At 44.9% G+C, this 57,671-nt stretch carries 52 protein-coding genes (1 of these 52 running past the window's edge); 19 read left to right on the top strand and 33 right to left on the bottom strand.

What is annotated here, in order from left to right; all coding sequences use genetic code 11:
• A protein-coding gene (locus tag AB4484_RS11155; RefSeq protein ID WP_372078112.1) for a glycerophosphodiester phosphodiesterase family protein crosses the window boundary here: on the top strand, window positions 1-570 show its 3' portion. The gene continues 150 nt to the left of window position 1, outside the view; only the last 570 of its 720 coding nucleotides appear in the window; its start codon lies beyond the left edge, outside the window; the stop codon is at window positions 568-570.
• 159 nt (window positions 571-729) lie between these two features.
• Window positions 730-1,467: a sulfite exporter TauE/SafE family protein gene (locus AB4484_RS11150; RefSeq protein ID WP_050645840.1), complete on the top strand. Its 738-nt coding sequence runs from the start codon at window positions 730-732 to the stop codon at window positions 1,465-1,467.
• A gap of 92 nt (window positions 1,468-1,559) precedes the next feature.
• On the opposite strand, the gene AB4484_RS11145 is transcribed toward AB4484_RS11150, so the two are convergent.
• Window positions 1,560-2,333 carry a murein L,D-transpeptidase family protein gene (locus AB4484_RS11145; protein WP_050644096.1) on the bottom strand — a complete coding sequence of 258 codons (774 nt, stop codon included), beginning with the start codon at window positions 2,331-2,333 and terminating at the stop codon, window positions 1,560-1,562.
• A gap of 2 nt (window positions 2,334-2,335) precedes the next feature.
• Window positions 2,336-2,818, bottom strand: a complete 483-nt coding sequence (locus AB4484_RS11140; protein ID WP_372078109.1) for an N-acetyltransferase family protein — start codon at window positions 2,816-2,818, stop codon at window positions 2,336-2,338.
• Window positions 2,819-3,037: 219 nt separating this feature from the next.
• Here AB4484_RS11140 and AB4484_RS11135 point away from each other — a divergent pair, with 219 nt between their 5' ends.
• The 3 genes from AB4484_RS11135 to grxB all read left to right on the top strand — a co-directional run bounded on the left by AB4484_RS11135 (window position 3,038) and on the right by grxB (window position 5,321).
• A complete protein-coding gene (locus AB4484_RS11135; RefSeq protein ID WP_050633215.1) occupies window positions 3,038-4,018 on the top strand; it encodes a Gfo/Idh/MocA family protein in 981 nt (326 codons plus the stop codon).
• A 164-nt stretch (window positions 4,019-4,182) separates the two neighbouring features.
• Window positions 4,183-4,341: a hypothetical protein gene (locus tag AB4484_RS11130; protein WP_004733064.1), complete on the top strand. Its 159-nt coding sequence runs from the start codon at window positions 4,183-4,185 to the stop codon at window positions 4,339-4,341.
• A gap of 347 nt (window positions 4,342-4,688) precedes the next feature.
• Window positions 4,689-5,321, top strand: coding sequence for a glutaredoxin 2 (grxB, locus tag AB4484_RS11125; RefSeq protein ID WP_372078107.1), 633 nt, complete (start codon window positions 4,689-4,691; stop codon window positions 5,319-5,321).
• A 280-nt stretch (window positions 5,322-5,601) separates the two neighbouring features.
• Here grxB and AB4484_RS11120 read toward each other — a convergent pair whose 3' ends face one another.
• Together AB4484_RS11120 and AB4484_RS11115 are read right to left on the bottom strand one after the other, a co-directional pair.
• Window positions 5,602-7,566 (bottom strand): CHASE3 domain-containing protein, encoded by a 1,965-nt coding sequence (locus AB4484_RS11120; RefSeq protein ID WP_050649750.1) that lies wholly within the window; start codon window positions 7,564-7,566, stop codon window positions 5,602-5,604.
• 267 nt (window positions 7,567-7,833) lie between these two features.
• Complete coding sequence (locus AB4484_RS11115; RefSeq protein WP_086774572.1) at window positions 7,834-8,667, bottom strand: pyruvate, water dikinase regulatory protein; 834 nt, start codon at window positions 8,665-8,667, stop codon at window positions 7,834-7,836.
• Between the two features lie 178 nt (window positions 8,668-8,845).
• Here AB4484_RS11115 and ppsA point away from each other — a divergent pair, with 178 nt between their 5' ends.
• Window positions 8,846-11,218 carry a phosphoenolpyruvate synthase gene (gene ppsA, locus AB4484_RS11110; RefSeq protein WP_048609039.1) on the top strand — a complete coding sequence of 791 codons (2,373 nt, stop codon included), beginning with the start codon at window positions 8,846-8,848 and terminating at the stop codon, window positions 11,216-11,218.
• Between the two features lie 116 nt (window positions 11,219-11,334).
• Here the strand turns inward: ppsA and AB4484_RS11105 are convergent, their stop codons facing one another.
• The gene (locus tag AB4484_RS11105; protein WP_372078104.1) at window positions 11,335-12,690 is read right to left on the bottom strand and encodes a serine hydrolase domain-containing protein; all 1,356 of its coding nucleotides are present in this window, start codon (window positions 12,688-12,690) and stop codon (window positions 11,335-11,337) included.
• 92 nt (window positions 12,691-12,782) lie between these two features.
• On the opposite strand from AB4484_RS11105, the gene AB4484_RS11100 reads away from it, so the two are divergent.
• Window positions 12,783-13,760: an AraC family transcriptional regulator gene (locus AB4484_RS11100; RefSeq protein WP_061038533.1), complete on the top strand. Its 978-nt coding sequence runs from the start codon at window positions 12,783-12,785 to the stop codon at window positions 13,758-13,760.
• Window positions 13,761-13,830: 70 nt separating this feature from the next.
• Here the strand turns inward: AB4484_RS11100 and AB4484_RS11095 are convergent, their stop codons facing one another.
• Entirely contained in the window at window positions 13,831-14,946 is a 1,116-nt protein-coding gene (locus tag AB4484_RS11095) for a hypothetical protein (RefSeq protein ID WP_048609044.1), read from the bottom strand.
• A 322-nt stretch (window positions 14,947-15,268) separates the two neighbouring features.
• Between AB4484_RS11095 and AB4484_RS11090 the strand changes: the two genes are divergently transcribed.
• Window positions 15,269-16,603, top strand: a complete 1,335-nt coding sequence (locus AB4484_RS11090; RefSeq protein ID WP_372078102.1) for an MATE family efflux transporter — start codon at window positions 15,269-15,271, stop codon at window positions 16,601-16,603.
• A gap of 82 nt (window positions 16,604-16,685) precedes the next feature.
• Here AB4484_RS11090 and AB4484_RS11085 read toward each other — a convergent pair whose 3' ends face one another.
• Window positions 16,686-17,435 carry a sulfite exporter TauE/SafE family protein gene (locus tag AB4484_RS11085; protein WP_372078100.1) on the bottom strand — a complete coding sequence of 250 codons (750 nt, stop codon included), beginning with the start codon at window positions 17,433-17,435 and terminating at the stop codon, window positions 16,686-16,688.
• A gap of 52 nt (window positions 17,436-17,487) precedes the next feature.
• A complete protein-coding gene (locus AB4484_RS11080; RefSeq protein ID WP_372078098.1) occupies window positions 17,488-18,378 on the bottom strand; it encodes a TIM barrel protein in 891 nt (296 codons plus the stop codon).
• 250 nt (window positions 18,379-18,628) lie between these two features.
• Here AB4484_RS11080 and AB4484_RS11075 point away from each other — a divergent pair, with 250 nt between their 5' ends.
• The 3 genes from AB4484_RS11075 to AB4484_RS11065 all read left to right on the top strand — a co-directional run bounded on the left by AB4484_RS11075 (window position 18,629) and on the right by AB4484_RS11065 (window position 21,360).
• Window positions 18,629-19,837: an acetyl-CoA C-acetyltransferase gene (locus AB4484_RS11075; RefSeq protein WP_050633221.1), complete on the top strand. Its 1,209-nt coding sequence runs from the start codon at window positions 18,629-18,631 to the stop codon at window positions 19,835-19,837.
• Between the two features lie 135 nt (window positions 19,838-19,972).
• On the top strand, window positions 19,973-20,629 hold the full coding sequence (locus tag AB4484_RS11070) for a CoA transferase subunit A (protein WP_048612829.1): 657 nt from the start codon (window positions 19,973-19,975) through the stop codon (window positions 20,627-20,629).
• A complete protein-coding gene (locus AB4484_RS11065; protein WP_372078095.1) occupies window positions 20,629-21,360 on the top strand; it encodes a 3-oxoacid CoA-transferase subunit B in 732 nt (243 codons plus the stop codon). Before AB4484_RS11070 ends, AB4484_RS11065 begins: the two co-directional genes overlap by 1 nt.
• 262 nt (window positions 21,361-21,622) lie before the next feature.
• On the opposite strand, the gene AB4484_RS11060 is transcribed toward AB4484_RS11065, so the two are convergent.
• Window positions 21,623-23,131, bottom strand: coding sequence for a CoA-acylating methylmalonate-semialdehyde dehydrogenase (locus tag AB4484_RS11060; RefSeq protein WP_372078093.1), 1,509 nt, complete (start codon window positions 23,129-23,131; stop codon window positions 21,623-21,625).
• An 11-nt stretch (window positions 23,132-23,142) separates the two neighbouring features.
• Window positions 23,143-25,122: a 5-dehydro-2-deoxygluconokinase gene (gene iolC, locus AB4484_RS11055; protein ID WP_372078091.1), complete on the bottom strand. Its 1,980-nt coding sequence runs from the start codon at window positions 25,120-25,122 to the stop codon at window positions 23,143-23,145.
• A gap of 652 nt (window positions 25,123-25,774) precedes the next feature.
• On the opposite strand from iolC (AB4484_RS11055), the gene AB4484_RS11050 reads away from it, so the two are divergent.
• From AB4484_RS11050 to AB4484_RS11035, 4 genes are all read left to right on the top strand, one after another.
• The gene (locus AB4484_RS11050) at window positions 25,775-26,788 is read left to right on the top strand and encodes a sugar ABC transporter substrate-binding protein (protein WP_372078089.1); all 1,014 of its coding nucleotides are present in this window, start codon (window positions 25,775-25,777) and stop codon (window positions 26,786-26,788) included.
• Window positions 26,789-26,869: 81 nt separating this feature from the next.
• A complete protein-coding gene (locus AB4484_RS11045; RefSeq protein ID WP_372078087.1) occupies window positions 26,870-28,363 on the top strand; it encodes a sugar ABC transporter ATP-binding protein in 1,494 nt (497 codons plus the stop codon).
• Window positions 28,364-28,401: 38 nt separating this feature from the next.
• On the top strand, window positions 28,402-29,418 hold the full coding sequence (locus AB4484_RS11040) for an ABC transporter permease (RefSeq protein WP_048612824.1): 1,017 nt from the start codon (window positions 28,402-28,404) through the stop codon (window positions 29,416-29,418).
• 346 nt (window positions 29,419-29,764) lie between these two features.
• Window positions 29,765-30,598 carry a MurR/RpiR family transcriptional regulator gene (locus AB4484_RS11035; protein WP_372078085.1) on the top strand — a complete coding sequence of 278 codons (834 nt, stop codon included), beginning with the start codon at window positions 29,765-29,767 and terminating at the stop codon, window positions 30,596-30,598.
• A 65-nt stretch (window positions 30,599-30,663) separates the two neighbouring features.
• Here the strand turns inward: AB4484_RS11035 and iolG are convergent, their stop codons facing one another.
• Window positions 30,664-31,650, bottom strand: coding sequence for an inositol 2-dehydrogenase (gene iolG, locus AB4484_RS11030; RefSeq protein ID WP_372078083.1), 987 nt, complete (start codon window positions 31,648-31,650; stop codon window positions 30,664-30,666).
• Window positions 31,651-32,021: 371 nt separating this feature from the next.
• Between iolG and AB4484_RS11025 the strand changes: the two genes are divergently transcribed.
• On the top strand, window positions 32,022-32,849 hold the full coding sequence (locus AB4484_RS11025; RefSeq protein ID WP_048613000.1) for a sugar phosphate isomerase/epimerase: 828 nt from the start codon (window positions 32,022-32,024) through the stop codon (window positions 32,847-32,849).
• A gap of 153 nt (window positions 32,850-33,002) precedes the next feature.
• Here AB4484_RS11025 and AB4484_RS11020 read toward each other — a convergent pair whose 3' ends face one another.
• The 7 genes from AB4484_RS11020 to iolE form a co-directional block, all read right to left on the bottom strand.
• Window positions 33,003-33,848: a MurR/RpiR family transcriptional regulator gene (locus tag AB4484_RS11020; protein ID WP_017111576.1), complete on the bottom strand. Its 846-nt coding sequence runs from the start codon at window positions 33,846-33,848 to the stop codon at window positions 33,003-33,005.
• Between the two features lie 75 nt (window positions 33,849-33,923).
• A complete protein-coding gene (locus AB4484_RS11015; RefSeq protein ID WP_048612821.1) occupies window positions 33,924-34,751 on the bottom strand; it encodes a class II fructose-bisphosphate aldolase in 828 nt (275 codons plus the stop codon).
• Window positions 34,752-34,762: 11 nt separating this feature from the next.
• Window positions 34,763-35,635: a 5-deoxy-glucuronate isomerase gene (locus AB4484_RS11010; protein WP_050633230.1), complete on the bottom strand. Its 873-nt coding sequence runs from the start codon at window positions 35,633-35,635 to the stop codon at window positions 34,763-34,765.
• Window positions 35,636-35,818: 183 nt separating this feature from the next.
• Window positions 35,819-36,805: a 5-dehydro-2-deoxygluconokinase gene (gene iolC / locus AB4484_RS11005; protein ID WP_372078080.1), complete on the bottom strand. Its 987-nt coding sequence runs from the start codon at window positions 36,803-36,805 to the stop codon at window positions 35,819-35,821.
• Between the two features lie 9 nt (window positions 36,806-36,814).
• Window positions 36,815-37,993 carry a Gfo/Idh/MocA family protein gene (locus tag AB4484_RS11000; protein ID WP_372078078.1) on the bottom strand — a complete coding sequence of 393 codons (1,179 nt, stop codon included), beginning with the start codon at window positions 37,991-37,993 and terminating at the stop codon, window positions 36,815-36,817.
• Between the two features lie 88 nt (window positions 37,994-38,081).
• Window positions 38,082-39,953 carry a 3D-(3,5/4)-trihydroxycyclohexane-1,2-dione acylhydrolase (decyclizing) gene (gene iolD / locus AB4484_RS10995; RefSeq protein WP_268672475.1) on the bottom strand — a complete coding sequence of 624 codons (1,872 nt, stop codon included), beginning with the start codon at window positions 39,951-39,953 and terminating at the stop codon, window positions 38,082-38,084.
• 114 nt (window positions 39,954-40,067) lie between these two features.
• Window positions 40,068-40,961, bottom strand: a complete 894-nt coding sequence (gene iolE / locus AB4484_RS10990) for a myo-inosose-2 dehydratase (protein WP_048612816.1) — start codon at window positions 40,959-40,961, stop codon at window positions 40,068-40,070.
• Between the two features lie 557 nt (window positions 40,962-41,518).
• On the opposite strand from iolE, the gene AB4484_RS10985 reads away from it, so the two are divergent.
• Together AB4484_RS10985 and AB4484_RS10980 are read left to right on the top strand one after the other, a co-directional pair.
• The gene (locus AB4484_RS10985; protein ID WP_050711780.1) at window positions 41,519-42,961 is read left to right on the top strand and encodes a sugar porter family MFS transporter; all 1,443 of its coding nucleotides are present in this window, start codon (window positions 41,519-41,521) and stop codon (window positions 42,959-42,961) included.
• Between the two features lie 67 nt (window positions 42,962-43,028).
• On the top strand, window positions 43,029-43,916 hold the full coding sequence (locus tag AB4484_RS10980) for a LysR family transcriptional regulator (RefSeq protein ID WP_050633234.1): 888 nt from the start codon (window positions 43,029-43,031) through the stop codon (window positions 43,914-43,916).
• 109 nt (window positions 43,917-44,025) lie between these two features.
• Here the strand turns inward: AB4484_RS10980 and AB4484_RS10975 are convergent, their stop codons facing one another.
• From AB4484_RS10975 to AB4484_RS10905, 15 genes are all read right to left on the bottom strand, one after another.
• Window positions 44,026-44,667, bottom strand: coding sequence for a DapH/DapD/GlmU-related protein (locus AB4484_RS10975; protein ID WP_372078075.1), 642 nt, complete (start codon window positions 44,665-44,667; stop codon window positions 44,026-44,028).
• Window positions 44,664-45,431 carry a phosphonate metabolism protein PhnP gene (gene phnP, locus AB4484_RS10970; protein WP_372078073.1) on the bottom strand — a complete coding sequence of 256 codons (768 nt, stop codon included), beginning with the start codon at window positions 45,429-45,431 and terminating at the stop codon, window positions 44,664-44,666. Before phnP ends, AB4484_RS10975 begins: the two co-directional genes overlap by 4 nt.
• Complete coding sequence (phnN, locus tag AB4484_RS10965; RefSeq protein ID WP_372078072.1) at window positions 45,428-46,084, bottom strand: ribose 1,5-bisphosphokinase; 657 nt, start codon at window positions 46,082-46,084, stop codon at window positions 45,428-45,430. The genes phnP and phnN overlap by 4 nt, the downstream gene beginning before the upstream one ends.
• A 3-nt stretch (window positions 46,085-46,087) precedes the next feature.
• Window positions 46,088-47,221, bottom strand: coding sequence for an alpha-D-ribose 1-methylphosphonate 5-triphosphate diphosphatase (gene phnM / locus AB4484_RS10960; protein WP_372078070.1), 1,134 nt, complete (start codon window positions 47,219-47,221; stop codon window positions 46,088-46,090).
• A 15-nt stretch (window positions 47,222-47,236) separates the two neighbouring features.
• A complete protein-coding gene (gene phnL, locus AB4484_RS10955) occupies window positions 47,237-47,962 on the bottom strand; it encodes a phosphonate C-P lyase system protein PhnL (protein WP_372078068.1) in 726 nt (241 codons plus the stop codon).
• Between the two features lie 10 nt (window positions 47,963-47,972).
• On the bottom strand, window positions 47,973-48,800 hold the full coding sequence (gene phnK / locus AB4484_RS10950; protein WP_017066704.1) for a phosphonate C-P lyase system protein PhnK: 828 nt from the start codon (window positions 48,798-48,800) through the stop codon (window positions 47,973-47,975).
• Window positions 48,797-49,717 (bottom strand): alpha-D-ribose 1-methylphosphonate 5-phosphate C-P-lyase PhnJ, encoded by a 921-nt coding sequence (locus AB4484_RS10945; RefSeq protein ID WP_372078066.1) that lies wholly within the window; start codon window positions 49,715-49,717, stop codon window positions 48,797-48,799. The genes phnK and AB4484_RS10945 overlap by 4 nt, the downstream gene beginning before the upstream one ends.
• Window positions 49,714-50,820 (bottom strand): carbon-phosphorus lyase complex subunit PhnI, encoded by a 1,107-nt coding sequence (locus AB4484_RS10940; protein ID WP_248367297.1) that lies wholly within the window; start codon window positions 50,818-50,820, stop codon window positions 49,714-49,716. The genes AB4484_RS10945 and AB4484_RS10940 overlap by 4 nt, the downstream gene beginning before the upstream one ends.
• The gene (gene phnH / locus AB4484_RS10935) at window positions 50,805-51,425 is read right to left on the bottom strand and encodes a phosphonate C-P lyase system protein PhnH (RefSeq protein WP_086967490.1); all 621 of its coding nucleotides are present in this window, start codon (window positions 51,423-51,425) and stop codon (window positions 50,805-50,807) included. The genes AB4484_RS10940 and phnH overlap by 16 nt, the downstream gene beginning before the upstream one ends.
• Before the next feature lie 75 nt (window positions 51,426-51,500).
• The gene (phnG, locus tag AB4484_RS10930) at window positions 51,501-51,947 is read right to left on the bottom strand and encodes a phosphonate C-P lyase system protein PhnG (protein WP_086967488.1); all 447 of its coding nucleotides are present in this window, start codon (window positions 51,945-51,947) and stop codon (window positions 51,501-51,503) included.
• On the bottom strand, window positions 51,948-52,643 hold the full coding sequence (phnF, locus tag AB4484_RS10925; RefSeq protein ID WP_248367299.1) for a phosphonate metabolism transcriptional regulator PhnF: 696 nt from the start codon (window positions 52,641-52,643) through the stop codon (window positions 51,948-51,950).
• Window positions 52,644-52,711: 68 nt separating this feature from the next.
• Window positions 52,712-53,500, bottom strand: coding sequence for a phosphonate ABC transporter, permease protein PhnE (phnE, locus tag AB4484_RS10920; RefSeq protein WP_086774585.1), 789 nt, complete (start codon window positions 53,498-53,500; stop codon window positions 52,712-52,714).
• 51 nt (window positions 53,501-53,551) lie between these two features.
• Complete coding sequence (phnD, locus tag AB4484_RS10915; protein WP_050621794.1) at window positions 53,552-54,547, bottom strand: phosphonate ABC transporter substrate-binding protein; 996 nt, start codon at window positions 54,545-54,547, stop codon at window positions 53,552-53,554.
• Between the two features lie 17 nt (window positions 54,548-54,564).
• Complete coding sequence (gene phnC / locus AB4484_RS10910; RefSeq protein WP_017067518.1) at window positions 54,565-55,377, bottom strand: phosphonate ABC transporter ATP-binding protein; 813 nt, start codon at window positions 55,375-55,377, stop codon at window positions 54,565-54,567.
• Window positions 55,378-55,789: 412 nt separating this feature from the next.
• Window positions 55,790-57,019 (bottom strand): MFS transporter, encoded by a 1,230-nt coding sequence (locus AB4484_RS10905; protein WP_372078062.1) that lies wholly within the window; start codon window positions 57,017-57,019, stop codon window positions 55,790-55,792.
• A 408-nt stretch (window positions 57,020-57,427) separates the two neighbouring features.
• Here AB4484_RS10905 and AB4484_RS10900 point away from each other — a divergent pair.
• Window positions 57,428-57,671: PAS domain-containing protein (locus AB4484_RS10900; RefSeq protein WP_372078060.1), on the top strand; the 244-nt coding region annotated here is incomplete at its 3' end.

The following is a 57,671-nucleotide window of genomic DNA, read 5'->3' as shown; positions in this document are numbered from 1 at the left end:
GACCACACCCTTGAGCGCTGCAGTGATGGTAAGGGTCGTGTCGACGAACATACCCTTGCAGAACTGCGTCAGCTCGATTTTGGCAGTTGGAAGTCTGATCAGTTCGCTGGTGAAAGAATATTGACGTTGGAAGAGTTGCTCGCGCTTGTTGAGCAGCATGATCTCAGCGTGAACTTAGAAATCAAAGTCGACAGTCGACATCAAGCGCCTCATGTCGTTGATTTGCTGCATACCGAGTTGATTCGTTCAAATCTAGACACCGACAGAGTGCTGCTTTCAAGTTTCAGCCATCAAGTGGTTTCTGAAATGGCCCGTCACCTGCCGAGATACCGAGTTGGTGTGATCACAGAGCAACTGACTCAAGCCGACTTGATGTTGATTGACGAGGTGAAAGCGTTCAGCTGTCACATGAATTACGAGCATGTGAATCAGAGCGATCTTGATACACTCAGTGAAGCAAATATTCAAACTTGGTGCTACACAGTAAACGATCCGTCTCACTTCAAATTCATCTCAAAAGTAGATGCCGTATTCACTGATTTCCCGAATCAATTCACCTCTATAAATTGACCAAACAAATACTGAAAAACACCCCCGAGAGACTTTAAAATTAACTCTCGGAAAACCTTAAAATTAGGTAGCAAACACAAGTGAGTAGGAGTACATTCCGCTACTCACTTGGTTTCATTAGCTCGCTCTATTTAGACAGCTTCATTGGTTACTTAATTTATGGATCTCATTTTTAGTCCAACCTTCCCAATTTTGGGTGCAATCTTCATTTTCGCCGCTATTGTTCGTGGCTTCTCAGGTTTCGGTTTCACCTTAGTGGCATTGCCATTAAGTGCGTTATTCGAGCCTGTTATCGAACTGGTTCCTGTCTTCATGTTGATCGATCTCCTCGGCAATGTTCAATTACTGCCTAAAGTTCGAAAACACGTTAACTGGCGCTGGGTTTTAAAGGTATTTATCCCTTGTTTTGCCTTCACACCAGTCGGCTTACTTCTGCTTAAATCCGTTAGCCAAGACACGATCATCTTGATCATCAGTGCCTTCATTTTTGCGTCTGCACTTATGATCTACAAAGGTTTCCAGTACAAAAGTGAACCTAGATTTGCTCCCTATATTCTAGGCAGCCTTGCAGGTGTAATGAACGGCGCGGCTTCGATGTCAGGGCCTCCAATTGGCACTCATGCATTGGCAAGCCCAGTCGCTCCGCACATTGCCAGAGCCGGCCTGATAGCCTTCTTTGTCTTGGCGGATTCCACTGCATTTGTTTCGGCATCTATCGCTGGGTTAGTCGACCGTGATGTAGTTTGGCTGACTCTCGCGCTTCTACCAAGCAGCATGTTTGGCGGTTATGTGGGTTCTAAACTGTTCGAGAGATTTGGTGGAGCGAAGTTTAAGCCAGTCACCATTGCATTGCTGATTGTGATTGCAATATTCAGTGCTGGTCGAGTCTTACTGTAACTGGCTTTAGCGTTTAATTTTGGAAGTTGATTTCAGAAGTTGGTTTCGCGAATTGACTGCGGAAAGTGATTAAGAAAAGTGGGTACCAATGACTACCATTCAATATGGATAGGGGTACCCATTTTTACAAGTTGGAGAAACTCATCCATATCTTGATTGGTTAATGCGATACAGCCATCCGTCCAATCAAAGCTTTGAATAAAGCTCGGCGAACGACGCTCACCATTTTTGATGCCATGGATTTTGATGTTTCCTCCGGGGTCTACGTCATTTTGCTCTGCCCATTGCATATCCGAAGGTTGCGGATAATTAATATGTACTGAGCGATAAAAGTCCGACTCTTCCATCACATAATCGAGCTGGTATTCCCCTTCAGGCGTTCGGTTGTCCCCTTCAAAGCGTTTATGCCCTTTCGGTTGTTTGCCTAGCGCAATACGAAACTCCTGAATCACCTCTTCACCTTTAAGCAGGTACATCCTACGTTTCGATTTATCGACTTTAACTAAAGTGACCACTTGCGACAGCGAATCTACCTCAGAGGCGCTATCTGGTACGTTGTAAAACTGTCGTGAGGAACTTTGAGGTGGACGTTTCGATGACCCTTGAGAAAGCTGAGCTACCTTTTCATCAGAGCGACTGTTAAGAACATCATCGACAATAATCACATGCTTGGAGTTTGAGCTGGTGGAAGAGGTTGAGTTAGATGAAGACGTTGAGACACGTTGAGAATGAGCCGGTGCAGACTCGAATACGATGGTTTCGATAGCAGTCGCGTCAGAGACTATTTTCTCGACCACGACCTGCTCAGCATTCGCGTTCGAAGCCATAAACAGTAAACACAGTGATAAAGGCAAAAACAGACGCACCTTTAGATCTCCTCAAAACGCATGGACATGGTTCGTGACTGAGTTTCCATTCCTAACGACTCATAGAAACCTTGAGCTTGTTGGTTAAACTCCATTACCTCCAACCTAAGTTCTATCGCCCCTCTCGCTTGCGCCCATTGATTAAACGACTTCATTAACGCTCGACCAACACCTTTGTTCTGAACCTGATCGTTCACCACAATCGTATTCACCCTTGCCACCTTGTGCGGCTGAATAAAACTGACGCCTTTGTTCTGCGTTACCTTACCCGCTAAAAAGCCGACGACTTGCTTGTCGTCTACTGCAACCAAGAAAGCGCCAAGTGGGTCAAGCATCAAGCCTAACCAATACTCTTCACTGTCGGCCAAGCCTTGTGACGCAGGCGCAAATACCATAGGTGCACCAAGATGATGTTGACGGTTTATCTGCTCAGAGAGCGCTAAGATCGCGTTAATATCAGTTACCTTGGCCGTCCGAATTTGCATATCATCACCTTGTTTGAATTCAATAACACCTTAGCAAAAATGGCTTAATTGTGCACCGTTACACTGGTCAACTCAGACGTTCTGTGAAGGCTAATTATTAATATTAGGCACTATGTTTAGGGAAATTGTTCCGCAAATCTCGGGCACATTGCCAGCCGTTGAGTGCTACTATCTCTGCAGAATCAATATAATAACGACGACTAACGACTGGATACCTATATGATTAAGTTTGCTGTAATTGGAACCAATTGGATTACACAAAAGTTTGTTCAAGCTGCTCACGAATCTCAATCGATGCAACTTGCTGCGGTTTACTCTCGAAATCTAGACAGCGCGGCACAGTTCGCCCAAGAATTTGACGTTGAAACGACATATGACTCACTCGATGCATTGGCCAATGACAACACTGTTGAAGCCGTGTACATCGCTTCACCGAACTCACTGCATTGCGAGCAATCTATCTTCATGATGGAGCACGGCAAACATGTCATCTGTGAAAAGCCTGTCGCATCGAATATTGATGAAGCAACCCGCATGTTTGAGGTAGCTAAACAAAATGGTGTGGTGATGTTTGAGGCGTACAAATCTCAGTTTCTGCCGAACTTTAAGCAAATCCAACTTGGTTTAGAAAAGATTGGCAAGGTACATAAGGCACACATCAACTACTGCCAGTATTCATCGCGCTACCAAAAATACCTAAATGGCGAGAACCCAAACACCTTCAACCCAGCTTTTTCTAACGGCTCATTGGTCGATATTGGCTTCTACTGTGTTGCCGCGACAGTCGCGTTATTTGGTAAACCTGAAAATGCACAGGCTTCTGCAAAGCTGCTTGATTCAGGTGTCGATGCGCATGGCTGTGCGATCTTCCAGTATCCTGAGTTTGATGTGACCCTTGCGCACTCCAAAGTCAGTGATTCTTATACGCCAAGTGAGATCCAAGGTGAATTAGGGGCGATCATCATCGATCACATCGCTGAGTGTACTGACGTTAAGATCCGCTACCGCGATGGCACGGTAGAAAACCTTACTCAAGCACAAAGCGAAAACTCCATGAGTTACGAAGCGCAGGCCTTTGTTAGCTGCATTGCTGGCGACAACGCAACACAAGCGCAGGCCCAACTGCGCGCTTTAACGGTTGCTAAGTTAATTACAGAGATGCGCCAACAAGTTGGTGTCGTTTATCCAGCGGATAAATAACGTCACACTGTAAGTTAACAAACTGATTTTTAAGACATACTGATTTATACATAACTGAATTTAATCTTTACGACAAATAACCGGATTAGTTGATTGGGGTGCCATCTGTTTAAATCCGCGTTCGATATCTATCGTATTTATTTAATTTATTGAAGGTGTGTAAAGTGTTTTCAGTTGATGATCGCGTTGTAGCAACAAAAGGTGTTGAACTAGGTGAAATGGTAGTAACTGGCCTAAGTGCTGGTGGCGGCTACGTTCACGTTACAACGGTAGAAGGCGCAATGACGCTTACTTACCCAGCGCAAGATCTTAAAAAAGCATAGTTTAACCACTCTGCCCTTTTAGTAGTCACTCTACTAAAGGTAACAAAATTGAGGCTTTGGCTGACTTCACTCTTCTGCATTAGAGTGAGCAGCCAGAGCCTTTTTTATGCCCGTCATTTACCCACCAGCTTTCTCATTCGCTTACTCGTTACAATAAAACCGCACTCAACTGACAATAGAATTAGGCAACGAGTTTCTACACTAGGTGCTTGTTCTCATCGTCATCTTGATATCCCCGAGCACTTAATCGCAGTGAATAGTTCTTGTTAACAAAGGCTTATTGTCTGCGAAAGTTTCTGGTACATTAGCATCATCTTATACTAAGAATGACCCGAATGAGGGAAGCTATGAAGCTTTACATTTACGACCACTGCCCTTTCTGTGCAAGAGTCTCCTACATTGCTCAATCGCTAGGCTTGAACATTGAGCTTGTTTCTGTCGATTATGATGATGCCCAAACCCTTATCGATCTGATCGGTAAAAAGATGGTACCCGTCTTACAAAAAGACGATGGCTCTATCATGGCAGAGAGCCTAGATATCATCGCTTACTTCATGGACTTGAAATCAAGCGATGAGCAGCGTGTGCCATCAGAGCAAGTGACGGCGTTCCAAACTCGCGCATTCCCTCTTACTCAACAGATTGGACGCCCACGTTGGTGGAAACTCGACTTGGCTGAATATCGCTCTGCTGGAGCCAAAGAAGCTTGGCGTGCCAGTAAAGAGACCGAAGGTTTTAACTTTGAAGAACTCATAGAAAAGACACCTCAGTTCGTTCAGCTGATTAACCCATTACTGAAAGATGCCGAACTCTTACTGGATCTAGAGCATGGTGAGTCATCACTGCCTCTAGTCGATCAAGCGGTGTATTTCTCGATGCTTCGTGGCTTCTACGCAGAGGCAACGATTGAGTGGCCAAATGATTTGAACCGCTGGATGGAAACAAAAAGCCAAGAACTTGGTATCAGTTTACTGCGCTAAACTAATTATTGCGTGAAGCGTTGACTGAGCTAAGTTTGCTTGCTGAACTATGCTGATTTACTGAACTATAGTTACATATTGGACTATAACTACTTACTGGATTATGGCCATTTAACGCACAACGAACCACGCACTGTATAAACAAAGCAGCCTCGATACTAATGTGCATCGAGGCTGCTTTAATTTTTTGAGCAATAAAAATAGAGTCCCACTATTTCAATAGAGGCTCGGCATGACAGCTCTAGCCTTTGCTTAAATTGCCAAACGACTCCGTACTTTCTCAGCTAACATTTTTCACTTTAAACTGACCAACAATTTTCTGTAGTTGTTCCGCTAAACTCACCAACTCTTGGCTTGATTCTACTGTTTGTTCAGCCCCGGCAACGCTCTCTTTGGTAATACGATTAACGTTCACCACATTTTGATTGATCTGCTCAACCGTCACACTTTGCTCTTCAGAGGCGCTCGCACTTTGTGTACTCATATCAGAGATATTGTTGATTGAACGAGTAATAACATCAAAAGCTTGCCCTGATTTCTCGGCATTTTCTACGCTCCTCTTGGCAATATCACTGCTTTTCTGCATGCTACTCACCACATCTTTCGTCCCGAGCTGCAAACGTTCAATTAAACCTTGAATCTCCGAGGTCGAATCTTGTGTTCGTTGAGCAAGGCTCCGCACTTCATCAGCCACCACAGCAAAACCTTTTCCTTGTTCTCCCGCTCTTGCAGCTTCAATAGCCGCATTCAATGCTAGCAAGTTAGTTTGAGCCGCAATGTCTAATATCACATCAAGAATACCGCCTATATTGGTAGCTTCACGGGAAAGATCTTCGAGGCGAGCCATTGTACTCTCGATCTCAGATTCTAGGGAGTTAATACTCGTGGTTGTCTCTTGTACTACTGTCAAACCTTGCATCGCTTCATCACTCGCTTCACTTGCAGATTGAGCGGTATCGACTGCATTTCTCGCAACTTCTTGAACAGAGATAGACATCTGGTTCATCGCAACAGCGACTTGATCTGTCATCAACATCTGTTCATTCGCACCGTTGTTCGTACTCACCGTAATATTCGTTAATTGAGTCGATGAACTGCTCAATCGTTCACTTGCCACCATCATGTTACCAATGATGGTTTTCAAGCTTTCTGCCGTTGCTTTCAACGAGTTGGTTAACTCTCCAATTTCGTTCTTAGCACCTTTTTCAATATTGACCGTCAAATCACCTTTAGCTAATTGCTTAGCGATGCCAATAACGTAATTGATCTGTGAAGTGATACTTCGAGAAATGAACGCACCAAAACCAAAACAGAAAACGACCGAAGAGACGCCACCAACTGCAAGTGCCATCAGTGCCAAATCAGAGGCTGAGTTTGCTGCCTCTTTTCTTTCGACCATAAGCACTTGCTCGACGTTAATAATTTCAGCAACTTTATTACGCAAGCCATCCATGTATTGTTTACCCTGCTTTTGAGCAAGCTTTGTGTAAAGGTCGTCAATGGAGCTAAAGCGGTTGGATTCACGTACTAATGCAATCGCGGTTGATGCGTAATCATCAATCCAAGATTGAATGTCGCGCGATAATTGACTGTCTCCCATCGAAGCTAACTGCTTATCTACCTTCGATTTCCCTTCGTGATAAGGCTCTAAAAAAGCTTCTTCGCGATTTAGCATAAAACCGCGCAAGCCCGTTTCCATATTCACCATGTTGTTGATAAGAGACTCGCCATTAAGATAGCGCCCTGTAGCAATTTCAGCTCGTAGGTTATCCATCTTCTCTTTACCAATACCACTCGCGATCAGTGCTTTGAGTTCATTCACGTATGCTTCCCCGTCATGAATGCTCTTACGTAAAACAATAACCTCTTGAGCATACACCTGCCATTCCTTAGCAGCTCGATTGACTTCATCAAATCGTTGCTGTTGAGCAGGGTTATCACTGGTTAGGTTCTTTACTATGGATAAGCTTTGCTCAAAGGCTTGTTTACCTGCATGGTAAGGTTCTAGATACTCTTCCTGTCCACCGATCGCATAGCCTCGTAAACCCGTCTCTTGGTCGACCATCGAATTAACTAGGCGGTTCGATTGATCAATCACCTGGTAGGTATGCGTAACCATAGCATCGGTACTATTCAAAGTTTTAATTGAGTTCCACACCACAACACATAGTACGACTAAGATACTGATCGTAATGAAATTGCCAAAAAGTAACCTACTGCGAATAGTAAGCTCTGATATCTTCATAAACTGTTTTCCCTAACCTGTTGATGAACTGACACATGTATTTTTAATAATTATCGGTTATTTAGTTAACCGTTCCTTAAACAATAGGTATACATCCGACAAACAGGCAAAGAATTAAGCGACATTTTTCATAAGCTTTGTAGGTAAAAACTCTAACGAGGAGAGAGGAATATAGGGTGCAGAAGTGTATGAATACGGGAAAGTTAACCTCGTTGCTCCTTATATCAGGAGCAACGAAATCAAAACATAGGTTTGATCAACCACCCACTATAGCAAGCGACGTCTTAAGCCCGTTCGCTCCAAGATTCGTGTCGAAATTTCTTCAACCGATAGCGAAGAGGTATTGATGTACGGCACAGCCTCTCTGCGGAACATCGCCTCTACCGTTTGCAATTCATACAAACATTGTGAGTCACTGGCGTACTCGCTGCCTGCTAAGCGGTTCTCTCGAATTTCAGTCAACCTTTCCGCATCAATGGTTAAACCAAACAGCTTATGTCGGTAGATCTCAAATTCGGGTAACAGCTTTAAGCGTGCTAAGTCATCGTGGATAAATGGGTAGTTTGCTACGCGTAAGCCAAACTGCATCGCCATATACAAACTTGTTGGTGTTTTGCCACTTCGAGAAACACCCAACAAGATGATGTCGGCTTCTTCCAGCCCCTTTAGCGTGATGCCATCATCATGCGCGAGCGTGTACTCAATCGCAGCAATACGGTCGAAATACTTCACCGAGTCCTTATTTACACTGCGTGAGCGCTGCAACTTAGGAACAGGCGCCATCTGAATATCATCTTGTACTTTCTGTACGATGCTCTCTAACACGTCATAACAGTGCGCGGGCGCTTCTAGCAATTTATCCTTGATATCAGGTATCACAATCGAAAAGAACACCAGCGGTTCTAACCCGGTATCACGATACGAAATTTCAATCTCTTTTAATAAATCAGAAAGTTTGTCCTCACTTTCCACAAACGGGAAGGTTTTTTCATTGGCTTTGAAAGGGAATTGACCTAGAACAACATGCCCTAAAGTCTCACATGTTATGGCCGTTCCATCAGAAACATAGAATACATCACGACTTTGAATATCAATTTGCATTTTTTATTTAATGTTTAAAATTATTTTGAGTAGGATGGTAACCATAATATATATAACAAAACCCTGCTGACTATTACGTCCCCCACAGCTTTAAAAAATAATTTACATTTTTTTAAACTGATACGTAATCGTTTGCCTTTAAATCCCTACAATGCTTGCTATGTTTCTGGAGAAATAAATGCAAAATAATACCCTATGGTTCAATGGCCTATCCATGGAAGATGTCGACAAAGTCGGCGGTAAGAACGCCTCACTGGGCGAGATGGTTTCTAACCTGTCCAATGCTGGTGTTTCTGTACCTAATGGTTTTGCTACCACCTCTTATGCGTTTAACGACTTTCTTGATTACAAAGGTCTTGATGAGCGCATTCACCAATTACTTGATGAACTTGATGTTGAAGACGTTGACGCACTGCGTAAGACAGGTGCAACGATTCGACAATGGGTTCTAGATGCACCCTTCCCAGAATCACTAGAACAAGACATCCGTGAGAACTACCGCGAGCTAATTGAAGACAACGAAGAATTGTCTGTAGCGGTTCGTTCATCGGCGACGGCAGAAGATCTTCCAGATGCTTCTTTCGCAGGCCAGCAAGAGACCTTCCTTAACGTGAAAGGTATCGATGCGGTACTCGAAGCAACTAAGCACGTTTACGCGTCACTGTTTAACGATCGCGCTATCTCTTACCGTGTACACCAAGGCTTTGACCACCGTGGCATTTCACTGTCTGCAGGTATCCAACGCATGGTTCGTTCAGACAAAGCCTCTTCAGGTGTGATGTTCACGCTTGATACTGAGTCTGGCTTCGACCAAGTGGTATTCATCACCTCTTCTTGGGGCTTGGGTGAAATGGTTGTACAAGGTGCTGTGAACCCAGATGAGTTCTACGTTCACAAGCCAATGCTAGAAGCGGGTCACTACCCAATCGTTAAGAAGACGTTTGGTTCTAAGTTGATCAAGATGATCTACTCGACCAATCAAGAGATCGGCAAGCAAGTTGATATCATCGACACCGACACTCAAGAGCGTAACGAGTTTTCGTTGAACGATGAAGAGATCAAAGAGTTAGCAAAACAAGCGATGATCATCGAGAAGCACTACCAACGCCCGATGGACATTGAGTGGGCGAAAGATGGCATCGACGGCAAGCTTTACATCGTTCAGGCTCGCCCAGAAACCGTATGTTCTCAAAGCGACCAAAACGTTATCGAGCGTTACGAGCTAAACAACAAGGCGGATGTCTTGGTTGAAGGTCGTGCTATCGGACAACGCATCGGTTCTGGCCCTGTTCGTTTGGTTGATTCGCTAGACCAAATGTCACTGGTTCAAGAAGGCGACGTACTGGTAACAGACATGACAGACCCGGATTGGGAACCTGTGATGAAGAAGGCGTCTGCGATTGTCACTAACCGTGGCGGCCGTACTTGTCACGCTGCAATCATCGCTCGTGAGCTTGGTATCCCAGCGATTGTTGGTTGTGGTACAGCAACAAGCAGCCTAAACGATGGCGATACCGTGACAGTGTCATGTTCAGAAGGCGAAACAGGCTACGTTTACAACGGCGAACTCGACTTTGAAATCAAACGTTCTGAGGTTGATGAGCTACCAATGCTGCCAACCAAGGTAATGATGAACGTGGGTAACCCAGATCGTGCCTTCGATTTCGCACAAATCCCGAACGAAGGTGTTGGCCTTGCTCGTCTAGAATTCATCATCAACAAGATGATCGGTATTCACCCTAAAGCACTGCTTAACTTCGATGCACAAACGGATGAGCTAAAAGCGGAAATCAACGAACGTATTCGCGGCTACAAAGATCCTATCGATTTCTACGTAAGCAAGCTAACGGAAGGCATCGCGACTATCGCTTCTGCATTCTGGCCTAAGCGTGTGATCGTACGTATGTCTGACTTTAAGTCGAATGAGTACAGCAACCTTGTAGGCGGCAAAACGTTTGAACCACATGAAGAGAACCCAATGCTGGGCTTCCGTGGTGCATCTCGTTACATCTCACCAGTATTCGAAGACTGTTTCGAGCTAGAAACTCAAGCGATCAAGCGTGTTCGTAATGAGATGGGTCTTAAGAACGTTGAAATCATGATTCCATTCGTTCGCACGCCAAGCGAAGCGGCATCGGTTATCGACATTCTGGCTAAGTTTGACCTACGCCGTGGCGACCAAGGCCTAAAAGTCATCATGATGTGTGAGCTACCATCGAATGCAATCTTGGCTGATGAGTTCTTGAAGTACTTCGATGGCTTCTCTATCGGTTCAAACGACATGACGCAACTGACACTTGGCCTAGACCGAGATTCAGGTGATGTGGCACACCTATTCGATGAGCGTAACCCAGCCGTGAAAGCAATGCTGAAAATGGCGATCGATGCGGCAACCAAAGCGGGTAAATACGTGGGTATTTGTGGCCAAGGCCCATCTGACCATGACGACCTAGCAGAGTGGTTAATGGAGCAAGGCATCAGCTCTGTTTCACTAAACCCGGATACGGTTATCGATACGTGGTTGAAGCTAGGTAACGTTGCCAACAAGTAACGTTTAACCACTCAAATAGAAACACCGAAAAGTAGAGTCAACAAAGCCAGTCATTGCGACTGGCTTTTTCTTTATTGGCTGTTGTTTCTAGTTTCTACCTTGCTCAGCCACGGACATTACTTGTCATTCAACAACTTAGCCGCAGAGCGCATTAGTGCTGGGCCTTTGTTCTCACCAAAACCTGAGTGGTATGGGTTGGTTGAGAACATCACACCCACAAAGTCACGCGCAGGGTCGATGTAAATAAATTGGCCTAGGTTGCCGCTTTTCGACATCGCACCATCGTTGAAGATGAAATCAAACTGGTATGCGTTGTAGTCCGCTTTTTCGTTGTACGCGTGCAGTGAACTGCTCTCTTTGCTAGTACCTACGAATGCTTTTGGATCACCGCCGTTGCGGATACGATCAATCACAGCTTGTGACACCACTGGCTCATCAGCCACCGCTTTCCAACTAGGTGTAAATAGTGTTCCCCAGCGCGCCATGTCTTCTACCGTTGATGAAACCAAGCCAACCGCGATCGCCATACCATCTGGCGTCAAGTTGAATTGCATTGGTTGACGTGCGTGCACTTTTGACCAAACACGATCTTCGAATACTTGAGTCCAAGTTTTGTTTTCAACGTTTTCAACTAACTTAGTCAGCACCATGGTGTTGATAGATGCGTAACGGAAATGGTCACCTGCTTGTTCACCTTCCAGTTTCTGTGCACCTTGAGCCACTTCCATCCAAGTTTCCATCTCACCCGTTTTTGCTCTTGGTGAGTTAAACGATGCCGCAAAGAAACGCACCACATCAGAATCTGGGTGCAAGATAGACTCTAATGTCTCTTCATTGTCTAGCGCGGTCGACATGTTCAGAACTTGGTGTACTGTGATGCCATCCCAGTTCGTTCCTTTCAATTCAGAAACATATTCAGCAATCTCTTTTTCAGGGTCGACTTTGCCCTCTTCCACTAACATCGCAATCACAGTACCAACCGTGGTTTTCGCTGTAGATGCCCAAACATGCGTATCTGTCGGCTTCATACCCGGGTAAGCTTCGTAAACGATCTCCCCTTTGTGAATTAGCATAAAGCCTTGAGTACGGAACTGTTCATCCGCCAAGTACTGATCCATTGTCAACTGACCTTTGCTTTCAGTATCAACTTTGAGTGCAGCGAGTCGTGGGTCGATATTTTTAACTAAAGGCTTGTACTCTTCGTTTGGAGCCGCCAGTGCCGTTGGTAGAAACTCACTCATGTGCATGTTGTAGTAAACGCTGTGGTCGCCGCCCATCTGCCAATGAAAGTTATTGAATAACTCACGAGCTGAGTCAGTAAAACTTGGGGTAAATGCTGTGCTCGCCTCCTTCACGGTCAAGGTAACTTGAGCGCCTTCAACTTTCAGAGCTTCTTCAACTGGGTTTGCTGCAAGAGCAAATGATGATGCGATCGCTAAAGATACTAGAACGGCAATGTGTTTGAGTTTCATAATTGGTCTCCTGTTTGGGTTAGGAGAAGTATAAGGAGATGCGCTACACTTAATTAGGTCACTTGGTGACATTTAATGGTAGACACAAGACAATGAAAGCATCATCGAACACCACCAGCATATTGCTCACTTCGACCAGTAACATTGCTCCATATATTCAGTATTGTGACAAACATAGACTGGATTGGCGTACCGTCGCCGATGCGTGCGGTCTACCCATTGAACTAACACAATCCAATCAATGGCTTCCTACACAAGACGTGATTCGCTTCATTCATGGCCTTGAGCGGAAGTTTGGTTATTCGATAGGGATTGAGGTTGGACGTAGAGCTTCTCTAGAGCAATTGTCACCTGAGCTAGACCGAAAAATTGACCAATGCACGTCACTAGAGCAAGCGGTACGTTGCTTGATTACTGAAATATCGACCTTAAGTAATCACGTCACCATATGGACGGAAAAAAGCGATGGATTGTGGTGGCTGTGTCATCGAAGTTGCTATCATCCATCGACCTCAGGTTTTGAACAAGCCGAATGGTTTCGCGCCCTGACCGTGATTAGCCTCTGTCGTAAGTTCATTGACAGTCGCTGGCAACCATCACACGCCAAGTTGGTCTCTAAGCACAACAGCGCACGTAAATTACCTAAGCATTTCTTTGATTCTGATATTCAGTTTGAACAGCAATACGGTGCGTTCTCGATTCCGCTGCCCGATGATTATAGGGCCATTTCAGAACGAAATAGTACCCAAGATTGGCATCACGCCGTCGAGATATTAATAGACACCTATGCGACTCTACCTTGGTTCAATATTGAGTGGTTTGCGACCATGCTCGGTATGACAAAACGAACGCTGCAGAGAAACCTAAAGAGCAAAAACATTCTCTTTAAAGAAGCCAAAGAACAGGTTCGAGAAGCCAAAGCAAAACAGCTACTCGAACAGACAGACCTTTCTGTTCAAGACATCAGTTGGCAAGTGGGTTACAGCGACTTAAGTAATTTCAATCGCGCATTCAAAGGTTGGGTTGGAATCACTGCACCGAGCTATCGAAGCAATAAAAGAGGTTATTAAAAACCGAGGCTCAAAAACCCAAAAGTCCGGTCAAGTAACCGGACTCATAGTAGCTCTCAATACCAGTTGACTACTCTAATAAAGCTCTGGCGTTATCACCTTGCTCATAGATATAGAGGCTGACACGAGACAATATCGTTATCTCTTCTAAGCTGACTTGAAGTGAGTTCTGCCCCCTTCCAAGGTTCGCTCTCAAGCGATCAACCAACTGCTGTACAGCCATCAAATCATCTCTCGCTTTAGGTACTCGAGTGTTCATAAAGTTGAACCATTTTTCACTCATATTACGACTTATCTTGGCAAGCACCTCAGTATTGGTAATGGTGAATGCCTTATCAAGATTGCCTCCATCTCGAAGGATGTCATAGATGATGTGACCGTTCTTTTTCGCCACCATCATATTCTTGGTATTGAGCTGCAATTCACCGATATGTCCGTTGGCCATTTTTAAGAAGAACTTAATGTCTTTGTAACCGGCGTCTGTTGCTCCGCAGTTGAATTTTGCATTGTCGCCTTGGCTTGTACCGTAGCGATCTTTCATCGCAGACTGGTGGTGTTTTAGCTCAATAAACTCTTTGGTCAAAATGATCATCGCCTTGGCTACGATCATATCGTCCATATTCTCGAATACGATGGTCATACGAGCGGCATCTTTGAGATCGCCAATATCGTAGTGACGTTTTCGATTGGTAATTTTATCCAGCGCGCCGTGGAAATCTTTTACGCCTAGATAAGCACCCGGAGGCTGTTTGAGTGTGCCGTTACATACTGAAGCGACTTTAACAGCAAACTCTCTGAGCGCTTCTTGCGCCTCAACCGTTTCCATAAACATCATGAACAGCTGCTTTTTCTTGAGCGTGGCATTCGCGACCTGATTTCGAGAACCAAAATCTAGGTTACCGCTCCCTAACTTCTGACTCGATGATTCATCCAAGTAATTATGAATTTTCTCTTTCTGAGTCATGATGTCGAGAATGACCTGATCTTGCTGCTTATTGGCGTCATTCATGTAATCGAAGTTTTCGACTTTCTGTTTTAGAGCTTGTAACTTCTGTTGGTAATCTTTGACATTAACCAAACGAAAACCCTGAGACATAATCCCTTGCTGGTTTATCTTCGCCAGAACCTTGGCTTTATTCTTTCTCACTTGTTCTTGGCTGATCTGAATTTCTTCTGTCCCTGGCATATTTTGGCTCCCTCTCCAATATGCATTTAAAAATGTGCTTGCTGACTCGCAATTCCTTTTCTCTCCAACGATATTAGTTTATGGGTTTGATAATTACATTAGCCAACTTCGATAAGTCTATAAAATAAATAAGGTTTGAGAGGTGCTTCCATAAAGTCACAGTGCAGAATGCACCGAACCTACTGAAAACACGCATAGGTAATATGTTTAGATCGGGTAACATTTATTGGTATCGAGCTGACGTTACGTTATCCTTTACGCAATTCTTCATTGAGTGGATTGTCACTACGACAAACCTACCTTCAAGACTGATAAGAGTGTTATGAATTCTACGACCGCAACTCCCTCGCCTTCTCTTGGCCGACAACTCTATACAATGACATGGCCAATGCTGTTTGGGGTGCTCTCCCTGATGAGCTTCCAGCTTGTAGACAGTGCTTTTATTGGCCAGCTAGGCGTGCTGCCGCTCGCGGTTCAAGGTTTCACGCTACCAATTCAGATGATCATTATCGGCATTCAGGTCGGGCTAGGGATTGCGACAACAGCTGTGATCGCGAGAGCGATTGGCGCCAACGAGACACGCTACGCCAAACAGCTCGGTGGGTTAGTGGTTGCGATGGGCAGTGTGAGTGTTGCGCTGTTCTCCGTCATCATCTACCTACTTCGTAGTCCTATTTTACAACTCCTGGATGCGCCACCGACGGTATTGCCGATCATTGATTCTTACTGGATATATTGGCTTGTAAGCTCTTGGACAGGCGCACTGCTCTACTTTTTCTACAGTGTGTGTCGTGCCAATGGTAATACCATGCTGCCCGGTTCGATGATGATCGCCACCAGTATCATCAACTTGATATTGGACCCGATTTTCATCTTCACGCTCGACATGGGTATCAACGGAGCCGCGATTGCGACCATCTTAGCGTTCGGTGCCGGTATTTTTATCGTTGCTCCTAAGGTGACTAAGAAGCATTGGATGACATTCGACTGGCACGATCTTGATATCGGCAAGAGTATTCGTTCTATAGGAAACATCATGGGGCCTGCGATGATCAGTCAACTGCTGCCACCAGTATCTTCGATGCTCGCCACCAAACTGCTTGCTGGCTACGGTACTGCAGCCGTTGCGGCTTGGGCGCTAGGTTCACGTTTTGAATTCTTTTCGATTGTTGCAGTGCTTGCTCTTACTATGTCGATGCCACCTATGATTGGCCGAATGTTGGGAGAAAAGAACCTAGAAAACATACGCAAGCTCGTCAAGATTGCCGTGATGTTCGTATTAGGGTTCCAATTAGTGATCGCACTAGTCACTTGGGTGTTCTCTGGTGGGTTGGCAAATCTCATGACCAGCGAAGACGAAGTCTCAACCATTTTGAACTATCACTTACTTATCGTTCCTATCAGTCTAGGGCCTTTGGGCATCTGTATGCTGATGGTTTCTATCTCGAATGCGCTTGGCAAGTCTTATACCGCATTAGCGATTTCTGCACTGCGCCTGTTCGCTTTCTTCTTACCTTGTTTATGGGTTGGTTCGCAGCTTGCTGGCATTGAAGGCCTATTCTGGGGTGCCATGGTAGGTAATGTACTTGCCGGCACTTGTGCATGGTTTATGTACCAACGAGCACTTGGGCAAGTCGAAGCTAGACTAGCCAAATAGGTAATTGAACAGCTAAAGCGTTACGAACGAAAAAGCAGCCACTTAGGCTGCTTTTTTACATAACTATGGTTCTCAATAACGCTCAAAGATTCAAACCATCGATGGTCAATTTCATTCCCGAGATAAAGAGAAATAGATAGCACAATCGATACACCCATATTTGATTAACGCGATGCAACAACCACACTCCTAACTTAACCCCAACAGGAGCGAGAGGCATTAAAATCAATGCCGTCATCATATTGATCGTATCGAATTCACCTAAGGCAGCATAAGGAACAAGTTTGGCTAAATTGACTAAGCCAAACAATACAGCCATGGTCGCTACCAAAACAACTTTGTCTAGTTTCAATGGCAACATGTAAATACTTGCTGGTCCACCGCCCGCGTGAATCGCAGTGCTAGAAAAACCACTCAACGTACTCCAAAACCACGCACTTATTTTTCCACCCGCTTTTTTCTCATCCACACCCAAGAGTAAATACTGACCGCAAAATAGCAGGGAAAGAATACCAATGAGTAACTTCAATCCAGACTCAGGTGTGATACTCAAAAACAACCCAGCCAAGATGACGCCAAGAACCGCCCCTGGAAGCATGTTCTTAATGACTGAATAATCAGCATTACGATAATGATGTTTTACCGCAAACACATCCATTACACACAATATTGGCAATAAGATGGCAGCAGCTTGAGTAGGTGCAATGGTTATTGCCATAAGGGGAACAGCAATAATACCTAGCGCACCGCCTAATCCCCCCTTGCCAATTCCATAAATCAACACGGCGGGAATCGCAGTCACATAAAACCAAGGTTCAGTCACAATGAGCATGTGCTGTACCCTTTGTTGAAGAAGGTTCTTTTAGCAATGCCATTCCTAACCATTAACCAAACCCTTTTTGACTCAAAAACAATCGACTGCGTTTGATATCAGCTAACGTTCCATCAGAATTTTGGGGATCACGCTCTTGTTCTATAGTGATCCAGTCTGAATAACCGATTTGATTGATAGCCAACTGTACTTCGGCATAATTGATCGCACCTTCACCTATAGGACACATCACTCCTTGTGCGCAAGCAGCCCAGAAACCTACCTTGCTTTCGATAACATCGGAAAACACGGCGTCATTAATATCCTTGAAATGAACATATTCTAATCGAGATGCGTACTCAATTAGGCTTTTCGCTGGATCCATGGCGGCATAATACAGATGACCAGTATCTAAACAGAGCCCAACCTCTTCACTCGATAAATCAACCAACATTCGGTCAATTTCATCACGGTACTCTATAAAGCCACCAGCATGAGGATGAACGACAGGACGAATATCATAATGTTTCGCGATAGCAGCAATATCACGAATGGTTTGCATCATTATGTCCCAGAGCTGGTTGCCTAATCTTGGAGCTTCGTCACTCAATCCAGCGCATGCACTGCGCACATCATTTACACAATCAATCACGACCAGCTTTTTGCTGCCAATACGCTGAAGCATCGAGCATAAATCATGTGTTCGGTTCAAGATGCCCTCTTTATGCTCTATAGATGAAAGCGGTTCAAAAAGTGTACCAGCACAGATCACCAAACCATTAGCTTTGATCGCCGTATTAACAAACTCTCCCTCTAGAGGCATATATCCAAATGGGCCAAGCTCTATTCCTTGATATCCAGCAGCTTTACTTTCCACGACAACGGTATTCCATGATGGATTATGGACGTTAGTGGCAGACTCCACGCCCCAACAACAAGGTGCGCATGCAATTAAGCTATTCATGACTATTCTCCATTCGATTTAGCGTTAATTTGCAGAAATAACGCTCAAGTAATATACGCCAACTACTTGCAGCGTCATGTTGCATTTATGCAAACCGCGTTTCTACGAACGGCTATAACACCTCCTTCTCTGTGCCTTTAGAATGAATTCATCAACAAAGAATAACCGCACGCTGCGTTTTGTGTATTTACGAACTCTCAGCACCTCATTGAACTGTTAACTCAGCTTTACCTTGATACAGGATATTACGATGGAACCTATCTACATTGTTGCAGCGAAACGTACACCGATTGGCAGCTTCAACGGCGCACTATCTTCAGTTTCTGCACCTACACTAGGCGCTGCTGCAATTAAAGGTGCAATCAGTCAATGTCATATCGACCCTACGCTTATTGATGAAGTGATAGTCGGTAATGTACTCAGTGCTGGTATTGGTATGGGACCGGGGCGCCAAGCCTCAATTCAAGCCGGTATTCCAGAAACGGTCCCTGCATACACACTCAATATGATTTGTGGAAGTGGGATGAAAACGGTCATGGATGCGGCAAGTCATATCAAAGCGGGTGATGCTGAGATCGTTGTTGCCTGCGGAATGGAGAGCATGTCTCAAGCCCCATTTGTACAAACGCACAAAGTTAGAAGTGGCGTTCGTATGGGAAATATTTCGTTAGAAGACACCATCATTACCGATGGTTTAACCGATGCGTTTAATCAGTATCACATGGGTATCACTGCAGAAAACATTGCAGAATCCTTATCTATTTCGCGTGAAGAGCAAGATGAGTTTGCACTCAAAAGTCAGCTAAACGCAGCAAGTGCACTGGAGAGCCACGGTTTTAGAAGTGAAATAGAACCAATAGAAGTATCGTTGCGTCGAAAACAATACACCGTCGAGCTTGATGAATATCCAAAGACCGATAGTACATCAGAGAGTCTTAGTCGTTTACGCCCAGCGTTTAAAAAAGATGGCACTGTTACAGCAGGAAATGCCTCGGGTATCAACGATGGTGCAGCCGCGATCATCTTGGCATCCAAATCAGCCGTGGAGCGATACCAACTAAAGCCGATGGCAGAAATCGTTAGCTACGCTCAAGCAGGTTTATCTCCGGAAATTATGGGGCTAGGTCCCGTTCCCGCGATCGCTAATGCACTGGAAAAGTCCAATCTTTCACTGCAAGACATCGAGTATTTTGAGCTTAATGAAGCCTTTGCAGCTCAAGCTATCGGCGTTACAAAGCAGCTCGCAGAGAAACACAACGTTGATCAAAGTTGGATCCTAGAACGCACAAACCATAACGGTGGTGCTATTGCTTTAGGTCATCCACTTGGTGCATCTGGGATCCGTATTCTTGTCAGCTTGGCGTATCAACTAGAGAGAAAGCAACAAGACTATGGCTTAGCATCTTTATGTATCGGTGGAGGCATGGGTACTGCCGTAATCATCAAACGTTGTTCGTAGCTAAGTACTATACGACAAAGTAAAAAACGACCAAGTAAAAAACAAATAGCATGACTGCGTAAAAATTATCATCAGCAGTCATACCAAAAATTAAGTTAGACAAGGCGATAAGCCAACTCTGTATAGGGGCGAATTATGAGAAAAAAAATTAGTGCCAACGAGATTGCGGAAAAATTGCATGATGGGATGACCATCATGATTGGCGGCTTTATGGCAAATGGCGCACCAGAGGGCCTTATCGACCTACTACTCGAGCACAACATCCAAGACATCACACTAATTTCGACTGATACAGGGACTCAAACCACAGGCTCCGGTCGACTTATTGCAGCAAAACTCATCAAAAAACTCTATGCCTCTCACATTGGTACCAACCCAGAAACGGGGCACCAAATGAACAATCAAGAGCTAGATGTTGAACTGGTGCCACAAGGTACATTAGCCGAGCGTATTCGCGCAGGAGGCGCTGGACTTGGCGGCATTCTCACCCCAACAGGCCTTGGCACTATGGTGGCTGAGGGTAAACAAGTTATCAATATTGATGGGGAAGATTATTTACTAGAAAAACCTCTGCGCGCGGACCTTGCTTTTATACGCGGTTCAGTTGTCGATACCAAAGGAAATGTGTTTTACAAGAAAACCACTCAAAACTTCAATCCATTAATGGCGACCGCTGCCGACCTTGTGATTGTTGAAGCTGAAACACTTGTTCCTGTTGGCGACATCGAACCAGAGTCAGTACATACCCCAGGTCTATATGTAGATCACGTCTATCAAAAGGAAGCGAAATAATGACGGATATTATTTGTAAACCTCAACCTATTTATGGCGATGCGCCTTTGGCAAGCAAGATTACCGATAAGGCAGTAATACGCCGAAATATTGCTTGGAGAGTGGCTCAAGAACTGCATGACGGCGACGTCGTGAATTTGGGGATCGGCATGCCCTCTTTGGTTGCAAATGAAATTGACTCGGAAGTCGAGCTCATACTGCAATCTGAAAATGGATTACTCGGTATTGATGCTATTGCTGACGACAGTAATACTGACGCCGATTTAGTCAACGCCGGTGGACAGCCGATTACCGCAACCAAAGGCGCAAGCTATTTTAACAGTGCCGACTCCTTCACTATTATTCGCGGTGGTCATGTCGACGTAACGGTTCTCGGAGCCCTGCAAGTCGATGAGCAAGGTAATCTTGCTAACTGGATTATCCCTGGGAAAATGGTCCCAGGGATGGGAGGCGCTATGGATCTAGTCGTAGGCGCGAAAAAAGTCATCGTTTCAATGGAGCACACAGCGAAAGGTAAACACAAGCTTCTTAAAACCTGCTCTCTGCCATTAACCGCACTTAATCAGGTCGACATGATCATCACAGAGATGGGCGTGATATCCATTCATAAGTCCCAAATGATATTAACGGAGATAGCCCCTGGCTACACCCCTGAAGAAGTGCAACAAGCAACAGAAGCAACCTTGATAATCCCGACACCTCTCAACATTATGCCACTTCCAAAACATTAAATTTTCTAAATAGTAAATCGTGTTACTGCGTTTTTATTTGTTATGACTGCTCCACGTCATATTCGCCCATGCTGTTACAGCATGGGCTTTTTTATTGTGTTCACGGCTGCACCAAGGTTGTCGATTAAAAAGCACCGATCCATTCGATTAATTAAACGCCTCATCTAATGCAGTAACTGCGTATCTTCCTTTTTTAGTACAAAAAAGCAGTAACCTAAATGGCTACTGCTTATTGTGAAACTACCTAAAACAATAGCTCCGATTACATCGTCGGAAAGTTAAAGCTGCTAGTGTGCTCTTCCAATCGCACGCTGGCAGGCCAGCGACTCGTGACCGTTTTCATTCTTGTATAAAAACGAACCCCATCATTACCGTGCATATTTAAAGGCCCAAAGATAGAGCGTTTCCACCCGCCAAAACTATGAAATGCCATTGGTACAGGAAGAGGGACATTGATACCCACCATCCCAGCCAACACCTCTTCTTGAAACTGACGCGCAGCCTCACCATCTCGAGTAAAAATAGCCGTACCATTACCATATTCGTGTCGATTAATTAGGTCTAAGCCCGTTGCATAATTAGGCACTCGCACAATCCCCAACACTGGACCAAAAATTTCATCTTTGTAAATTGTCATCTCAGGGGAGACATGGTCAAACAAAGTCGGCCCAACAAAATACCCCTCTTTGTGGCCTTTAACCTCAAGCGATCGTCCATCAACCAGAAGTGAAGCACCTTGCCGCTCTCCCTCAGAAATATAATCACAAATTTTTTGTTTATGAGCAGCTGAAATAACAGGACCCATATCGTTTTCCCGTCCTTCCACAATCCCAGGCCCGACTCGCATGGACTGTATCTGCGTTTGTAATTTATCGGTTAAACGACCGGCTGTTTCATCCCCGACAACCACTACCACAGATAATGCCATACAACGTTCACCCGCAGCGCCATATGCCGCTCCCATGATGGCTTGAGAGGTCATATCTAGGTCAGCATCTGGCATCACTAAGCAGTGGTTTTTCGCACCACCCAATGCTTGGCAACGCTTACCATAAGCAGAAGCTGTGGTATAGATGTACTCCGCAATCGGTGTAGAACCAACAAAGCTGACCGCTTGTACACGTTCATCGGTAAGCAATACATCCACAGCTCGTTTATCGCCATTTACCACATTGAAGACACCATCGGGTAGCCCTGCTTCTTTAAGTAACAAAGCCAGTTCTATGGCCAGTGACGGATCTTTTTCAGAAGGTTTCAAAACAAATGTATTACCTGTAGCCAATGCTACAGGAAACATCCACATAGGAACCATTGCAGGGAAATTAAATGGTGTAATGCCAACGCACACGCCCAATGGCTGCATTAATGAATGACTATCTATGCCAGTGCCAACATTAGATGAGTGCTCGCCTTTTTGTAGATGTGGGATGCCACATGCAAACTCGACCACTTCGAGCCCTCGAGCTAACTCCCCAACGGCATCTGAATAGACCTTCCCATGCTCACTAGAGATCAAGCGAGCTAAACGGTCAAGATTAGCCTCGACTAAGGCTTTAAATGCAAACAACACACGGGCACGTTTCAATGGTGATGTTTTAGCCCACCCCAGATGAGCATGTTTAGCGGACTCAATAGCTTGTGCCGTTTGTTCTTCATTACTTAAAACAACTTGCTTTGTTTGCAGGCCTGTTGCTGGGTCAAAGATCGGAGCAACGCGTTCCGTTTGATAGTCGCTTATTTCACCATTAATAAAATTAAATACGGTTTTCATAACTGGGTCCTTTAGTTTGAAATCAATGAAGGTGCGCCTTGTGATTTAAGACGAGACTGTAAAGATGACTGACAAGATGTAGCTACATTGCGCTGTTGCCACGCTCTCACCAAGCTCGAATAGTTCGATTTGATTTGGGCAATGAGCTCCTGATCATTTATGTCATTCGCTAGCCACAGACTTGATGGCAATCCGAATATTGTTCGCCCAACCGCAAAGCCTTTTACCAGAGAACAATTTGCTGCGGCATTAAATCCTGCTTGTACCTCATCTAATTCCGCATCCAGCCCAAGAATCAATATGCCTCGACAATGTGGGTCATTGTCTTGTATCAACAACTCCACTTGGTTCCAGGACGACTCCGAAAGCGGCGGTAATTTCCACCAGTCAGGTTTAACACCAATGGAATAAAATTGATTCATCAACGTAAGATACTGCTTATCCCCCAAAGTCATTTCCTTAGGTAAAATAACCTCTAGCAGCAATTCGTGCCCCGATTGGCAACACGCGTCATAGACTTCTTTTACTGTCTTTTCTTGTGATAGACGCAAGACAATGTCATCGTCTGGGTGGCAAAAAACCAAACACTTCACAACATGTTCAAGTGGCCAAGTTCTCAACTGACTGCCGATGTCGCCATGCTCTAATTGCAAAGGTCTAGATCCAGGTTCTTCTACCGGTCTGCCAATCCAAGTACCTGTGCCGGTTGCAGTATTAAGGACTGGCTGACCAAAAGTACCATCACAAAGCAAGCCAAACTGTCCAGACAGATTCTCTTCTTGGCAGACATCTAGCGATGCCTTATAGATCAACTGCTTCAGTATCGAAATACGGTCAAGATCAGCGCCAACATCTTTCGCCATTTGTTCAAACTGACTACGGTGATCGAATGCCAAAATACATAATTCATCCCACTGAGTTTGACGTGTCGTAACTCGATGTAAATGGTTTAGTTGACTGTCTTGATCTGGTCGTAATACATCTTGAGCACGAGCTAAATAATTATCTAACTCTTCTTTAGTAGGCATAGCTGGCGCACAGCCATGGCGTGATACCACTAATGCACCACACGCGTTGGCATAAGCGCAAGCTTTCTCCCAACCTTCATCATTGAGGTAACCTCGTAGCAGGCCAGACATAAAGGCATCACCCGCACCAAGTACATTAAGAACATCCACTTTAACGCCTTCGACAGTGATACCTTCATCCAGTGAACCTGGCACATCGCTGGAAAAAACAGAACTACCCAACGCGCCTCTTTTGCACACGAGTTCAGCTTGACTAACAGTTCGAACCGACCTTAAAGCCGCAACTGTATTTGTGGAACCACCAGCTATATGAAACTCCTCTTCTGTACCAACAATAAGGTCGAAAAGGGGTAACACTTGCTGAAGTTGATGCGTAACCTCAGCAGAATCGATATAGCGAGTTTCGCCATCGCCAAGGCTAGTTAATCCCCAAAGAACGGGCCGATAGTCAATATCCAACGCAGTTTTAACACCGTGCTCTCGAGCATACTTTAAGGCGAGTAATACCGCATCTCGGGTCTGCGGGTTTGAAAGGTGAGTACCTGTAATCGCTAAGCATCGTGCAGAGGCTATGTAAGATTCTGAAATATCATCCACACTGAGTGCCATGTCGGCACAATTATCACGGTAGAAAATTAATGGAAACGTCTCTTCATCTTTGATGCCTAACAATACTAAAGCTGTTAAGCGTTCGCGGTCGGTGATGAGATGGCGAGTATCAACCCCTACGGATTGCAACTCCTCGCGAACAAACCGTCCCATATGCTCATCACCAACACGAGCAAGCATTGACGACTTTAATCCAAGCCTTGCTGTCCCATAAGCAACATTGCCCGACGATCCTCCTAAATATTTCGAAAATGACCCCATAGATTCTAATCGCGAACCAATTTGTTGCCCATATAGGTCAACCGCCACTCTCCCCAAACAAATCAAATCCAGTGTTTTTTCTTCTAACTGCATATCCCATTCCTTGTAGACAAATTGGTTCACTTATATTCAGCTTTCATCGCTTACGAAGAGCAAACTCTGCCACCTCTGCAAACTAACACTCAGCCATATAAATAAATCTCACCTGTAGACAGCTCCTTTATATGAAATAAAAATTCCAAAATCAAAGAAAAACGAAACATACAGTTCATTAAAGTGATCCAGTTTACATTTAATCGCAAAAGTAGACTTCAAACTCAGAAATAAAGAAAAATTCAGAAAATATTTTTCATTTAATTTTTCATGTAAGTGACTTCAATCACTATATTTTTTTAACAATTAAAATCAATAACTTAGCTATAAACAAAATAGAGATCATAATTTTAAACCAATTAAAATCAAAGACTTAATAAAAAACAAACTCAACACAAAACTTAACAACCACAAGATCTATGTAACAATTATAACAATTGCACATCATGTCTAATGGCTAAAAAAAAATTCTGAATATATAGTTACCCACGATTTAAATGAAAAATATTTTTCGCGAAAATTAAAATTTAAAACGCCTACGTAAAGGAATGAAAGTTGCCAAGTCTCTAGGAGAAAGAAAGCACTCTCAGAGATTCAATCACGAAATATTTTGTAATTGGCAGAAGCAGTGATAACAACAAGGAGACATAGCATGTCATCGATAACCAACACATTTTCAAAGTTCATACGTCGTTTTACTCACAAAACCACTCTCTTCCAAAGCTCGGCAGCAAGACGAGTAAAAACAGGGGTCATTGCAATAGGTTTACTCAGCCTCGTTGCCTGTGGTGGTGAAGAGACAAAAAGTGATGTCGTCACAATAGGTGTCGCGATTCCCAACTTCGACGATACATTTCTTGTAAATATGAAAGATTCCATGACGGCATACGCTGAAAAGCAACATAACGTTAAGCTCATTTTTGTGGATGCCAAAGAAGACACAGTGAAACAGCTTGGCCAAGTTCAAAATTTCATTATCCAACAAGTCGACGGCATCATTTTAGTGCCAGTTAATACTGACGCGACCCAACCTATGACGGACAAGATTCTAGATGCAGGAATTGAGCTCGTTTACCTCAACCGCCGTCCTTCTTACTTACCCGAAGGTGTAGCGTACGTTGGCTCTGAAGAGCTGCAATTTGGCAAAGAGCAAGCTAAGTACGTCGCAGATAAAAGTGAAGGTGGAAACATTGGAATTTTGATGGGGATGATGACAATTGAAGCTGCAATTCTTCGTACAGAAGGCGTCGAAGATTACTTCCAAGATAAGCCTGATTTCAACATCACTCGCAAACAAACCGCTCTATGGCAACGCTCGCAAGCAATGGTCGTAATGGAAAACTGGATCAATTCAGGAGACAAACTCGACGTAATTATTGCCAACAACGATGATATGGCTCTAGGTGCAATTCAAGCTCTGCGTGCTGCAGGGAAACTCGATGACACGATTGTTGTCGGCGTTGATGCGACTCCTGATGGCTTAATGGCAATTGAAAATGGCGCTCTTGATGCCACTGTATTCCAAGATGGTGGCGGCCAAGCTCGTGGCGCAATTGACGCCGCAATCAGTGGCATCACAAATCAGCCTCGCGAGAAAATCACTTGGATCCCTGCCGAGCTTGTTACCAAAGACAACCTCGAAGAATTCAAAGCTAAGCAAGGCTAACGACCTCTTCACTCATATGATCTATGTGCCAACCCACTAACAAGACTCGATACATAGATCATTTCAATCGGAGCAGTAAATATGAGTCAAGCCTTACTAGAAATGCGTGGAATATCAAAGTCATTTCCTGGAGTGAAAGCCCTTGATAATGTGCAACTCACATTAAAAGAAGGTCGTGTCATGGCCTTAATGGGCGAAAATGGCGCAGGGAAGTCCACCCTAATGAAAGTTCTTTTTGGTATTTACCAAAGAGATAGCGGCACCATCCATTATCAAGGTAATCCAGTTAACTTCAGTGGTGCTAAAGATGCCCTTGAAGCCGGAATATCGATGATCCACCAAGAGTTGTCCCCAGTACTTCACCGAAGTATCGCAGAAAACATTTGGCTAGGTAGAGAACCAACCAAGGGGCCACTGAACCTCATCGATCATCGCAAAATGTACAGTGACACAACCAAACTCTTGGAAAAATTGGACCTACACCTCGACCCTCGCACCCCCATGAGTGAGCTAACGGTAGCTACCATGCAGATGATCGAGATTTCGAAGGCCATTTCGTATCACTCCAAAGTGATCATCATGGATGAACCAACTTCGGCCCTGACAGGTAAAGAAGTTGACCACCTATTCGAGATCATAGAACTACTTAAATCTCAGGGAGTGGCGGTCGTATATATTAGCCATAAAATGGATGAAATATTCCGTATCTGTGATGACATCACGATCTTTCGAGATGGCAACTTTATTGGTGAAAGAGAAGCTTCATCGACTAATAATGACGAACTCGTTCACATGATGGTAGGGCGCGACCTTGGCGATGTCTATCCACCAATAACCGCCAAACCTGGAAAAGTAAGGTTGGATGTTAGAAACCTCTCTGTTGAAGGTCAATTCAACGACATTAGCTTCAAGCTACACGAAGGCGAGATCCTTGGTATTGCAGGTCTTGTCGGCTCAGGGCGTACCGAATTAATTGAAACTCTGTTTGGTGTAAGAAAGAAAGATGTTGGTGAGATTTGGATCAACGGCGATCAAGTAGAAATCAAAACGCCAACCGATGCCATCAATCACAAAATGGCCTTTCTAACAGAAGACCGACGTCACTCCGGGCTTTACTTAATGTTGGATATTTTTGCCAACACCTCCATTGCTCACCTTGATGCTTATCGTAACAAAGTCGTTAGCCTACTTGACGTAAGAAAAATGCAAAAAGACTGCTCAACGCAATGTTCGACTCTCAAAGTAAAAACGCCAGGTATGTCTGAAGCCATCGATAACTTGAGTGGTGGTAACCAACAAAAAGTATTACTCGCGCGCTGGATGCTAACTAAACCAGACATTCTCTTTCTCGACGAGCCAACTCGAGGCATTGATGTTGGCGCCAAATCTGAAATCTATAAATTGATGCGCCTACTCACCGGCATGGGTAAAAGCTTGGTCATGATCTCATCTGAGTTACCAGAGGTGATTGGAATGAGCGACCGTATTCTCGTCATGCACGATGGGCAATTTAAAGGTGAGCTCGACGGTCACGAAGCCTCACAACAGCAAGTCATGTCATTGGCGTTCAACTAAAAACAATAAGCTAATCCAACATATCAAGGAAAGTAGTTATGATAGCTAAACTTCTTCAAGCCACTTCAGAACAGCCCGAAACTGGCAAAAAAACACGTTTTTTATCCAAGTACGCGATCTACGTCGTCTTTGTCGGCATGTGTGTTGTCATGAGTATTCTGTCTCCGGTGTTTCTCACCGTTGCCAATTTACTTAATGTAATGACTCAGATGGCCAGTATCGGCCTGCTCGCCTTAGGTGTAACAATCATCATCATCACTCGCGGTATTGACCTTTCATCCGGCTCAGTACTTGCGGTTGCAGCTGTAGTCTCAGCCAGCACAGCTCAAACCCTCGATTGGGGCATGAGAATGTACCCCAACCTGCCTGAGCTGCCTGTTATTGTCCCTATTTTGGTGGCACTAGGTGTGGGGGCTCTCTGTGGCTTGATTAACGGCGCACTCATCGCCTATACAGGTATCCCCCCGTTCATTGCAACATTAGGCATGATGATCATAGCTCGCGGGGCTGCATTACTCTATTCAGACGGTCGCCCTATCAGTAGCTTAATCGATTCATACCAATGGATCGGACAAGGAAACATAGCGGGGATCCCCGTGCCCGTGGTGATATTCCTCGTTATGGCGTTGTTCACCTATGTGCTACTCAACTACACCAGGTTTGGTAAATATGCTTATGCAATCGGAGGCAACGAAACTGCAGCTTACGTATCAGGCATCAACGTCACCAAGTACAAAATTCTTGTCTACGTCTACGCTGGTCTTCTGGCTGGTATTGCTGCGCTTATCTTGACGGCTCGAATCAATTCAGGTCAACCCGGCTTAGGTAACATGTATGAACTAGATGCTATCGCTGCTGCCACTGTTGGTGGGGTATCGCATGCCGGCGGAATAGGAACAATCCAAGGAACTATCGTAGGCACCATGATTATGGGAGTACTACAAAACGGACTCGACCTACTCAATGTATCAGCCTATTGGCAACAAGTAGTAAAAGGCTTAGTGATTGTCGTAGCCGTTATTTTTGATATGAAGCGCCAAAAGAAAAGTAAATAAATACGTAGATGAGTTGCCGCTGTGCACTTTACGCTGACTTTAACATCTTGATTAAGAATACTGATGTGATACGCAAGAAGCGCTAAGCAATGGTATTAACTATAAATAAATCGCTCATACAACAAGTTGAATGTAGGGTCCTCAAATGAGGTTTTCCATGCCACGTAAGCTCATCACTCTCGTGGCATTTTTTTGTTTAGAGCGTGATTGTTATGTCTCTTTCTTAAATATCATCTAAAGTGAAATAAATATTTCATTTGCGCCAACTCGACTTCACATCATCTATCTACTCTGATATATAGAAAACCTTCCGGTCATCTTCGCCGTTAAACTTAGGATGTTGTTTATGCATGCAGCTACGAATCTCAACGAACTAGAGAACCAAATTCGTCTACAACACAGTACGTTGAGCAAACGACTACAACAAGTCGCGCAATATGTACTCGAAAATTCAAACAGCATTGCCTTTGACACCGTTGCCGTCATTGCCAAGGCGGCCGATGTTCCACCGTCGACACTAATACGCTTTGCAAATGCCTTTGGGTTTAATGGTTTTAACGAGTTGAAACAAATATTCCGTCAAAACCTTGTAGAAGAAACCGCCAGCTACACTCAACGTACGCGTTTAGTTAAGGAGCTCAATGATGGCAGTCTGCAAGAAGAGCCTGAAGATATTTTATACGAATTTGCTCAAGCCAACTCACATGCAATGATGCAACTTGCCAAGCTCACCTCTTCCGAGAAACTCAAGCAAGCAGTCGATGTTCTAGCCAATGCTGATAACATTTATCTAATTGGGCTAAGACGCTCATTTAGCGTGGCGTCATACCTCACATATGCACTACGTCATATCGAATGTAGAGCATTCCTTATCGATGGTTTAGGCGGGATGTTTGAAGAACAGGTAAGTATGGTTGGGCCTAATGATGTGGTTGTCTCAATTAGTTTTAATCCATATGCGGAAGAAACGATCAAACTGTGTGAAATAGCGTCTAAAGCGGGGGCCAAACAAATCGTGATTACCGATAATCAAGTCAGCCCACTGTCGGCATTCAGCGACGTGTGTTTTACAGTAAAAGAAGCCAGTGTCGATGCCTTTCGATCACAATCGGCTTCATTATGCCTTGCACAATCTTTGGCAGTATCACTCGCATTTAGAAAAGGCAGAACCCTCGATTAATTCTAAGTTCTGCCTTGCATAAGCCAGTAACACCTTACGAGTGGTTAAAGCTACAAACCTCTTGGTTAGAGTTTGACCGTTACTCCAGTGTTCATGGACTCTAAAGCAGCCTCAGCAAGCACAAGAGCAAACTCTCCATCTTTACCACTGCAAAGCGGCGCTGCTTCACCTGCTAGAATCTCAACGAAGTGATCCCATTCATTGATGTATGCTTGTTCGTAACGCTCTAAGAAAAAATGCTGCGGTTTCGCGCTAACACAACCACTTTCCCCCCAATACTGAACGAGATCCTCTTTCATATTGCCCGCTTGTAGTAAGCCTTTCTCGCCATGCAGTTCAAGGCGCTGATCATACCCATAACCAGAACGACGGCTGTTTGAAATAGTGGCCATCGCGCCCGATGGAAAATTCATAACGATAACAACAGTATCAATATCTCCAGCTTCACCAATAGCTTTATCAACCATACAACTACCGTGTGCAGTAATTGAGATTGGATCTTCTCCAAGGATAAAGCGTGCCATATCAAGATCATGGATACTCATATCGCGAAACATACCACCAGAAGCTTTAGCGTAATGTACCGGTGGTGGCGAAGGGTCACGAGACGTGATCAGCAACGATTCTGCCTTACCGATCACACCAGAACCTAACTGAGTTTTTAGCTTACGAAACTGAGGGTCAAAGCGGCGATTAAAACCAACCAACATTGGCACTGGATATTGTTCAATCACGCCCAAGCAATCACGAACACGGCTCAATTCTAAGTCGATAGGTTTTTCACATAAGATCGTCTTGCCATTCTTTGCCGCTAGCTCAATAAAATCAGCGTGTGTGTCGGTTGCAGAACCGATGCACACTCCATGGATATTGGGGTCAGCCATAGCCTCTTCAATTGTTTGGATTTTTGCATTGTATTGGCTTGCTAGTTGGTTAGCGCCCTCCACATATGGATCTACAATAGAATACAAGGTTGTTCTCGGGTGGTTATCAATATTAACCGCGTGAACTTTGCCAATGCGTCCCGCACCAAATAAAGCGATGTTAAACATACTTTCCCTCATGACGTAGAGTGGCTGCTTAAGTGAATAAACAACGATAGCTAAATACGGTCACATCTTAGTGACCCTCTGATTTCCAATTTATATTCCATTTTTCATTAATAGAACCCGTTACTCCGGAACAGAGAATTGACAGAAAAACCAACATAATGAAAAAATATTATCATCCAAACTACATGATAAAAGCTCACAAATCCACGCAATATCGACCAGTTAATAGCCATTTTTATTTTTACTTAATTAACATCACAGATAGAAGGGTCGATTGTGGAAAAAATTTATCACAAGGAGGATAATGGTCTTAACGCGATTAATTACGCCAACAGCACAAGCTTTTTTGGCGACTGACAAAGGACTACTTTATGCGCTATGCACTACACGGGATGTGTTCACTACATAATAATATTGTTAGCGATATCCGTTTGGCAAAAGAAACAGGCTATGACGGGTTAGAAATCCATACAGAAAAGTTGTGGCGATATATCAATGCTGGTTTAACAAGCCAAGACCTCAAAACAAGGCTAAACGACGCTAATATTGCGCCTTCTGCGATTGATATTATAGGTAGTGTGGAGAGTACGACCAAAGAAGCACAAAACCAGTTATTTAGAGATACAGAAATTCTGTGTGAATTTGCCAAAGACATTGGTGCGCCAACCATTCAATTAAACGCTTTCGAGGCGCTGACAGGCCTATCGGTTGAAGATAACATTCGTATTACTGCACAAAACATCCGCAATATAACCGATATCGGAAGAGAGCATGGAATCCGCTTCCAATACGAAGGTGCAGCATGGACCCCCATTGCTACGTTAGAGCAATATTATCAATTACATGATGCAGTCAACCGAGATAACTTTGGCTTTGTGCTCGACACTTGGCACTTCTGGGCATGCCGCGGGGCAACACCAGAAGACATGGCAAAGATCGATAAATCGCTCATTTACAATGTTCATCTTTCCGATGGACACCGCCCTGAAGTTGGTGCGCCTTGGGTCGATGAGAAAGAACTTAGAAATTGCTTGCTAGGCCAAGGAGAAATTCCACTACAAGAATGGACGTCAGCCATTCAAAGTACAGGATATGACGGGTTCTATTCTGGTGAGTTTCTCAATGATCAACTTTGGGAAGGCGATCATTACGAGACAGCCACTAGCATGCTTTCAGGCATGAAGCGTTTGTTCTCATAACCAGAACACTCCAATCATCCTGAGCTAAAAAAGCTGCCAATACGGTAGCTTTTTCTATGCTCGGCAGTCACTTTATTTAGATTTTTCGCAAACATGAAAAAAGCCGATAATTATCGGCTTTTTAGGGTTATCTAGAACATTCTGAGGTAAACGCTATTTAATCTCACGACACATCAAACTAACAGCTAATGTTTGAGCTAGGTACATCGAAGAACTCAGCGATCGAAAGCCCATCACCTCCCCTTCTTCCACTTCAAAACACACGTCCATCTTACTGCCATGCGCCATCATCTGGTTATCTGCGATCGCGATGATAGGGACACCTCGGTCATGAGCACACTCTATGACATTGCTGGTTTCCATTGCATAAGGGGCAAAAGTCACAGTAAGCAATACGTCTTTATCGTTCATATTACGGATCATAGGGGTCAGCATCCCTCCATGGTCATCAAGCAAGACAACATTGTTATCTGATTTCATAAGAGCATACCAAAGGTAAAAAGCAACCGGATAAGCTCGGCGCATCCCTTGTATATATATCGTTTCGGCTTGATCCATCAGGCTCACGGCTCTTTCAAGCTTCTGTGGTGAAACTGATACTTGTAATTTTTCTATCGCTTCAACGTTAGCGACACCGTAATCATTAAAAATAGCGGTTGGCGATTCTGGTTGATATGTTTCTTGGTCTCTTGCTTTGCGCACTCGGTCTTTATAATCCCGAGGTCTATTTAGATATTGGTCTCTAAACAGAGCCTGCATTTGGCTAAACCCACTAAAGCCCATCGCATTTGAAAATCGACTTAAGGTCGACAATGGGACATTGGCTTGTTCCGCAATGGTCGCCATAGTCTCAACGGCAACTAGCATAGGCTGGGCTAACACATAGTCCGCGACTTGCTGTAAGCGTTGACTCAAATTGTCATAGCGTTTGACGATTAACTCTTTCAGAGAGTCTAAATCACTAGGCACATGTACAATCTCGTTAGTTTCAACTTCCATACCTAACTTCTTTCCCGTTAAATATTGGTTTATAAATCAATAATACCCCAAGCTTTAACACTTGGGGTATTAATTCTAAGATAAAAGTTCGAAGTTTCGAATAGCTTCATCTTTTACGTACGGCATTGCTTTTTGCATAAAGTAAATTCTATCAAACTTCTCTGGTTCATCATTCATATAGCCGCGTAGATTGTTACCTAAGGCTTGACGTAAGCAGGTGCCGATATTGAACTTAGAGACACGACTTTGCTTAAGTCTCGCCATATCTTCGTCTCGAATCCCACTAGCCCCATGTATCACCAATGGTATCGTCACTTCGGCTGAAATACGGTCAAGTAAGCCAAAATCAATAGTGCATGTTGGTTCGGTTAGACGGTGGACATTACCGACAGAAATCGCCACGCAATCAGCACCACTTTCGCGAGCAAACCTGGCTGCATCAGCAGGGCTAGTATCTATTGTTTTGATATGGTCACGACCTTCATCGTATGGAACAGAACCTATCTCACCCTCTACCGAAGCGCCTAGTGCATGGGCAACATCCGCGACTTTGCGAGTTCGAGCGATGTTCTCTTCTAGGCTCAACTGTGAGCCATCGAACATCACCGAGCTAAAGCCGGCCTTTAATGCTCGATATACAATGTCTTCTTCATAGGTATGATCGAGGTGCAAACAAACTGGCACTGTACTTTTAGTCGCTAGACCTAAAAACATCGCCGCTGCCGTTTCTACCCCATAAAAATCAACGACATCTTTGTTACACGCTAAGATAACCGGTTTGTTCACTTCTTCCGCAGCCTCAACGACTGCACGAGCATCTTCAAAGCCAAAGACATTAAAACAGGGAACTGAATAATTTGATGCAGCTGCATCAGGTAATAAATCGTTTAAATTAACCAACATAACGTATCCCTCTACTTAAACTTGGCGATCATATCCTTGATGCCTGGAATGGTTTCAACTTGATATTCATGGTGAGGGTCAAAGTGCTGAATCAAAGACTTAGACGTTTTCCCTACGATGATGGTGAAGTAATACATTTCATAGCCCGGCGCAGCTACACTCGGGTGGTATCCCTTATCAATAGCTATTACTGAACCTGTGCGAACGTGATAAACAGGACCAAAATCGTCTTCATGTTCGTATAAAAACTGTGCGCCGAAACCAAAATCAGGATTGAAACGGAATTGATACACCTCTTCGTATAATGTCTCTTTGCTGCCATCTTCTTTGACACGGTCTTCATCATGTTTATGTGGAGGAAAACCAGACCAACCACCAGCGCCAACCGTAAATAGCTCACTGACAAGTAAACGGCCACGCTTGTCAGCATTACTTTGCCCAAGCACATGTTTGATCTTACGGTGTGTTTTCGTATCATCTGAGCCGTATTGAACCATTTCAACTTCATCAGCTCGAACGCAGAACGGTTCTAATGAGGCATCAAATTTACCACCTGCAATCATCACATCTGCGCTTTCACTTACACAATCAATGGTCGCTGTATAACCAAGCGGTACATAAACAGATTCAGGCTCACCGTCCCATACCGTGCGACGCTTACCTATATTATCAAAGACTTGAGGCTCATCGACACCGTTACTCACTGTGATACAACACGTACCACCAGCAAGTACAACCACCGACTCATACCCTTCAACCGTGTGAGTGTGTTGCTCACTCTGGCTTAAGTGAACCTGGTTGAAATAACAAAGTGGTGTAACCTCATCGTTAACATCAACGATTGGCTGGTTTTGATTATTAAATGGGGGTATATGCTTACCCATAATCCTTTCTCCTCATTCGTCGAGTCGTCGTTGCAACTCAACATAGTTCTTATTATTTAATTCAAAACGAATAAAAATGTCGGACCGAGATGGTTCGTAATCCAAAGCGTATTAATGGCTGAGAAAATTACCGATCCGACTGACTCATTCCTTGATCTGTAAAGAAGGTTCAAGTCAAAAGCGTTACGCTCGGCTCTCAATAAAATCGAGCAGTTCTTCCTTGGTTGGCATTGCCTCAGTACAGCTTTCGCCACTCACATTAATTGCCGCAGCAGCCGAACCATGACGAACACCATCCTCAAGTTCACCGTCATTGATGAGCGTCCAAATAAGACCACCAGCAAACGAATCCCCAGAACCAAATGGTTTGTTCACCTTGACTCGGAAGATGCCTTGTTCAAACTTATAGCCATCTTTGCAATACACTTTAGAACCAAGCTCTCCAGCCTTGATCACAACCACTTGAGTGTTTTCACGTAAAAATCGTTCTGCCGTTTGGTCATCATCTTGATTACCGGGTGCCAAGACCGTTTCCATCATGTCGAACTCTTCACGATTGCCGATGACAATGTCAGATAAACCCGCAGCAATACCGTAATAAATGGATGCATCGACATCTGTGCGCCAAGAATATGGACGGTAATCAACATCAAGAATCACCACCGTGCCCGCTCGACGAGCATGCTCCATAGCAATGAGCGTAGCTTCACGGCTTGGGCTCTCTGAAAGTGCGGTACCAGTTACAACCAGAGTTTTAGAACTCGCGATATACTCTGCGCTCACCTGTTCTGGTTTTATGGTTAGGTCTGATGCGTTGTTTCTATAAATCAGCACTGTACAGTCGCTTGGCTTCATCTCAGTAAATGCAACAGAAGTTCGAGAGCCCGTGTCATCAGTCATCATTCCGTCAAGGTTGATACCTTGCTCCTGCATATAACCTTTTACGTAGTCACCAAATGCGTCATTTGCCACGCAACCAATAAAGCCTGTTCTACCACCCAAGCGACTAACTGCTACTGCGATGTTTGCTGCAGAGCCACCAACGAATTTGTTAAAGCCAGAGATATCAGCCATGTCGGTATTGAATTCGCGAGCGTAGAGATCAACGCCAGCTCGGCCTAATACGATGGCATCCAGCTTGCGATCTTTTGGAAGTGCAATCTTTGTCATGGTCAGTTCCTATCTGCTGTATTCAACCCAAGCAGCGTTTTGGTCCGCAGACTCAACGCACTTCTCACATAAACGTACACCTTCAATGCCCGCATCAATACCAGGGAACCAAATATCAGACAGCGCTTGCTGGTCGTCACGCTCTGCCGCGTCAAACGCAAGTGCAAAACGGTGGTACAGGTTCGCCCAAGATTCGAAGTAACCTTCAGCATGACCACCGCCCACTCGATTTACAGCGACGCCAGGCGCATCTTGGTGCAAGTAGCCCATACCACGTTCAAGAATACGCGATGGTTCACCTTGCACTTCTAAGCGCAGTTGGTTTGGTTGCTCATCCCACCACTCAATCGATGCTTTAGAGCCCACAATTCTGATTTTTTGTTGGTGCATAGAGCCAGCATTTACCGCAGAAGCCCAAAGTGTGCCTACTGCGCCACCTTTGAATTCCATCATTACGTGTGCGTTATCTTCTAACGGTGTACGTGACTTAATAAAGCTTTGACGCATACAAGCTAAGCGGTCTACTTCAAGGCCAGTCATCACTTCGCACAAGTAAAATGCGTGCGTACCGATATCACCCAACACATACGTTGGACCTGATACTTCTGGGCTTACGCGCCATTTCAAGCCAGGATCGTTAAGTTCGTACTCTTCGTTATGGAAACCATGAGCAAACTGCATATTGATAACGCGGATGTCACCTAAGTCGCCACGCTGTACCATTTCACGAGCTTGCTGCACCATAGGGAAGCCGCTGTAGCCATACATCACTCCAATCACTCGATTGTTTTGCTCGGCGATAACTTTTAGTTCTTCCGCCTCTTCAGATGTAAACGTGATAGGTTTTTCACAAACAACATGAAGGTTTGCTTCGAGTGCTGCCTTACAAATCTCGTAGTGCGTAGAGTTTGGCGTGGCAATAGATACAGCCTGAATCCCGTCTTCACGTTGTGCTTCTGCTGCGAACATCTCTTTGTAATTCGCATAACAACGCTCAGGGTCTAATCCTAAGTTGGTTCCAAAATCTCTGCAGCGCACAGCATCTAAATCAAAAGCGCCAGCAACAAGCTTAAACAGTCCATCTCGTTGTGCAGCATTTCGGTGTGAATAACCAATCTGACTGCCACGTCCACCACCGATCATTGCCCAGCGTAGAGGTTGTTCAAAACGACGTTCTTCATTAAACATAATCTTGCTCCGTTATCTGATACATCGACTGATTGAGTGATGTATCAGTGGTTAAAGTTATTGTGATTTTAATTTTGGATATTCTTGATTAAACACCGCGACGCTGAGCCGCACGGCCCTCTTCCCAATCAGCGACTTTCTTTGCGGTCTCTTCGTTACGCGTAACCTCAGGAAGCCCCACTTCCCACCAGCAATCACATTTCGACCATGCCGCAGGAGATACTGGGTCAATGTCCACAACGATAACGTAGGTACGGTCAGCTTCTTTCGCTCTTGCAAATGCTGCATCAAAGTCGGTAATAGAGGTCAGTTTTTCGCTGATGGCACCTTGTGCTTCTGCATGCTTAGCAAAGTCAACACGAGCTAACTCTCCGTCTGGGCGGCGACAATCTTCCAGCAGGTTATTGAATGATTCATTACCCGTATTGTTTTGAAGCTTATTGATAACAGCGAAGCCGCCATTGTCACAAACGACGACGATCATCTTGTGGCCAGTAAGAACCGACGAGTAAATATCTGAATTTTGAATAAGGTACGAACCATCACCGACAAGAACCACAACATCATTATCTGGGTTGGCGATTTTCGCCCCCCAACCACCCGCGATCTCATACCCCATACATGAGTACCCAAAGTCGATATCAAATTTACCGATTTGGTAATTCTGCCAGTTCATGGACAGTTCAGCAGGCAATCCGCCAGCGGCAGTTAATACTGTATCGCCCTCTTCCATACTGCGGTTTAGCTTGCCAATCACTTCAGCATAAGAAGAAGTGCCTTCAAGTAATTCACCGGCTTGTGGGTGAGTACGACGTTGAACTAACGCTTTCCACTCATCGGCTTCTACTTTCGCTTTTGAAGACCACTCATCACCTGATCGCCAGTCAGCCAAAAGGCCAGACAATTTCGTCATACTGGTTTTCGCATCACCAATAACGGGATGAGAGCGATGCTTAATCGCATCAAATTTGGCCACGTTAATACTAACTAGTTGCATTTCTGGATTTTTAAATACGCTCCAAGATCCCGTAGTGAAATCTTGTAAACGTGTACCAATCGCAAGTACGACATCAGCTTCGTTAGCCATATGGTTAGCAGAGTTAGAGCCAGTAACGCCGATAGGCCCAGCATTAAGTGGATTGTCTTGCAGCATGGTGGCACGGCCTGCAATAGTTTCGACAACAGGGATGTTATGCTTAGCTGCGAACGCGGCTAGTTCATCGGTTGCAAGTGAGTAGTGCACGCCGCCACCTGAAATAATCAAAGGCTTCTTAGCTTTAATTAAGATCTCTTTCGCTTCTTCTAGTACGACTATTTCCGGCTCAGGGCGACGGATACGATGACATTTCTCTTCGAAAAATATCTCTGGAAAATCGTAAGCAATACCTTGAACATCTTGCGGCAATCCAAGAAAAACAGGTCCACAAGTCGCAGGGTCAAGCATAGTATCTAGTGCTTGTGGAAGCGTATGCATCAATTGGGCAGGCGACAACACGCGATCCCAGTAACGAGTCAATGGTTTGAATGCGTCGTTAGAGGTCACCGATGGATCTTCAAAGTTTTCCGGCTGTTGCAAGACAGGATCTGGAAGACGGCTTACATAAGCATCACCAGAGATAAGTAATAATGGCAGGCGGTTTGTATGGGCAATACCCGCTGCAGTAACCATATTAGTGGCACCAGGGCCAATTGAGCTGGTCGCAATACCTATACGTTGACGCTTATTCGCTTTTGCATAAGCGATGGCAGCCGTAGCCATTGATTGCTCATTTTGACCACGCCACGTTGGGATTTTTTCTTCGATGTTTTTTAGCTGTTGACCAAAACATGTCACATTACCGTGACCAAAAATGGCGAAAGCAGCACCAAATAATTGCTCTTCTTTTCCATCGACTACAATTTTCTGCGCTGCAAGATATTTAGCTAAGGCTTCAGCAACGGTTAGGCGTACAGTTTTCATCTTCTTCCTCGATCTTTCTGATACGTAATTGCCGCGTTACCTTGCCAATTACGTATTGTCCATGTGTCGACTCTGGCTTATTGGGGAGATAGCCCCTCAATAAGCCATTTGTTATTACAAGCCGTATTTATTTGCGTAACCCGTGATGTTCTCGTAAGCCGTTTTAGCAAACGTAAGCGGGTGTGCTTTAGCAGGATCTTGCTCCGCTTCAACCAGTAGCCAGCCTTCATAATTACGCGCTTTTAGTGCAGCAAACACGTCGTCGTAATTCACATCACCAGTACCAGGAACAGTGAATACCCCATCAAGCACTGCGTTTAAAAATGATTTATCAGCATCACGAGCTGCGTTCATAACTTCAATACGAAGGTCTTTAAAATGCATATGACCGATACGATGACCCCAACGCTCAATAACATTGACAGGGTTGCCACCACCATAAGTAATGTGGCCTGTATCAAGTGTCAGATAAACAGAATCACCTGTAGCTTCCATCAAACGATTGATATCTTCTTCTGTCTCAACAATCGTTCCTACGTGATGGTGGAAGGAAAGCTTGATGTCATGTTTATTCAACAGATAATCAGCAACAGTAGTTAATTTTTCAGCGTAAGTTTTCCATTCTTCCTCAGTCAAAATCACGCGAGATGATAACGGCTTGCTGATGTCGCCATGCACTGTATTACTCACTTCGCCGTAAACCATCGCTTTGCAACCAGCAGCTTTAAGCAGCAAGATATGACCTTGCATTTCTGCAATTTCTTCTTCTGCAGTTGATGTCATCAAATTTCCGCTGAACCAACCAGATGCCAATACTAGGTTGTGATTTTTCAACAAAGGAATAAGAGTTTCCGGATCTCTCGGGTATTTAGTACCTAGCTCGGTACCAGTAAAGCCAGACTCAGACATTTCACTCAAACATGTCTCCAACGGGATCTCACCACCCAGTTCTGGCATGTCATCGTTTGTCCAAGTTAAAGGGCTAATTCCGTATTGAACTTTGCTCATGGTCGTACTCCAAAATTTTTATATTTAATGTACTTAGGCCAATGAAATTTCAATTAGATCGTATCACTGCATCTGTTTGAAAATTTGACCATACAGGTTTGCTTCACTGAGATTCAATATAATCCAAACCAAACCAAATGAAAAATATTTTTCATTTTGAAAAATTAACTTTCCATTTTTCAAAATATATGGAAAAAGCTAGCGTTGACGGGGGATCAAGGAAAAGAATGGCACAGATCACACTTAATTAATATCAATAAAAACAACAGGTTATATAAATACAATCATTTGAAAAATATTTTCCACACCTTGATCAGGTTAACATTATTGACCGAAGAGACATTAATTTAATAGCCGTAGTCATTCTGAGCTATTATGATTCTCAACGTCGCTAGAATGAAAAATATTTATCAAATCTATTTATTATTATTACTAAATTCATTGGCGAGTTATTAATTCGATACTCTAACCCTACATTCACCGAGTATCGAATAATCGCCCAGCACTAACTTATTTGATGGTTAAGAGAGTGTATGGACAATACAAAGGAGTATGTAATGTCACCTAATAATGGGACACAGTCTCACAAACATAATATCGCTTACATAGTTAGAATTTGTTGTATCGCCGCGCTAGGGGGGATCCTACTCGGCTACGATACTGCCGTAATATCCGGAGCAATTGGGCCAATCAGAGATCACTTTGGTTTAACACCCGCTCAAACGGGTTGGGCAGTATCTAGCGTAGTTTTAGGAAGTATTATCGGAGCTGTATCCGCAGGAACCGTTGCCCTCAAATACGGTCGTCGAAGTGCACTCTTTTTGTCTGCTGTATTGTTTATCATCTCCGCCATCGGTTCCGCTATCGCACCTACATTTACCATCTATGTGTTACTCAGAATCATCGGCGGTGTGGCAGTTGGTATCGCTTGTGTGGTGTCCCCAATGTACATGTCTGAGGTTGCACCAAAAGATTTTCGCGGTCGAGCAGTCAGTATGTTTCAACAATCAGCGGTTATAGGCCAAACTGGTGTGTTCTACGTTAACTATCTAATTGCGAAAGGGATGTCTGAAGCCTGGTTGGTTGATGTTGGATGGCGTTGGATGCTCGCTTCTGAAGTATTGCCAGCGACACTGTTCGGCTGTCTATTAATCATGATTCCAGAATCCCCGCGCTGGCTAGTACTCAAGGGACAAATTAGTAAGGCAAAAGAAACACTCTCTCGAATTTCCAACCCAGAACATGCAGACAGAGTTATCCTCGAGATCCAAAAATCTTTAGTCCCTGCAAATGCATCAAAAAACAGTAAAATAAGCTTACGCTCTCCCCTTCTTTTTTCCATTCTTGTCATCGGTACATTTGTTGCGGCAGCTCAGCAACTTACTGGTATCAACGTCATTATGTATTACACACCAGAAATTCTAAAACCTATTGCGGGTGGCACCGAGAACGCGTTGTTCCAAACAACATTTGTAGGTGTGGTGTTCATTCTTGGTAACGGATTAGGTATGTACTTAATCGACAAAGTTGGTCGCCTACCGCTCATGAAATACGGAACTTTGGGCTGTGCACTCGGCATGACAATCGTCGGATATGTGCTCTATACCGGAACGGAAGGTTATGCAGCACTCTTTGCACTGTGTTTGTATGTAGTCGCTTATGCCACATCCTGGGGCTGTGCATGTTGGACGATGATCTCAGAAATCTTCCCAAACAGTATTCGTTCAAGAGCAATGGCTATCGCCGTGGGTGCACAATGGTTTACAGGATTTATTGTGACTCAAAGCTTCCCAATGCTTAACGAAAACCCATATCTGAAAGAAAACTTTAACGGCGCTTTCGCCTTTTGGGTATTCGCAGCGTTGTCCCTGATTTGTATGGTAGTCGTTGTTAAGTACGTTCCAGAGACGAAAGGAGTTGCCCTTGAAGACATGGAAAAAGTAATGGCTAAAAAATTAGGTAAAAAAGTTCCAAGCAAAACAGCAGAAGCAACGGTGTAAATAGTATTAAAGGCAGGCATTTTTAAACATTGCCTGCCTTTTCGTTTACTCGATCTAGGAGATTTTGATGTTAGATAAAATGGCATTTTTTATTTACGTTGTACGCACAGGGTCAATTTCAGCCGCAGCTCGCAAGCTCAACATATCAGTATCAGCAGGTAGCCGCTGGCTTCAGGAACTTGAGCAAAAATTTGGAATGCCACTGTATCGACGTAACAACCGCTTGTTAAAACCCACCCCTGCGGGTCAAACTTTATTTGATGAGTTTTCAGTGCTCGTTGACCAATCTGAAACCATCATGCGTACCATGCAAGACTATCAAAAACACGATAAAGGTCATATTGATGTAATTTGCACCCCAGTTTACGCCAATCATTTTTTAATGAATCACATCAGCGAATATCTCAGCACTAACCCCGAGGTCACTTTTAATCTCAACATTTCACCATGGGCACTTGATCATGCCGCCGACAGTGATATTACGATCAGTGCGAACGCATCCTATCAAGGCTATCGAGAAAAAGACTTACACCTAGTTCGTCGTGAAATAATGCAGAGCCCCTTTGTCGTCGTCGCTTCTCCAGAATATCTTGCTAGAAACAATACCCCACAAAGCCCTTCTGAATTAAAAACTCATTTATGCCTGTTTGCAACGACGCTCACCGGAAGTAATGACTGGGTATTCACTAAGGACAATGAGTGCCAGATAATTAAAATCCCTAAGTCGTTGGAAGTTAATGATAGTGACCTACTGCTTCAAGCTGCGCTGAACGGAACTGGTATCGCTTATCTACCGCAATTTTTGGTAGAAAATCACATCAATGACAAAACACTAGTGCCTATTTTTGAATGCTATGACACCAGTATTTGGAGCCTAAATATGTACTACCAACCAGCCACAACCGCATCCGCCGTTGCTATTCATTTTAAAGATTTCTTATTGGCTAAACATTGAGCATCAAAGAACTGATTACTTGAATCAATCAAAATTTTTACTTTCCATCGTAAACAAAAAGCAGCCACTTAGGCTGCTTTTTCGTTTTCAGATTTAAAGTGTATCAAGTTTAAGCTTGCTCAAAGTGACTCAAAAATTCGCCGCAGTCTTTTTGGAAAAGTGGCAAAGCCTCAGCGAGCTTTTCATCATTCCAATGCCACCATTCAAGGCTTTCTAGCCGCTCGGCATAGCTAGGGTCGTCAAACCGAGGACGCAACACTTTGGCAGGGTTACCAACCACAATTGAGTATGGCGGTATGTCTTTGGTCACCACGCTACCCGCGCCAACGATCGAACCATTACCAATCGTAATACCCGGAAGAACAATCACGCCGTGACCAATCCACACATCGTGTCCAACCTGTACTTTGTCTTCCTCACGCCACGAGAACACCTCATCGTCCAATGAAGTAGGGTCTTCACCTAGTTGATACTTGCCCGGGCGATAAGTGAAATGATGCAACGTTGGACGCCACCACGGATGGTTGCTCGGGTTCAGGCGAACGGCCGCTGCAATGGATGTGAACTTACCTATTTCGGTAAACATCAGGTTACAGTCATTTTGGATATAGCTGTAGTCTCCGACTTGCACGTTATTTAGCACGCAACGGTCAGCGATTTCAGTCCACCGCCCAAGTTCAACGTTGTGTAACTTACTACTTTCAGCAACGCTAGGTTCGCTGTTTAAGGTAGGGGAAAGTGGTTGGCTCATAGGGTTATCTCCTCGCCATCGTTGAGAATGCGTAATCGCTGTGAAAAGGCGTACGGGTGTTGTGTTGCCCAGTCGAGCAGGTGGTGACTGACATGAATCAAGCCCAGATTTGTGGGGCGACAGGTTTCATCGATGTCTAAAATATGGTGGAAGTCGTTGTGGTTTAGGCTGGCTCGAGCTTGAGGGGCTTCAATTGGCGGGTAATTACAATCGGTAATTAACCAATCAACGGGGAACTCTTTCAACCAACGCTCAGTTTGTTTTGGCAGCCCTACCGTGTCGGTTAAATAAGCCAAGCGCTTGCCATCGAATTCAAAGCAATAACCAAGACAAAGTTTAGAGTGATTGAGTGGCAAAGGCGTGATGGCGATTCCCTGCCAATCAAACGATTTAAATGCTTGTGCTCGCAGGGAAAAGTCCAAGATACCAGGGTGTTTATAAAGATCGTCGCAGCCAAGCGGATCATCAGGCGAAATCACCGAGATCTTATCGCCAGCGCCCCAGCGAAGATCAAACAAACTATGGACATGATCCATGTGGTAATGGGTCAATAAGATCTTGTCTATCGAGCCCGCAGGAAAACGGCACATAAGATCAGGAGCATTGGCATCCAGTAGTAAAAACTTGCCATTATGTTCAAGGTAAGCCGATGACTTTTCACGCCTCAAATTTGAGTCTTCGCGGGCAGCACCACACACCGAACAATCACACCCATAAACCGGTACCATCGCACTGTTGGCTGTGCCTAACATGGTTAGCTTCATGCGACACCACCTATGGGTTCTGCGAGCTTTTCAGCTTGTTCTTTTAAACGGGAAAACTGCGCAATGCTCTGCTCAAGCGTGCCGCTATTATCAATACACAGCGTATTATTGAGAGCCGATGAGCCTGATGCTGAATCGATACAATAGTCTGCCGAACGTTGTAAGCGAAGGGCTATCTGCGCTTCACTCTCTCGTCCTCGAGCTCGCAAGCGTGCTTCTAACACCTCGGTGTTAACGCTCACCACTACGGGAACTAATCGATCGCCAAACAGCTCTCTTGCTGCATCCAAATACGCACGTGAGCCATTAACCACGACACTCAAACCGGCATCCATCCACTGATACACTTCTTGGCCAATGCCATAACTCATGCCGTGCGCTTGCCAACTCATCGCGAACATATTGCGTGAATAGCGAATGAAGAATTCATCATCACTGAGCTCTACGTGGTTTTCGCCACCAGCATCGGCTGCACGTGTGATGTAGCGATGGGCGACCACCAAGTCTTCAACAAACTGCTCTCGTAGTGCTGAGATAATTGAATCTTTCCCTGCCCCTGAAGGGCCAATTACGTAATAAAGCTGACCCGGTTTGTCAGCTTTAGGGGCAGCGTTCACCACCCCATTCACATCAAATGAGTAACCTTTAGACATGGATTAGAATACCTTCTTGCCTTCACGCCACACACGAGATACCAGCTGGTGATCATCCAAACGATGCGCTAATACTAGATCGGCACGCTTGCCTTCTGCGATGACACCACGGTCCGTCAAGCCAAGAGCTTGTGCAGGATTCAATGTCGCCAATTGCACCGCCTGTGCTACATCGAGGTTATTGCGCTCATCATTCACTAGCGTAAATACCGCGTCTAACAAGCTCACAGGGTAGTAATCAGAAGACAAAATATCCAACACGCCCAAAGACCCCAGTTCATGCGCTGCGACGTTGCCCGAGTGCGAACCGCCACGAATCACGTTTGGCGCACCCATCATTACCTTCAATCCTAATTCATGAGAACGTTTCGCCGCTTCAACTGTGGTTGGGAACTCTGCGATGACCATGCCCAACTCTTTAGATTCCGTGACATGCGCGCTGGTTGCATCGTCATGGCTTGCGGTTGGAATATTCAAATCACGGCACTGACGGGTGATCTCATCACGGTTCTGTTTCGACCAGCGCTGTGACTGAGCAACCTGGTCTTTTTCGTAGAGCGCCATTTCAGCATCCGTCATGTTGTACTTGCCCTGATAGTAAGTACGGTACTTATCAATGTTCACAAATTGACGCTGACCCGGCGCGTGATCCATCAAAGAAACCAACTGAACTTCTGGCATATTCACGTAACGCTCAAATAAGCCAACGGTGGTAGAGTGCGGCACTTCACAACGCAAGTGAATACGGTGTTCGGCACGGGTTAGACCACGTTTCTGGCTCTCGGCTACAGTATTAATAAACTGGTCGAGATTCTCTTGGCGATTGCCATCTCGGTAGTCACCTAAGGCAACCGCATCAAGCACCGTGGTGATGCCCGATCCAATCAGCTGAGTATCATGCGCACTCATCGCCGAAAGCGGTGGCCAGTTTACCTTTGGTCTTGGCGTGAAGTACTTCTCTAGATTGTCGGTATGCAACTCAATTAAACCCGGCATCAAGAAGCCATTCTCACCATCAAAGGCACCCGGAAGCTGGCTTGTCGAGTCAGACATGTTGGCAATCACGCCGTCTCGCAACTCAACCGAGCCACGCACAACTTCATTCTCAAGCACCAGATTTACGTTGGTAATAATCATTTGCGTCAGCTCCCTTTACGCACACGCTGTGGTGAGTTGTTTTGGTGAAATGTCTTTTTGTAGCTTCACGTCATACAGTCGGTCAGCGACCAAATCTCGTGTTGCTTCGTCATGAAAGATACCGATGATTGCAGCGCCGCCTGCTTTGGCTTCTTCAATCAAACTCACGACTACCGCACTGTTGGTGGCATCAAGCGAAGCCGTTGGCTCATCAAGCAGTAGGATTGGGTAATCAACAATAAAACCACGTGCGATGTTCACACGCTGCTGTTCACCACCAGAAAAGGTTGCAGGCGCTAAGTGCCACAAATGCTCAGGTACGTTTAAGCGAGTCAGCAGTAACTTAGCTCTCTCTTGTGCTTCTTGCGCGCAGCCACCCATTTCCAACATAGGTTGCATCACTACTTCCAGTGCACTGATACGTGGAATGACACGTAAGAACTGGCTCACCCAACCTATGGTGTGCTTGCGCACGTTGATGATTTCTCTTGGTGTCGCTTTCGTAAGGTCGAGCGTACTGCCTTGGTGTACAACGTTAATTGAGCCAGAGTCCACTAGGTAGTTGGCATATAGCGCGCGCAACAGCGTTGATTTACCAGAACCTGAATGACCGTGCAGAACCACACATTCACCACTGTCTACTGAGAAGTTCGCACCAGTGAGAACTGGCAGTTCAACGCCATTTTGATTGTGCAGCACAAAGGTTTTGCTGACGTTGTTTACGGTTAATTTGGTATTCATGTCATCGTCCTTAATTCTGCAATACAGAAGAAACTAGCAGTTGTGTATATGGGTGTTGAGGGTCATCAAGCACTTGATCAGTAAGGCCACTTTCTACCACTTCACTGCGGCGCATCACCATGAGTCGATGGGCAAGCAAGCGAGCTACAGCAAGATCGTGGGTTACGATCACCACGGCCAATTCAAGCTCTGTGACCAAACGACGAAGAAGATCGAGCAACTTAGCCTGTACCGACACATCCAAACCGCCAGTCGGCTCATCCATGAAGATCAACTTAGGGTGAGTCACAAGGTTGCGAGCGATCTGTAATCTCTGCTGCATACCGCCAGAGAAAGTCGTCGGCATGTCATCCATTCGATCCGTTGGGATCTCAACATCACCGAGCCATTTCGCGGATTTCTCACGAATTTCGCCATAGTTACGTTCACCTACGGCCATTAGGCGCTCACCAATGTTGCCGCCCGCCGATACTCGACCTCGCAAGCCATCCATTGGATGTTGATGCACCACGCCCCACTCTGTACGCAGCAAGTGACGACGCTGGCTTTCCGCCATTTGGTATAAATCTTCCAGTTGTGATATTTGTTTATCCGCGTCACCACGCAGGTAGATCACTTCACCGCTGTCTGGGGTTTGACGGCCAGAAAGCGACTTCAATAAGGTACTTTTACCCGAGCCCGACTCACCCACAATGCCCAACACTTCTCCAGGGAAAAGGTCAAAAGATACGTTCTGAAAGCCCTTACCCGGCGCATAAAGCTTAGTGAGATTAGAGACAGACAACAGAGGCTGCTCTGACTGGTTCCATTCGTGTTTCATGTTCGTCACAGCGTTCATGCGTTGTTCTCCTGTTGTTCGCGACAGTAATCCGTGTCTGAACACACGAACATATGTGAGCCTTGGTCATCCATAACGACTTCATCAAGGAAAGTATCCGTCGAACCACAAATCGCACATGGCTCGTCCCATTGTTGAATCTCAAATGGGTGATCTTCAAAATCTAGACTTTGAACCTTGGTGTAAGGAGGAACGGCGTAAATACGCTTTTCACGACCGGCGCCAAACAGTTGCAATGCGGCCATATTGTCCATTTTCGGGTTATCGAATTTAGGAATTGGCGATGGATCCATGATGTAGCGATCGTTTACTCGCACTGGGTAAGCGTAAGCTGTTGAGATGTGTCCAAAACGAGCGATGTCTTCATAAAGTTTGACGTGCATGATTCCGTACTCTTGCAACGCATGCATTTTACGAGTCTCAGCTTCACGTGGTTCAATAAAGCGCAGCGGCTCTGGGATCGGCACCTGATACACCAAGATCTGATCTTCTTGAAGATCAACTTCAGGAATACGGTGGCGAGTCTGAATAATGCTCGCTTCCGTCGTTTTATCAGTCGTATTTGCACTGGCGATGGACTTGAAGAACTCACGAATCGACACGGCGTTTGTTGTGTCATCTGCACCTTGGTCGATCACTTTTAGCGTGTCAGGTTGGCCGATTATTGCAGCGGTGATCTGCACACCACCCGTTCCCCAACCGTAAGGCATAGGCATTTCGCGACCACCAAAAGGCACTTGATAACCCGGAATAGAAACCGCTTTAAGTAAAGCACGGCGAATCATGCGCTTGGTTTGCTCATCAAGGTAACCGTAGTTGTAACCCGTCGCACCTACTGGGCTCTGAGATGCTGTTTCTTCAGCATTGAATGGCACTGAAGCGTTACCTACCGGTGCATTAAGCGTTGCTGTGTTCATGACTGCTCTCCTTGTTCGTCATTACCTGGCTGAGCCATCAATTCATCGTGCTCTTTATGCATTTTTCTCAGCAGTTCCAGTTCTGCTTGGAAATCGACGTAGTGAGGAAGTTTAAGGTGAGAGACAAAGCCTGCGGCTTCTACGTTGTCTGAGTGAGAAAGCACAAACTCTTCATCTTGAGCTGGGCCATCGACAGGCTCATCGTATTCTGCGCCTTGCAAAGAACGGTCAACCAATGCCATCGACATTGCTTTACGCTCAGTCGCACCAAATGTTAAGCCGTAGCCGCGAGTCAGTTTGGCTTTCTGTTGTTTATTACCAACAAAGCCATTGATCATCTGGCACTCTGTCAGTTCAATTTCACCAATATCGATACTGAAACCTAACTCTTCAGGCTCAATCGATAGCGTTGAAAAGCCCGTACGAATCTCGCCAGCGAATGGGTGATTACGACCATAGCCACGTTGGGTTGAATAGCTCAGTGCCAATAAGAAACCTTCATCGCCGCGCACCAAGTTTTGTAGGCGTGCGCTGCGGTTACATGGGTAGTTCACCGGATTCATGGTGATGTCTTCTGGTACTTGTTGGTCATCTTCTTCGGTCAACATCATGTTGAGGTTTTCGAGAATGCCCAGCACCTGAGGGCAAGGTTCAGAGTCAGTCACATCTTGCGTAGGGATCTGCGGCGTTTCACCTTCGGCAAGCAGGCTGAAATCTAATAAGCGGTGAGTGTAATCGTAGGTTGGGCCTAAGATCTGACCACCCGGTAAATCTTTATAGGTTGCTGAAATACGACGTTCAATTCGCATTGTATTGGTATCAACGGGTTGCGCAGTGATCAGGCGAGGTAACGTGGTGCGATAAGCACGCAACAAGAAGATAGCTTCAACCAAATCGCCAGCCGCTTGTTTGATGGCTAATGCCGCGAGTTGTTTGTCATAAATTCCGCCTTCCGTCATCACTCGGTCCACCGAACCTGACAGCTGCTCTTGAATCTGTTCAACGCTTAATTCTGGTAATTCAGGATTGCCGCGACGCTTCTTCGCTTGCAGTTGGTGCGCCAGACTAATGGCCTTTTCACCACCTTTTACAGCAACGTACATGTTGTCGCCTCCACTTTAGTTGTACGAGGCAAACACAGCACTTGCTGGTTCGCCACAAAGATAAAGTCGACACCTAATGGGAACTTCACCAATGATTGACGTTCTTTAAGGTGAGCAATAAAGCCCGCCGGCAATCCGCTAAAAAACGCAGCTTGTTCACTTTGAATACCCGGGCCACTCAGAGACAGTTCAGTTCCCGACGTTAAGCTATCAACCTCTATCACAACTGTTGTTGAGGTATCTGGGTACTCTTCGTTACCGAGATTGAATGTCAGTTCTGACCAATCAACACCCTGTAGATCTTGCGCCGAAATCGCAGCAAAGCTCGCTTGTTGAGTCTGTTCGACAATCGGTGCGCCAATGTGAAACTTGATGTTTTCAGTCACAGCGTGATCAGCTTTTAATGTCGAAGATAGCCAGATTGGCGTTGCATTGTCGGCCATGGAAAGTAGCGTTTGAGCGGCTGCACTCATCATTGAACCAAAGCCTTCGCAACGATTTAGTGTTACGACGGTACCGGGTTCAGACATCGCCTTGAGCAGCAATCGAAAGCACTGCTGGCTGTCATGAACTGCATCTTGAAATGCAGGAGAAATCATACTCATTGAATTCGTTCTAACCTGTTTAATTCGTTAATCTTATTCTTGAATGACATGTAGTTCTTTTGCTTACCTGCGAAGCTAATCTTCACCTCGAACCATAGTAAAAAAGTCCACTTTGCTTGAAGCCACTTCTTGGCGACGTTGACTGTCTCGTTCGTGCTTCATCGCAGCCAACGGCTCAATCAGTTGCGCGTTAATCACCTCGGCTTGTTGCCCGTTTTGCATCAAGGCATCAACGACAGCAGCTAGCTCTGCATGAGGCTTACTTCGCCCCTGTAGGTAGCTGTAACCAAGTTCTCCACTTGTTAACTTGATGACTGCGCGAGTAATCGTGACATCCCCCATGTTGAACTGGCGGCCTGTTGAGCCCATACGCGCACGCACTTGCGCTAAACCAATCTCTGGTTGGCGAACCATTGCGTATTCTGCGTCTAGCCCTAATGCTTCCCAGCGCGTTTTCAATTCTGAGAACTGGCTCTGCGCAAGTACTGACATCCACTTTTGTCGCTCTTTCAAAGCTGTCATTTAGTGCTCCATTACTATTTCGGTTGCGTCGGCACGGGTATTGGAACTTGAAAATTCCGCTATCACTTGCGTGCCTTTGATTACGTTGGTGGTTTTAATTTTGAGTAGCGGTGTACTGGTGCTGATTTGCAATAAACGACACTCTTCATTGGTTGGGATTTTCGCGCCCACTCGAGTCTCTTTTCGCTCTAAATCAGTCTCCAAACCACGCTGAATAAATTGGTGCAATGAACCGTTGGTGAAGTTTTTGAGAATCGGCCACCACTCCAAGTTCGGTAGGTAGTGGTCGATGATGGTTCTCGGCGTATCTCCGGTTTTTCGCAGGGTACGGATATGAATAACCTTGCTCCCTTCTTCCACCTTCAAGTAACCCGCAATCTTGGGGGATACATTGATAAGGCGAGACTGAAGCACCTCACATCTTGGCATTGCGCCTTGCTCAATCAGGTTCTTGGTGAAATGTGCGCCCGAGTGAAGTCGATACTCACTTGGCTGACGAATCACCATGTTGCCTTTGCCTTGATGGCGTTGAATCAGGCCCGTTGACACCAGTTCATCGACTGCGCGGCGAAGCGTGTGACGATTCACAGCAAAGCGTTCAGCCAATTTGGATTCAGGTGGTAAGTAGTCACCCGGCACAAAGTGGTCTTTGACTTCCTTTTCCAGCTCTGAGGCAATATCTAAGTAAACGGGCATAAGGGTTTCCTTTCCTAAAATTCAATCACTTATCTAGACAAGTTCTTTTAAATAGACATCTAAGATGCCTAAATAAACTTCTTACGAATGATTTGAGAAACGAAGTCGATAATGCTTACCGTCACGATAACAATCGCCATAATTGCGGCAGTTTGTTGCAACTGGAAACCTGAGATAGATTGCCAAAGCAATACACCGATACCGCCCGCGCCAACCATGCCGACAACCGTTGCCGAGCGAATGTTCGACTCCAAGCGGTACAGTGAGTACGAAATCCAAAGTGGCAACACCTGTGGAATCACGCCGTAAAGAATCACTTCGATAGGATTCGCGCCTGTCGCTTTCACACCTTCCATCGGTCCGGGTTCAATCGCTTCAATCGCTTCGGCAAAGAGCTTGGCAAGCACGCCCGTTGTGTGAATGAATAGCGCCATCACGCCTGCAAATGGCCCTAATCCGACAACCACGACAAACAGCATTGCAAACACCATTTCATTGATAGCGCGTAAACAGTCCATCAATCGACGAATTGGAAATGTCACCCAGCTCGGCATCAGGTTTTCAGCACTCAGAATGCCGAATGGAATCGCTAACAGAATCGATAACACGGTTCCCCAAATGCCCACTTGAATCGTCACCAGCATTTCGGTTAAGTAGACATTGCTTTCACTAAAGTCAGCAGGGAAAAAGTCTTTACCTAGCTGAACCATGTTCTCTGGGTGTTCAAAGAACATCATTGGTGCCATTTCCGCGCCTTGCCACGCCCAGCTAAGGACCAGTAGTGCTATCACAGCAATCACGCCGTTTTTAATCGACAGCTTTGAAGAAGGCTCGTAACGTTGAGTCATTGCAGTCATTGTTCTCATACTCTTTTATAGCGCCGCCCACAGCGGCGCATGGGGATGGGGTTAACCTTTCAGCGCATCAATTTCTGTTTGCAGCTGGTCGATTTCGGCTTGGTATTGCGCCATACGATCGGCTCTCACTTTCTCGCTAAGGTTGCTGTTGTTTTCCGCTTCAACCAGCTTCTTAAACGCTTCCATTTGACGAATAGGCAGTAGTTGGTTGTTATCGGTAGCAGCAAAGCCAGACCAAGCCAGTTGATTTAGGTTTTTAAGCTGCTCAGGCTGTTCGCCGTAGCTCACGAAGAAATCACGCGCCTTTTGTTTCAAGCCTTCATCTAAGTCTTTACGGTAGGTAATCACATCTGATGGAATGAGCTCTGACTGCCAAACAACCTTCAGCTTGCTAAACAGCTCAGGGTTCTGATCTTCAATGCGAATAAGACTCATGGTGTGATTAGTTGCGACATCGACTTGGTTATTCGCTACGGCCATCACGTTAGCGCCATGGCTTGCGGTCACATTGCGGTGAAAGTCATTCGCGGAGATGCCATTGTTGGCAAATGCTTCGAAGTTCGGAACGAGGAAGCCCGAAGTAGAATTAGGATCGCCATTACCAAGCTTGAGTGTTTTGTGTTGCTCTAGAACATCTTCAAGTGTATTGATATTGTCGTTTTCAGCGTTAACAATCAGTAAGCTGTAATAGCCCTGTAAGCCATCTTCATCGATGTAACGAACAAAGGCTTCAGCGTTTGCACGGTCAACAGCTTCCATTGCCGCCTTGTTTCCGTAGTAAGCAAAATCCACTTTGCCAAAACGTTGTGCCTGAATGATGCCTGCGTAATCGGGTGCGAAATAGGCGTTCACTGGCATACCTAACGCTTTACCTAGATCATCCAGAAGAGGCTCCCAGCGGCTACGCAAGTTTTGTTGTGCATCGGTAGCGATGATGCCAAAGTTAATCGAATCTTTAGCAAAAGCATGGCCAGCAGTAAGTGTCGTCATCAACACAGTTGCTAGCGTCACGGCCTTCTTAATTCCTGATTTCATTGAATGAAACATCTTAAATTCCCTGATACTTAAAAAGACGCAGCGAGCACGTCGTTAGGTTGAATATGTGGCGTGTTTGTCGATTTTTTAGAACGATATAGATCTTCAAGCTGAGGCTTGGTCAGTTCCGCACTCTTTCCTTCGTAGAACACTTGGCCGTCTTTAAGCGCGATGATGTTTTCGCAATACTTAAGAGCGTGGTCGACTTGGTGGAGTGTTACGATGACAGGAATGCCTTCCTTTTGATTGATGTCCGTAAGCAGCTCCATCACGATGCGTGCTGATTCTGGATCAAGCGAAGCAATTGGCTCATCGGCAAAAATGATTTTGGCTTTCTGCATCAGCGCACGTGCGATTGCGACACGCTGTTGTTGGCCACCTGATAGGTTACCAACGCGTTGGCCTGCAAAATCTTCCATACCAACGCGACGCAGTGCTTCAAGCGCTTCTTGCTGTTGTTCAACCGTAAAAATACCCGTCAGAGTGCGCCACTTAGGTGTTGAGCTCAGTGCGCCAATCAATACATTGGTCATCACTGATAAGCGGTTAACGAGATTGAATTGTTGGAAGATGTAACCCGCTTGCGCACGGATGTCGCGAACATTGCTGTCTGCCTTACCGTTCGCCTGTACCGTTTGGCCAAGCACGTTAATTTGAGAGTCGGTGCTTTTATCTCCGATGATCAGACCGCTTAAGTGACGAAGCAGTGTAGATTTACCTGAACCAGACGGACCAAGTAGCGCCGTCATCTTACGACTGGTAATCGTCAAATTGATGCCATTCAGTGCCTTGTTCGAACCGAATGTTTTGTTGACCTTCTTAACTTCAATGATGTTATTCATCGTCAATGTCCCTGTTTGATTTAAGGCCACTTTGACGTTTGAATATTAAAGTTACGTGTCGGTTTATTTGCAGAAATGAAATATTTCAAGAGGTTAGTCAACTTGTCTAGACAAGCTTAACTCGCTGTTTAAAATACCAAAAAATCAAGGAATTTGCGGGAGAATATCAACTTATATACGGAGGTAATTCACAGTAATTTGACAATAAAAAGCTCAATAAACATCGCAGCGTCTTGGTGTTCTCCAAGTAATAGATACACACCTCCAATAGCTGCTAAATTCACATACAAAAAAGCACCCCATAAAAGAGTGCTCAAAGTGATTCATTTTGAAGCGATAACAATACAGGTTAGTCAAAACCTAAATGGACGGCGCTCTATGTTGTCGGAAAAATCTACGTTGTCAGTAAACCTTATATTTTCGATAAAGACGGTTGAGAGCGAGCTAAATGTAACCTTGATACGGTGACTATAGAGACAAAACCAACAACAGCACTACCAAAGATACTCCACAGTACCCATTGATAGCCTCCCATCTGCCAGATAACCGCGCCAAAGTATGGCGACAACGCAAATGCTAGCAAATAAGGCACCGCCATTGCGCCCGCCAAAGAACCAAAGTTAGCCTCCCCCATTACCTCACGAGTCGTTAAAGGCTTCACAATACTCATCACACCGTAAGCGGAACCCTGTAAGAGCACAAAACCAAACACCAGATACAGAACGTTCTCAGACAGAATCAAACACAAGGTCGCACAACAGATACTCATAAAACACGCAACGGTGATCCGCATGATCGACCAGTGTTTATCAACCAACAACCACATTACACGCCCGGCGACCTGCATTGGACCTATCAAAGAGATCACCAATATTGCTAAGTCATCAGGAACATTGCGCTCATCTAATAATGGCAATAAATGGTTTAACACCACACCATGATTAAGCGCGAGCATAGAGAAACCACAAGCAAGCAGCCAAAACATTGGGTTAGATAGATATGAAGCAGAACTAAAACGATCGCTTGAACCTTGTGAGACCGTCGGAGGAACTTGTGGCAGAGCACCGGCGTTGGAAGGCAAATTAAACCGAGCAAGCGATTTAGTATTGATGAACAGTAACGGAGCGGCGACGAATAGAACGACCCCAGCAAAAATCTGTAATGTCACCGTTAGGCCGTAATGCTGAGCTAAGTAATGAACTGTTGGAAAACAAATGGTACTCGCAAAGCCTGCTACCAAAGTGATCATGGTGATCGCACGCTTGGCTTTGGTTTTTAAGCTACGAATCAGAAAGGCAAAACAAGGTTCATAAAGGCAACCCGCCATTGCGATTCCCATTAATCCCCAGAGCAAATAAAACCAAGCAAGTTGTTCTACCAAGCTAACCAAAAACAGAAGCAATCCACCAATAACTGCCGAAACAGTCATCATCAGCGCACCATAACCTTTGTCAATTAAGCGCCCAGCAGGCAAAGCCGCAATGGCAGACACGCCAACCGCCAGAGTCAGCCCTAACATGAATTCAGACCGACTCCAGTCGTGTACTTGCTCCCAATGCAGAAGCATCGCCGGAAAAACGTAATAGAGACAACACCAGAGCAACGTCTGACCGAGGGCTAAACCCCAAACCGCTTTGTTCATAAATCCACACTTCTAGAAAATTCGAATAATTTAAATACAGTTATAGTAAAAGACAGTACTACCCGCTAACCCTATCGCTCAAAAGTGACAATCTAAAGAAAACCAGATGAATAGTTTACGAAGCGTGTTTTCAGCTGAATGTAGAACTTGTCCTAGATCATCAAAACATTCAATAACGCAACCTTTGGTTTTAAATATGTAAACCTTGATGAAGTTTAAGAAATTAAACCTGATTTACCTATTTCGAGTGATCATGTTCAAATTTCGTTCGTGATTTAGCTCTAAAACTTACGATTTGTTGATGTTTTAGACGTTTACGTCAGGTTTACAGAAGTTTACTGCGTATTGTGGAAATACCACCAAAGGAGTAGATTTCAGTCATTGAGTTCAAAAATGTAAACCGAAATCATGAATGTAAAACAAGTTCGATTCACCGATGAAGACAGAGAATGCTTAAGCAATTACTTCCGCTTAGCAGACACAATTGCCGATTTGATTGGTCCCTACTGTGAAGTAGTCATCCATTCATTTGAAAGCTTAGAAAACTCAGTCGTGAAGATCGTCAATGGTCATCATACGGGGCGTGAAATTGGTTCACCGATCACCGATTTAGGTTTACGCATGTGGAGTGCATTGAACCGGCGACGTTGTC

The sequence above is a fragment of the Vibrio sp. 10N.261.46.A3 genome (assembly GCF_041472995.1).
GTDB lineage: Bacteria > Pseudomonadota > Gammaproteobacteria > Enterobacterales > Vibrionaceae > Vibrio > Vibrio coralliirubri.
This window is presented reverse-complemented; position numbering and strand designations above follow the sequence as displayed.

What these genes read in the sequence shown, in the direction of transcription:
- AB4484_RS11150 (WP_050645840.1), top strand. Translation starts at nt 730, where the DNA reads ATGGATCTCATTTTTAGTCCAACCTTCCCAATTTTGGGTGCAATCTTC.
- AB4484_RS11140 (WP_372078109.1), bottom strand. Translation starts at nt 2,818, where the DNA reads ATGCAAATTCGGACGGCCAAGGTAACTGATATTAACGCGATCTTAGCG.
- AB4484_RS11135 (WP_050633215.1), top strand. Translation starts at nt 3,038, where the DNA reads ATGATTAAGTTTGCTGTAATTGGAACCAATTGGATTACACAAAAGTTT.
- grxB (WP_372078107.1), top strand. Translation starts at nt 4,689, where the DNA reads ATGAAGCTTTACATTTACGACCACTGCCCTTTCTGTGCAAGAGTCTCC.
- AB4484_RS11120 (WP_050649750.1), bottom strand. Translation starts at nt 7,566, where the DNA reads ATGAAGATATCAGAGCTTACTATTCGCAGTAGGTTACTTTTTGGCAAT.
- AB4484_RS11115 (WP_086774572.1), bottom strand. Translation starts at nt 8,667, where the DNA reads ATGCAAATTGATATTCAAAGTCGTGATGTATTCTATGTTTCTGATGGA.
- ppsA (WP_048609039.1), top strand. Translation starts at nt 8,846, where the DNA reads ATGCAAAATAATACCCTATGGTTCAATGGCCTATCCATGGAAGATGTC.
- AB4484_RS11105 (WP_372078104.1), bottom strand. Translation starts at nt 12,690, where the DNA reads ATGAAACTCAAACACATTGCCGTTCTAGTATCTTTAGCGATCGCATCA.
- AB4484_RS11100 (WP_061038533.1), top strand. Translation starts at nt 12,783, where the DNA reads ATGAAAGCATCATCGAACACCACCAGCATATTGCTCACTTCGACCAGT.
- AB4484_RS11095 (WP_048609044.1), bottom strand. Translation starts at nt 14,946, where the DNA reads ATGCCAGGGACAGAAGAAATTCAGATCAGCCAAGAACAAGTGAGAAAG.
- AB4484_RS11090 (WP_372078102.1), top strand. Translation starts at nt 15,269, where the DNA reads ATGAATTCTACGACCGCAACTCCCTCGCCTTCTCTTGGCCGACAACTC.
- AB4484_RS11085 (WP_372078100.1), bottom strand. Translation starts at nt 17,435, where the DNA reads ATGCTCATTGTGACTGAACCTTGGTTTTATGTGACTGCGATTCCCGCC.
- AB4484_RS11080 (WP_372078098.1), bottom strand. Translation starts at nt 18,378, where the DNA reads ATGAATAGCTTAATTGCATGCGCACCTTGTTGTTGGGGCGTGGAGTCT.
- AB4484_RS11075 (WP_050633221.1), top strand. Translation starts at nt 18,629, where the DNA reads ATGGAACCTATCTACATTGTTGCAGCGAAACGTACACCGATTGGCAGC.
- AB4484_RS11070 (WP_048612829.1), top strand. Translation starts at nt 19,973, where the DNA reads ATGAGAAAAAAAATTAGTGCCAACGAGATTGCGGAAAAATTGCATGAT.
- AB4484_RS11065 (WP_372078095.1), top strand. Translation starts at nt 20,629, where the DNA reads ATGACGGATATTATTTGTAAACCTCAACCTATTTATGGCGATGCGCCT.
- AB4484_RS11060 (WP_372078093.1), bottom strand. Translation starts at nt 23,131, where the DNA reads ATGAAAACCGTATTTAATTTTATTAATGGTGAAATAAGCGACTATCAA.
- iolC (WP_372078091.1), bottom strand. Translation starts at nt 25,122, where the DNA reads ATGCAGTTAGAAGAAAAAACACTGGATTTGATTTGTTTGGGGAGAGTG.
- AB4484_RS11050 (WP_372078089.1), top strand. Translation starts at nt 25,775, where the DNA reads ATGTCATCGATAACCAACACATTTTCAAAGTTCATACGTCGTTTTACT.
- AB4484_RS11045 (WP_372078087.1), top strand. Translation starts at nt 26,870, where the DNA reads ATGAGTCAAGCCTTACTAGAAATGCGTGGAATATCAAAGTCATTTCCT.
- AB4484_RS11040 (WP_048612824.1), top strand. Translation starts at nt 28,402, where the DNA reads ATGATAGCTAAACTTCTTCAAGCCACTTCAGAACAGCCCGAAACTGGC.
- AB4484_RS11035 (WP_372078085.1), top strand. Translation starts at nt 29,765, where the DNA reads ATGCATGCAGCTACGAATCTCAACGAACTAGAGAACCAAATTCGTCTA.
- iolG (WP_372078083.1), bottom strand. Translation starts at nt 31,650, where the DNA reads ATGTTTAACATCGCTTTATTTGGTGCGGGACGCATTGGCAAAGTTCAC.
- AB4484_RS11025 (WP_048613000.1), top strand. Translation starts at nt 32,022, where the DNA reads ATGCGCTATGCACTACACGGGATGTGTTCACTACATAATAATATTGTT.
- AB4484_RS11020 (WP_017111576.1), bottom strand. Translation starts at nt 33,848, where the DNA reads ATGGAAGTTGAAACTAACGAGATTGTACATGTGCCTAGTGATTTAGAC.
- AB4484_RS11015 (WP_048612821.1), bottom strand. Translation starts at nt 34,751, where the DNA reads ATGTTGGTTAATTTAAACGATTTATTACCTGATGCAGCTGCATCAAAT.
- AB4484_RS11010 (WP_050633230.1), bottom strand. Translation starts at nt 35,635, where the DNA reads ATGGGTAAGCATATACCCCCATTTAATAATCAAAACCAGCCAATCGTT.
- iolC (WP_372078080.1), bottom strand. Translation starts at nt 36,805, where the DNA reads ATGACAAAGATTGCACTTCCAAAAGATCGCAAGCTGGATGCCATCGTA.
- AB4484_RS11000 (WP_372078078.1), bottom strand. Translation starts at nt 37,993, where the DNA reads ATGTTTAATGAAGAACGTCGTTTTGAACAACCTCTACGCTGGGCAATG.
- iolD (WP_268672475.1), bottom strand. Translation starts at nt 39,953, where the DNA reads ATGAAAACTGTACGCCTAACCGTTGCTGAAGCCTTAGCTAAATATCTT.
- iolE (WP_048612816.1), bottom strand. Translation starts at nt 40,961, where the DNA reads ATGAGCAAAGTTCAATACGGAATTAGCCCTTTAACTTGGACAAACGAT.
- AB4484_RS10985 (WP_050711780.1), top strand. Translation starts at nt 41,519, where the DNA reads ATGTCACCTAATAATGGGACACAGTCTCACAAACATAATATCGCTTAC.
- AB4484_RS10980 (WP_050633234.1), top strand. Translation starts at nt 43,029, where the DNA reads ATGTTAGATAAAATGGCATTTTTTATTTACGTTGTACGCACAGGGTCA.
- AB4484_RS10975 (WP_372078075.1), bottom strand. Translation starts at nt 44,667, where the DNA reads ATGAGCCAACCACTTTCCCCTACCTTAAACAGCGAACCTAGCGTTGCT.
- phnP (WP_372078073.1), bottom strand. Translation starts at nt 45,431, where the DNA reads ATGAAGCTAACCATGTTAGGCACAGCCAACAGTGCGATGGTACCGGTT.
- phnN (WP_372078072.1), bottom strand. Translation starts at nt 46,084, where the DNA reads ATGTCTAAAGGTTACTCATTTGATGTGAATGGGGTGGTGAACGCTGCC.
- phnM (WP_372078070.1), bottom strand. Translation starts at nt 47,221, where the DNA reads ATGATTATTACCAACGTAAATCTGGTGCTTGAGAATGAAGTTGTGCGT.
- phnL (WP_372078068.1), bottom strand. Translation starts at nt 47,962, where the DNA reads ATGAATACCAAATTAACCGTAAACAACGTCAGCAAAACCTTTGTGCTG.
- phnK (WP_017066704.1), bottom strand. Translation starts at nt 48,800, where the DNA reads ATGAACGCTGTGACGAACATGAAACACGAATGGAACCAGTCAGAGCAG.
- AB4484_RS10945 (WP_372078066.1), bottom strand. Translation starts at nt 49,717, where the DNA reads ATGAACACAGCAACGCTTAATGCACCGGTAGGTAACGCTTCAGTGCCA.
- AB4484_RS10940 (WP_248367297.1), bottom strand. Translation starts at nt 50,820, where the DNA reads ATGTACGTTGCTGTAAAAGGTGGTGAAAAGGCCATTAGTCTGGCGCAC.
- phnH (WP_086967490.1), bottom strand. Translation starts at nt 51,425, where the DNA reads ATGAGTATGATTTCTCCTGCATTTCAAGATGCAGTTCATGACAGCCAG.
- phnG (WP_086967488.1), bottom strand. Translation starts at nt 51,947, where the DNA reads ATGACAGCTTTGAAAGAGCGACAAAAGTGGATGTCAGTACTTGCGCAG.
- phnF (WP_248367299.1), bottom strand. Translation starts at nt 52,643, where the DNA reads ATGCCCGTTTACTTAGATATTGCCTCAGAGCTGGAAAAGGAAGTCAAA.
- phnE (WP_086774585.1), bottom strand. Translation starts at nt 53,500, where the DNA reads ATGACTGCAATGACTCAACGTTACGAGCCTTCTTCAAAGCTGTCGATT.
- phnD (WP_050621794.1), bottom strand. Translation starts at nt 54,547, where the DNA reads ATGTTTCATTCAATGAAATCAGGAATTAAGAAGGCCGTGACGCTAGCA.
- phnC (WP_017067518.1), bottom strand. Translation starts at nt 55,377, where the DNA reads ATGAATAACATCATTGAAGTTAAGAAGGTCAACAAAACATTCGGTTCG.
- AB4484_RS10905 (WP_372078062.1), bottom strand. Translation starts at nt 57,019, where the DNA reads ATGAACAAAGCGGTTTGGGGTTTAGCCCTCGGTCAGACGTTGCTCTGG.